Origin of the sequence: Cohnella thailandensis (assembly GCF_014212135.1) — a bacterium.
GTDB lineage: Bacteria > Bacillota > Bacilli > Paenibacillales > Paenibacillaceae > Cohnella > Cohnella thailandensis.
In genome coordinates this window covers 57672-115342 of record NZ_JACJVQ010000021.1, presented here as the reverse complement: position 1 = coordinate 115342, position 57671 = coordinate 57672, and the positions used below count along the sequence as shown (strand labels likewise).

The following is a 57671-nucleotide window of genomic DNA, read 5'->3' as shown; positions in this document are numbered from 1 at the left end:
CTCCTTGTTCGCGATGATCAGATGATCGTCCTCGTATACGATCGTCAGGCCGACAAGACGCGGAGGCGCCTCGATTCTCTCCTTGCTGACCGTTACCGTCTGTCCGGGCCGAAGGGAATAATTGTAGGCGGTCTCCGCCCTTCCGTCGACGGAGATCTGGCCTCGCGCCAGCATCGACTTGATCGAGTTTCTCCCTTGTCCTCCAATCGTCGAGATCAGAAAAGGAAGGAGCTCGGCCGCCTCTTGGACCGTGTAGGATTTTGCCGGCGCGGGGGTACGCTTCGCGGTGCCCGATCTCGGTTTGCTTGATTTCTTATTCATGGTGTATTAGAACCTCCTGCCATCTGGTGCGGCCTCGTTATGCTGATTATAGGACAAGGGGGGAGAGAATGGAAATGCCCTTTTCCACCCTAAGCTTTCAGCGCCGTTCTTTTACGGCTTGCTGAATGCGCCAGGAGCAGGACGAGCGGGAGGAGCACGGCATTCGTCAGGTCCCAGAACGGCCAGTATTTGAACAGCACGTCGGTATAGAAAGCGAAGTTGGGGGTGATCAAATAGGTCAGCCCGAACTGAAGCAGGACGAACGGCCCGATGAATCTTCGGTAGCTCCGCAGCTTGAAGGTCTCGGCGATTCCGAGCAGAAACGCATAGCTGTGAATGCTCGTCTTGAAGAACGTAGATAGCACCCAGACGAAAGCCACGACCGCCTCCACCCGCTGCAGGAAGCTTCCGATATTGATTTTTTTGGCCAGGGCATAGGTGGGATAGACTTGATTGGAAGTGAGGTACGAGCCGAGCACCATCAGGGAGAAGAGGATGACGGTAAACATGATCAGCCCTCCGATGGAAGCGGCGAGAAGGATGTCTCTCTTCGTGCTGCGGCTCCTGGCGACATAGGGGAAGACCATCAGCAAGGAGACGAGCTCCGCGAACGGATAAACGAGCACGTAAAGGGAGCCGTGCAGAATCGGCGAGACTCCTTCGCTCAGCATCGGCTTTAAGTTGTCCGGCGTAAGAAGCGGGGTCAGGCAGATCAACAGCGCAAGCAGCAGGAGAATAAACCAGGGGAAAAAGAGCTCGCTCGTACGGACGATGGCTTCCAGTCCGCCGGCCAGTCCCCAAGCGATAACGAGGAGTATGAGAAGATGCACGGCCCGAAGCGGCGTCTCGGGCATGATCTGGATCGTAAAGAAATCGCCTAATTCCCGGATGAGCCCCGTGGAGACGAAGAAGAAGTAAATGGAGTAGTACAGCGAGACGAAGCCGCCCGCCCGCTTGCCGAGCAAGCCTCGCGCGTATTCCGCCAGGTTCGATTGCGGATATCGGCCGGCCAATGCCATCCACAGCCAGAGCATCGGAAGGGCGAGAAGGCAGCCCGCGATAGCGGAGATCCAAGCATCCTGGCTGGCGGCGCGAGCGGTTAGGGAGGGGAGAATCAGGATGGAGTCCCCGACGGTCATGAAGATGATCAGAATGGCCAGCTGCCGGCTGCCGATTCTTCCTTTCTCCAGCGCATTCTTCATCCTTTCCACCCCATTGCGGAGAACAGCCAATCGGCAAAGGGCTTGTACGCGGCGACGACAAGGCGAAGTGGAGACGGAAAAGGAAGGAGAAGGGCCGCGAAGGTGCTGAAGACAATGCCTCCAAGCGTCAGGAGGGAATATACCGCGGCGTCGCGAAGCTCTCTCCTGCGAAGCATGGCTGGCAGCGTCAGGAAGATCATAACGCCCGCAATGAGCAGGATGACCAAGAACCCGATCATGGTTTGTCACTCCTTAACGTCTTTATAGAACGGATCGAAGACCGTTCCGACCTTCAGAATCTGAATGTCGGCCTTATAGTCGATTTGAAGAGTCTGAAAGCGCCGATCCCAATCCTTTTGGATTTTTTTCCAATAACCCGGATGTTCGTGATAAAAAACATGACCGAATCCGAAGATGTCGACGCGGTACTCTCGCGCTCTCTTTACGGCAGATTCCATCAGCTCGATTCTATGCTTCTCCAGAGACCGCTCCAGTTTCTTGATGTTGGCCGGCACGGAGGTCGGGTACTTGCAGAGGACCTCTCCGAGGTTGACCTGGCTGTTCATCTTTACTTCGATGACGGGCTCTCCGTCTAGGAGCTTGGACTTCACCTTCGTCTTGGAATGAACGTTCTCGAACGCGATTCGTCCTTCCGATTCGCAGGGGATGGATGTCACCGTGCTCCGAACCCGGTCCCGGATATAGTTGTAGCCGATGCTCTCCTCCTCGTTGAGATAGCCGACAAGCCTATCTTTGCGGAAAACCGCAAGCCCGTTCGTCCGGATAAAGGTGTCGGCGGAGATCCGGCTGACGTTCCGCGGGTTCTCTCCTTCCTTCTGGTCGCCGACGACTTCGATGGAGGTCAGAACGGGATCGATGCCCGTGCCTACGATTTCGTCGATAAAGCGGTCCAGCGTAACCGTCGCGGAGGGAGCCCAAGCTCGAGAGGAGGTGAGCAGGGCATCGTACATTTTGTAAGCCGGGATATTCGAGAGGGGGGTGAACACCTTCAAAATGCTCTCGGCCGTCGCGTGCTTGGCGACGAATAGAAAGAAATCGGTCCGCATCTCCGAGTCCCGCGACAGGAAATCCAGCGCCTTGCCCACCCCCTCCCGAGCCAGCGCTTCTCCGAGGATGAGAACCCGGATATGGGAAATGTAGATTTTGCGCGGGCTCACCTCCGTCATTTTGCGCAGCGCTTCGAAGAGCGTATCGGCCTCGCTGCGGAAAAGCACCACCGGCGAATGACCGGGAGAAGCCGGGCGCGACACGGAGACTTGGCCGGGGTCGACGACCTGCACGGATACCCGGTACGACGACTCCGTCTTGTCGATCCCGAGCCCAAGCACGATTCCCAGAGTGTCGAGCTCCCTTCGATTCCAGCAGCCCGTTAGGGACAATAGCAGCGCCAGGCATAGGGCCAGAAGCCCCAGCTGTCTTATTAACCGAACGGGGGAAAGGGATAGAAGCCCGGCGATCGTCACGATGGCTCATGTCTCCCTTCTCTGGTTGTTGTCGCTGGCGACCAAGCGCGGACGGAGCTTCATCAAGGACCATGGGGCTCGAAACAGGGTATCCTTCTGATCCGACAGGATGATCGGAGACAACGGGGACATATACGGAACGCCGAAAGAACGCAAGCCGCTCAGATGAAGAGCGAGCCCGATCAGCCCGATGACGACGCCGAGCAAACCGAAGGAGGCCGCCAGGATCATAAAGAGGAACCGGAGCATTCTCGCGGACATGGACATGCTTCCCGCCGGAATGACATAGCTGGCGATCGCGGTAATGGAGACGATGATAACCATTGCCGCGGAGACGATCCCGGCTTGCACGGCGGCCTGTCCGATGACGAGAGTTCCGACGATGGAGACGGCTTGGCCGACCGTTCGCGGCATGCGGATCCCGGCCTCCCGCAGAATCTCGTAGGTGACCTCCATGGCCATCGCCTCGATGACGGCGGGGAAGGGGACTCCCTCCCGCTGCGCGGCCAGGTTGATCAGGAGGTTGGTCGGCAGCATCTCCTGATGGAAGGTCGAGATGGCTACGTATAGGGCGGGCGCTAGCGTCGTTATGAAGAAGGACAAATACCGGATGAACCGAATCAGCGTGCTGATGTCGAAGCGCTGCGAATAGTCCTCGGCGGCCTGGAAGAATTCGACGAACAGGGCCGGGACCAGGAGGACGAAGGGAGTGCCGTTCACCAGAATGGCGACCTTGCCTTCGAGAATGCCGCCCGCGATCGTGTCCGGCCGTTCGGAATTGAACACGGTCGGAAAAGGGGTATAGGTCCGATCCTGAATGAGTTCTTCGACGTAGCCTCCCTCCAGGATTCCGTCGATGTCGATCTCGGCCAGCCGACGATGAACCTCGGCCACGATTTCGTCCTTCGCGATTCCCTTCAGATAGACGACGGCCAGGGCCGTTTTGGTGACTCGGCCGACTTGGAGCCTATCGAAGCGGAGGCGAGTATCCCTTATCTTGCGTCTTAGCAGCGACATGCCGGTCTCGATATTTTCGTTGAACGCATCCATCGAGCCGCGCGTGACGGATTGGGATACCGGCTCGGAGACGGCCCGTTCTTCGAATCCGATCACTCCGATCCGCAGGGCCGTCGGGCTTCCGTCGACCAAGAGGATCGCATTGCCGGACAGGAGATAGAAGAAGAGGGTATTCCAATCATCGAGCGGGCGGACATCTCCGGCGGCGAGGACGCGATCGGACAGGTAACGGACGAACGGCTCCGGCTCCAGCTTGGAGAGTTCTCCGGCGCTGTCGGCGTTCGGCAGGTCCAACAACGCGGAGATGACGGTGTGATAAAGGAGCAAGGAGTCGGTAATGCCTTCAATATAAGCGACGGCGCAGCGCGCGCCGGTCGATAGGATCATCTCGCGAACGATCAGATCGGAGCTGTCGCCCAGAGTCGTTCGGATGAACTTGAGCTGGTCTTGCAGCGTTCCTTTGATCGGCTGATTGTCTGTTGCGGGATCGGTGCCGGAAGCGGCAGTCATGCCATATTCCCTCCTTCGCGAGAAACGCCCCAAAGAATGGAAACCATTTCTTAATATGGTCGTATAAGGGGTGTAATATGAGCGAAGGGGGATTTTTTAACTAAACTTTACTTCGCGGCCAGTGAAGTTGGGTTATGATGGAAAGGATGCGTCACTAGCTTAAAGGAGGAGAAGCATGAATCGGTTAGTCGTGAACCAAGTCGTCAAGCATTTCGGCGATCGTACGGCCGTGAACGGCCTGCGCCTCGAAGTCGGCGAAGGGGAGATCTACGGCTTGCTCGGCGCCAACGGAGCGGGCAAGACCACGACCATGAGAATGGTACTCGGGTTAATCATGCCGGATGCGGGGGAAATCACGTATTTGGGCAAGCCATACAGCAAGGAGCTGCTCCCCTTGATGGGGTACTTGCCGGAGGAACGCGGCATGTACCCGAAGATCAAGGTGAGCGAGCAGGTCGTCTACCTCGGCCAGCTGCGCGGGATGTCCCGCAAGGACGCCGATCGCAGCCTTAAATACTGGTTGGATCGTTTCGATATTCCCGAGCACTACGACAAGAAGATGGAAGAGCTGTCGAAGGGGAACCAGCAGAAGGTTCAATTCATCGCGGCCGTTATTCATAGCCCCAAGATTCTCGTATTGGACGAAGCGTTCAGCGGGTTGGACCCGGTCAACGTGGAGCTGCTTAAATCTACCGTGAAGGAGCTCAGGGACGGGGGGACGAGCATCCTGTTCTCGACCCACCGGATGGAGCACGTGGAAGAGCTGTGCCGGAACATTACGATCATGCACAAATCCCGTCCCGTCCTTCAAGGTCCCGTGAAGGAGATCAAGAAGAAATTCCCGATGGAGCGGGTCATGCTGTCCGCCGAGCATCCGGTCGAAGGCCTGGACAAGCTTCCGGGAGTATCCTCGCTTGTCAAGCACGAGCATGGATACGAGATGAAGATCAGCAAGCCGGAGGTTGCCCAGAACATTCTGCAGCATGCGCTGGCGCAAGGACCGATTCGCCGTTTCGAGCTCATGGAACCGAGCCTGAACGAGATTTTTATCCGAACGGTAGGTGAACGCCATGAATAACTTATGGACCGTGACGGCTTTTACGATGAGAACCAAGCTTCGCGGGAAGTCGTTCCTGACCATGACGATTCTGATCTCCTTGCTTCTGGTCGTCGGCTCGAATCTTCCTTATCTGATCGACAAGATGGCCAAGGGAGGCGGCGCGGTTAAGGTAGGCTACGCCCAAGGGGAGCAGGCGGAGGTCATGACGGCTCTCTCCGGCGTCCTGGCTTCGCTTCCGGAACCGAAGATCGAGCTCGTTCCCGTGGAGACGCCCAAAGGGGAAACCGAGCGCTCCGAGGCGATGAAGCAAGCGATCGAGGATAAAACGATCAAGGGGTACCTGGAATTCGAATCGGCGCAAGGCGGCAGCTTCCCGAGCGTCACGTACCTGTCCAAGAAGACGCTGTCGGAGGACGCTTCCCAACAGCTTCAAGCGGCGCTTCAGACGGTTAAGACCGACGCCGCCGTCAAGGACGCCAACCTGACGCAGGAGCAGCTCGCGAAGCTGTCGGAGCCGGTCGCGTTCGATTCCATCCGCTTGGACGAGCTGGACGGCAGCGGCAAGACGCAGGAGGAGAAGGATACGGCGCTTCTGCTTACGTACGTCATTCTCATCCTGCTATTCATGTCCGTTATGGTCTCCGGGCAGATGATCGCTTCCGAGATCACCTCGGAGAAAAGCTCGCGCGTCATGGAGATTCTCGTAACGAGCGTGGCGCCGTTGCAGCAGCTGTTCGGGAGGGTGCTCGGCACGTTCGTCGTCGCGGTTCTCCAGCTTATCGTGTTCGTCGCGGTAACCGTCGGCAACCTGTCGCTTCCTCATAACAAGGACAGCTTCGCTTCGCTCGGCATCGACTTCGGCAACGTGGATCCGCTCATGCTGATCTTCGCGGTCTTGCTCTATCTGGCAGGGTTCTTCCTGTACGCGATGCTGTTCGCGGCCATCGGCTCCATCGTGAGCCGTACGGAGGATCTCGGCCAAGCGGTCATGCCGATCACGATGATCACGCTCGCCGGCTTCTACATCGCGATCTTCGGCATGAACAGCCCGGAGAGCAGCTTTATCACCATCTGCTCTTATATTCCGTTCTTCTCTCCGTTCCTGTTGTTCCTGCGCATCGGCCTCGCCGATCCCGCCTGGTGGGAGATCGCGCTGTCCGTCGGCATCCTGCTCGCCAGCATCCTCGCCATCGGCTGGCTCGCGGCGAAGATCTACCGGACCGGCGTGCTCCTGTACGGCAAGCGTCCGTCGATCGCGGAGCTTAGGAAGGCCATGAAGGCTTATAAGGTGTGAGAATAAAAAACCTCGTAACCATGCGGGACCAGTATTGGCTGTTAGCCTTGCCATTACTGGTCTTTTTTTTTGTTGGAAACGAAAGGGAATCCGAGACGACTCAAATGATGGCACGTCATCCGATTTAAATATCTGGAGCCGTGCTTTTGTCGCAAAGATAGGCATGGCTCGGTGGAAACAGGATACCGGGGGTTCAATCGTTGATATAATAAAATAGCGCTTGCATTTTTTTCGAAGCGTGAGTATGATAAATACAGATTCGTACACCGTATACGAAGAATGGTGCAACACGAGAGGAAGGATGACCCCTTGAGCTCCATTAGTAAGATCGAGCATGAAGATCTTGACCAGCTTACCTATAAGACTTTAAAAAAAATGATTCTCGACGGACAGCTGAAGCAGGGAGAGAAGATTGTCCAAGATACTCTCGCCAATCTTCTGGGCGTAAGCAGAACGCCGCTTCGCCGGGCCATCTCGCAACTGATTCAGGAACGTCTTATCGAGAACAACGGACGGGGAACGTTCGTCAAGCAGCATACCCAGGAAGAAATCATCGCGGCGTTTGAGATCCGCGCCGTACTGGAAGGGTTAGCCAGCCGCTTATGCGTACGATACATGACGGATGCGGACATCCGTGGCCTGGAGGAATTATTCAAGAAAGCCATGGCCGAAATTACGGACGAGGACTGGTCAGCCTATCGCGAAGCCGACAGGGAATTCCACAATCGGATTTCCAAGCACGCCAAGAGCGAGATGTTATCCGGCATTCTCGATCAGTTTCAAGTCTTGGGCATCACGTATTTAAAAGGCCTAACACGTCCGCCTCAAGAAACGATTGTCGATCACTTGAATATTATCCAAGCACTTAAGAATAGGTCGGAGGACGAAGCGGAACGCGCGGCTATCGCGCATATTCGCAAATCCATCGAAGCCATGAAATCCATTGCCAATTAACTGTCGCCACCTCGTTATCCAATGACCGCCTTATGAACAACAGCTAGAGTATCTGGAAAAACGACGAGGACTGACGGTTTTCTTTTTGACTTTCTTCGTATACGGTGTACGGAATACCAAAGTCGTATAGAGCTGTAGCCCAACGGCGCGGGCAAGCGCCGCCAACGACAGTTGATCGCATTCCTATGCTTTCAATAATCATGATCAGGGGAGGCCAAGAAAGATGGTTACTAAGAAGATTCAAGCCGCATTCATCTTGATTTTCGCTTTTGGGTTTATTTTGTCGGGGTGCGGAGGTAACGGTCAGAAAAATGAAAGCGCTTCTAGCGGTGCGTCCGAAGGTTCAACCAAAAGCGTAAAAATTCGGTTTGCCCACACTTGGGGCGGGACAGACGGCAAAACGGGCGTATTCAAAGAGAAGCTGGAAGCCTTCCGGGCAGCGCATCCGGAGATCAATCTGGTCGACGAATTCTCGCCGGGCGATGAACTGAAGACCAAACTGAAAGTAGACATGGCAAGCGGCAATACGCCGGACGTCTTCTTGTATTGGGCGGGAGAATCCTATATGCGTCCGCTTGTCGATGGAGACGTGGCTCTGAATATGGCAGACTACTTCGCGGCCAGCCAGTCGGTCAAGAAAGAGCAGTGGTCGGATGGGGCGTGGAGCGATACGGCCATTGATGGCGAGGCCTATCTCATCCCGATCGAAACCTCCAAATCGTTCTTGATGTACAACAAAGAAATTTTCGATAAATACCAATTGCAGCCGCCGACCACCTATGAGGAATTCAAGGAAGTCTCGAAGAAGCTCCGCGAGAACGGGATCATTCCGCTGTCGATGGGAAGCAAGGGCTCCAACCCCGGCCATTGGTTCTTCTCCGCGATCGCAACGCAATTCGCCGGCGGGGTAGAGGACGGGGAGAAGCTGAGCACGGAGTACAAGTTCGATACCGAAGCCTTTACGAAAGCGGCAGAAATCATCAGTGAGATGAAAGCGCTTAAGGCGTTCCCGGACGATACGGTAGCGAGCGGAGACTGGGCGCCATCCGTCGTGCCTTATAACGAAGGCAAGGCAGCCATGCTGTTCACCTTGCCGTGGACGTTAAGCATGTTAAACAAAGACATCACCGCCAAATCGGAATTGATTCCGATGATCCGAATGGACGGAGCGGAGAAAGACCCTGCAACGTATACGATTGGCGGCTACACCATGAGTCTTGTCATCAACAAAAAATCGTTCGAAGATCCGGATAAAAAGGCGGCGATCGTTGCCTTCGCCGATTCCTTGCTTTCCGATGAGATGTTTGCCGCATTTGCGGGCACGGGCATGATGCCGGCCAAGACGTTAGAAGCGAATCTCGATACTTTAGATCCGTTCGCGGCCAAAGTCTTTGAATTCACGGCTCCTTTTAACGTCCTGCCGTTTACGAAGTCCAAACTTCCAGGCGCCAAGTCCACCGAAGTATTCAACCGCTCCATGGATGAATTGTTTGCCGGCGTCATCAAGCCCGAACAGTTCATTGCCAAAGTCAATGAAGCCGTAGCCGGAGAGAAACCATAATCGGCATGAGACAGGGGAGGGACTCCGTGTCCCTCCTTCCGAGACCAAACAAATAAAGGTGATGGCATGAAACAGAATAGAGGCTTATTCTCCGTACTCTTCTTAGCGCCCGCATCGCTGCTTTTTCTCCTGTTCTTCATCGTTCCGGTGTTCTTCTCCGTCTACTACAGCATGACGGAATGGGATGCGGTATCGAAGCCGGAATTTAGCGCCTTCTCTAACTTCGCAAGCTTATGGCGGGACGCGGATTATTGGACGTCCATGAGGAATACGTTGTGGCTGGTCGTGATGACCCTAACGATCAAAATTCCCGTAGCACTCATTCTCGCTTATCTATTGCTTCGGGTCAAACGCGGCTTTAAATTTTTTCGAACGGTGTACTTCCTTCCTGTCGTCATCGCGCCGATGGCAATCGGTCTTATGTTTTCGTTAATTTATTCGGAGTCCGGAATGCTTAATCAAACGTTGGATTTGTTCGGTCTTTCTTTCCTCCAACAAAATTGGCTGTCCGATCCGGATATCGTTCTATTCGCGGTATCCGCTCCTCAAGTCTGGCAGAACATCGGCCTGTTCTTCGTCATCTTCCTCGCCGCCTTGCAGGGCATTCCGAACGAAACGTTCGAGAGCGCCGAGATCGACGGGGCCTCTTCTACTCGGACGTTCTTCAGCATTGCGGTCCCCATGCTATGGGATGTCATGCAGGTCGTCATTATCCTTGGCGTAACAGGCGCGCTCAAAATGTTCGACCACGCTTGGGCCATCACGCAAGGCGGACCGGGAGTCTCCTCGGCCTTCGCCTCCGTGTATATGTTCATGAAGGGATTCGGCTCGTACGAATTCGGTTATGCCAGCGCGATCTCCGTGACGATTGCCGGCTACGCTCTCGCGTTCACGATTGTGTTCAAGAAATTCTTCTCTGGCAAGGACTCGCTGGAGTATTGAAAGGAGGATAACGGTGCTTCGATCCAAGAGAACGCTCCAATCGCTCAAATACGTTCTGCTTGCCTTATACAGCGTGACGACGATATTCCCGTTCCTATGGGTGTTCCTCAGTTCCTTTAAGACGAATTCCGAAATCTACAGCAGCCCTTTCGCGCTTCCGAAGACGTGGCAGTTCGAGAACTACTCCAAAGCATGGACGAGCGGCAATATCGGGACGAACTTCTTCAACAGCTTCTACATCACGATCGTCTCGGTCGCCCTCATCTTGTTATTCGGCGCGATGGCCTCCTACATTCTGGCGCGCGTCTACCCGAGTCTGGCGCTGTATACCTTCTTCGGACTGGGGATCATGATTCCCGGACAGACCATCCTGATTCCCACTTTCTCTATCTTGAAGGAGCTTCATTTGGTCAATAACCACACGGGATTAATTCTCATGTATGTGGTGAGCAGCTTATCCTTAACGATCTTCGTCCTGGTCTCCTTCATGAAGACGCTCCCGAAGGAGCTGGAAGAGGCGGCGATCGTAGACGGGGCAGGCCGCTATCGCACCTTCTTCTCCATCATTCTACCGTTGTCCACGCCGGGACTCGCCACGGTCGGCATTCTGGCCGTATTAAGCGTCTGGAATGAATACCTGTTCGCTTACGTATTGATCTCGGATCCGGTCCTTAAGACGTTGACGCAAGGTATTTATGGAATGAAGGGCGAGTATATGACGGATTACGGGCCGATGACGGCCGGTTTGGCCATCACGATGATCCCGGTCGTTATTCTCTATATTATTTTCCAGAACAAAGTGGTTGCGGGCATGACGGCCGGCGCCGTGAAAGGATAAGAAAGGAGAGCTCCCCATGCTTCCCATCATTGATACCCATACCCACCTCGGAACCTCCAAGTTCTCCGGCGTTACGACGACCGAGTCGGACCTGCTCGAATCGATGGAGCGAAACGGAGTAGGGACCAGTCTGGTGATGCCTCAGCCCACTCTGGAGAACATCCGGGACGTTCATGCGAAGATCGCCGAGCTTACTTTGAAGCACCCGGGACGATTCTACGGCATTGCAAGCTTGGATCCTTGGATAGATGAGGAGCCATACGTAGAAGAACTGGAGATGTGCGTCAACGAACTGGGATTCGTTGCTGTGAAGCTTCACCCGATGGGCCATAATATTTCCCCTTTGTCCGATCGATGCACCAAGATCTATGAATCGGCGCGCAGGCTTCGCATTCCCATTATTGTTCATACCGGTTTGGGGACGCCCTTCTCCTTGCCGTCTTTATTAATCGAGCCTGCGCGCAAGTTTCCGGATGTCACCTTTATCGTTGCGCATGCCGGATTCGCGATCTACACCGACGAGGCCGTTGTCGCAGCGAAAGCTTGCGAGAATTTGATACTTGAGCCTTCCTGGTGTCAAACCTATACGATTCAGAAAATGATCAATGCCATCGGTCATCAGCGATTGATCATGGGATCGGATCATGTAACGAATTTGCCCGTCGAACTGACGAAGTATCGTTCTATCGGACTATCGGAATCCCAACTCGACGACATCTTCCACCATAATGCCAAGCGTATTTTTAATATCCAATCTTAAGGAGTGAAGACATGAACGTTTATAAAATCGCGGTCCTGCCAGGCGATGGAATCGGAACGGAAATTACGAACGAAGCTTTAAAAGTGTTAAATACGGTGCAAGCCCATCTAGGCGCAAGATTCGAGCTGGAATCGTTCGATGCAGGCGCGGAGCGCTATCTGCGTACGGGATTGACGATGCCGGAGGAGACATTCGATCATTGCAAGAACGCGGATGCCATTCTGATGGGAGCCATCGGCCTGCCGGAAGCCCGCCATCCGGACGGCAGGGAAGTCAACGGGGATGTCATCTTCCGGCTTCGCTTCGACCTTGATTTATACGCCGGCGTGAGACCCGTGAAGCTGTACGACGGCATCGTCAGTCCGCTGCGCGACGTCAGCCGGGGCATCGATTATGTCATCGTGCGCGAGAACATCGAAGGATTGTATGCCTCTCGCACGGGCGGCTGCAATGTTCGGGGAGAAGTAGCCACGGACACGATTATCATGACCAAGACGGGGATCGAGAAAATATCCCGGTACGCCTTCCGCCTGGCCGAGAAGCGCAAGGGACGTCTCTCGGACGGAGCTTCCATGGTCACTTGCGTGGACAAGGCGAACGTATTAAGCTCTTATGCCTACTTTCGGAAAGTATTCGATAGCGTAGGCGATCAATTCGCCGCAATCAAGCGGGACTATGTCTACGTCGACGCGATGACATTATTCCAAGTCATGAACCCGCAAATGTTCGATGTGGTCGTAGCGGAGAACATGTTCGCGGATATTATCTCGGATTTGTCTTCGGCTACGGTCGGGGGACTGGGGATGGCGCCGTCCGGCGATATCGGCGATAAACATGCCCTGTTCCAGCCGGCCCATGGAACGGCTCCATCGATTGCAGGCAAGAATATCGCCAATCCTTATGCGATGATCCTATCCCTGTCCATGATGCTGAATTGGTTGGGAGATAAGCATGCGGACGATAAGCTGCTGGCTGCCGGCGACGGAATCGAGCAGGCGGTGAAGCGAATCTTGGCAAGCGGAGGCGCCAAAACGGCCGATATCGGCGGAAACAGCAGCACGAGCGATGTCGGAGATGCGGTCGTTAAGGCTCTGAGAGAATCCGCGGAAGAGTGGGCCCGATAATGTTCGCGTCCAGAATCGAAGATCACTTGGAGCTGGGGATCGTCTTCAACGCCATGTACCCGGATGCCGTTCGGAATGAGAGCCTTCTGCTGCAATCGGCGGACCGCGTTCTGCATGATGTTTACTTTCGAAGAATCGAAATATCGGGAATTCGCAATGCGGAGCTTAAAGAGACCTTCAAGCAACGTCTTCGCGTTTGCCGCGTGAACAACAGCTATCTGGCACAGCCGACGATCTTCGCGGAGCAACTGGATCTAGGCAGCCCCGATCGCTCGTTGCGATCGAAAGCGATACAACGAATGGCGGATTGCCTATCCGAAGCAGAGGAAATCTGCGCGGACGGGATGGAGATCATCAGCGGACCGGACGTCGACAAGAACCGATTGGAAGCCATCGAGTGGTTGGCGGATTCGATCCTTACGGTTAACGAAGAAGCGAAATCCCGTCGGATCAAGCTTCTCGTGGAGATGTTCGATCGCGACGTCGATAAGAAAAGGTTGATTGGATCGGTGGATGACACGGTTCGGTTGTTCGAGAAGATCGGTTCGGATCAGAACGTACGGCTTCTCTTGGATTTAAGCCATATTCCCATGGTGAGAGCGGACATCGCGGACGCCGTGCTCCGCTTACGTCCCTGGATAGGCCATGTGCATGTCGGAAGCACGGTCATGCAGCCGAACGACAGCAAATACGGCGATTCCCATCCTTCCTTCGGCTACCCGGCAGGGGCGATCGATGTCGAGCAGCTTGCGACTTTCTTTAAGCTGCTTGGGCAAGCGGAGTATATTCATCCTGCCCGTTCGTCGGCGGTCAGCTTCGAACTCATCTGCTCGCCGTCGGAGAGGCAAGAGGATCTCCTCGCGAATGCCAAACGAACGCTTCAGCTGGCATGGCGGCAATTCCTTCGCGAAGGAGGGGGAAGCGAATCATGGGACGACCGTTATTAATGGCCTTTTACGGCGACGATTTTACCGGTTCCACGGATGCTATGGAAGTATTGGAGGGACAAGGCCTAAGAACCGTGTTGTTCATACGGCCGCCTACGAAGGAATGGCTCGAGACCTTCTCGAATCTTCCTTGCATCGGCGTGGCCGGTACGGCGCGCGCGATGTCCCCTGAAGCCATGGAGAGCGAATTAGCTCCGGTGCTGGAACAATTAAAGCTTCTCGGGCCGAAGATCCTGCATTATAAAATGTGTTCGACGGCGGACTCCTCCCCGGATATCGGAAGCATCGGCAAAGTCGTCGAGATCGGCAAACGGTTGTACCCTGATCAGGGAGCCGTTCCTGTTCTTGTAGCAGCTCCTCACTTGCGCAGATACACCGCATTCGGCAATCATTTTGCCGATTACCGCGGCGATGTCTATCGGTTGGATCGTCATCCCTCCATGTCCAGGCACCCGGTAACCCCGATGAAGGAGGCCGATCTGCTGGTTCATTTCGCCGAACAGACGAGCGGCACGTTATCGCTTTATTCCGTTACGGACTTAGAGCAGTCGTTGGACCGGAGACAAACCCGCTGGGCAGACCTGCTCGGGAGCGAGAAGAACGCCGTGCTGATGGATGCCCTGAACGAGGAGCATATCCGTTCGATCGGCGAGCTCGTCGGGAGCTCCGCGGAGCATGCTTCCTTGTTCGTTGTCGGTTCTTCCGGGTTCTCTCAAGCGTTCGGATCGTATTGGCGAGACAGGCACGGGATCGAGAAGCGAGCGGAGCCCGAACTTGAACGGATGCAGACGCTCGTCTTGTCCGGAAGCTGCTCTCCGCTGACGGACATCCAAATTCGTACCGGCGTAGAGAACGGGTTCGTCAAGATCAAAGCGGATGTCATGGCCTTGCTGAATGAACGGGATAACGAAGGGGCATGCGACCGTCTGCTAGAGGAAGCAAGCCGAGCCTGGCAGGAAGGCCGAAGCTTGATTCTGTACACCGCCGAAGGTTCGGATGACGTTAGCATCGGGGTGCTCCATGACGAGATGAGAAGACGCGGCCTGTCTATCTCGAATACCGGGCCTATCATCGGCGACAGGCTGGGGAGGATCGGCAAGCTGCTCATCCGGAAGCTTGGGATTAAGAGAGTCGTGCTTGCAGGCGGCGATACGTCGGGGTTCGCATCGTTATCGCTGGGTATCGAAGCGCTGGAGCTGTTGCAGCGAACGGCGCCGGGCGCGCCGCTCTGCCGCGCGCATTCTCGCGATTCCTCGATAGACGGCCTTCAGATTGCCCTGAAGGGCGGCCAGTTGGGGCAACCGGATTATTTCGTAAGAGTGGCAAGCGGTCGTAAGGAGGCGGAATAAGTGAAGCCGTTAACGGATAACAAGCGCGACTTGAACTCGGAATTGCGCCAATTAGGTCAATACATGCTTAGCAGGCAACTGGCCTGGGGGAATTCGGGCAATATCAGCGCCCGGTTGTCGGAGAGAAGCATGCTGATTACAGGCTCCGGAACCGAATTGGGCCAGTTGAACCCGGAGGACCTTGTTCAGGTAGATTTGGAATCGATGGAATGGGAAGGAGAATTGAAGCCTTCCAAGGAAATCCCGATGCATTCCGAGATCTACAAAGCTCGCCCGGATGCACAGGCCGTCTTGCACGCATCCCCTTTCTGGTCCACGATGATGGCCTGCACGAGCATTCCTTACGTCTCCGAGTTGTTCGTAGAGAGCATGTATTACATGGAAAAGGTAGCTTACGTCGATTACTTCCACCCGGGTTCCGCGGCGCTCGGGGCATCGGTCGGAGAGAAATGCCGAGAGGCCAATATTCTTATTTTGCGAAATCATGGCGTAATCGTCTTCGATACGAGCATCAAGGAAGCCAGAATGGCGCTCGAAACGTTAGAAATGACAAGCCGAATGATTCTCACGGCACGCATAGGCGGCATTCCCTTGCAAACCTTGAGCAACGAAGTGTCGGCAGACTTCTTGCAGAATGCGGGCTATAAGCCTCGAAGAGCGATTCATACCGATAAATAAAGAGTGGGGAAGTGATTGGATTGGCGGAGGGGAAAGCAAACTATAGAGGCGTTATCATTGGAGCGGGACACTTCTCCGATGTTCAGCTTGAGGCTTGGCAATCGGTTAAGGGAGCGGAAATCGTCGCGATATTCGATATAGACGCGTCCAAGGCCGAACTCCTGGCCCAAAAATACGGAATTCAAGGATACGATCGCTTCGATCAGATGATCGCGGATACCCATCCCGATTTTATCGATATATGCACGCCTCCGGCCTCCCATTACGAGTATGTCCGACTTGCCGTCGATTTGGGACTGCCGGCGCTTTGTCAGAAGCCGCTCGCTCCGACTTTGGAAGAGAGCGAGCAGTTGGTCCGCTACGCGACGGAACGAGGCTTGCCTCTCATGGTTAACGAGAATTGGCGTTGGCAGCCTTGGTACCGCCATATCAAGAATATTATCGCCTCCGGCCGATTGGGACAGGTCTATTATGCTTACTTCTCGATGCGCCCTGGAGACGGCTGGGGAGAGAATCCGTATCCTGTTCAGCCGTACTTCAAGTCGATGGAGAAGTTCCTGATGTTCGAAACCGGCATTCATTTTATCGATACGTTCCGTTTCCTGTTCGGCGAAATAGACAGCGTTTATTGTCAGTCGCGCAGAATAAATCCCGTTATAAAGGGAGAAGACTTGTCGATTATGTTCGCTAACTTCGTTAACGGGATGGTTGGCGTCTACGATGCAAATCGAGTGGCCTATACGCCGATTAATCGCTCCCCGACTTATGGTAGCATGGTCATCGAGGGAACGGAGGGCAAGGTGAGGCTTGACGAGGAAGGTCGAATATACGTCATGAGACGCGGAGGCGCCGAAGAAGAGTATCGCTACGATATTCCGGACGGGTACAAGGGGGGCAGCGCGATCGCCGCCCAGCAGCATTTCGCGGATTGCCTAAGGACCGGCTCCGCGTTCGAAACGTCCGGTACCGATTATTTGACGAACATGCGAATTTTATTCACGTGCTATGAATCCATGCAAAATTCATCTCCGATAGCGTTGTAAGATGCAATACGAGAGCGGGAGGGATAACAATGGGCAAGACGGTGTTGGAGATTCGCGGCGAAGACTTTCTAATCAACGGCCGGAAAGTATATTCGGAGATAGAGGGCAGCAAGCCCGAAGCTCACGGTTTATTAATGAACGCTCGCTTTATCCAGGGCATATTCGACGATAAAGCCGATCGGGAGCGTTACAATCGCTTTGGCAAGGAATTCGATCCGGAGCGTAATACGAACGAATTGATTGCCGCCTTGCCGGAGTGGTACGAATACGGCTTGCGTGCGTTCACGGTTGGCTTCCAAGGCGGCGGACCTTGCTTTACGATGGACCCCGGAGGCATCGCGAGTATCGACAATAATCCGTTCGGGCCGAATGGGCTAAGCCTCGATCCCGCGTACGCTGCCAGAATGGACCGCTTGATTCGGGCCGCCGATGAGCTCGGCATGGTCGTCATCGTCAGCTATTTATACGTCGGACAACTGCCAAGGCTTAAGGGCGGCAAGGCCGTGCTCAATGCGGTAAGAACGGCCTCCCGGTTTCTTCGCGAGGGCGGTTACACGAACGTCATCATCGAAGTCGCCAACGAACATAATATCCAGGCGCATGGACATCCGCTTGTCTATACGCCGGAAGGTGTCGTAGCGCTGCTCGAGATTGCGCGAGCCGAATCGGGCGGAATGCCGGTAGGCTGCAGCGGCACGGGAGATTTTATCAGCGAAGAGGTATGCCGGGAAAGCGACGTCATCCTGATTCATGGCAACGAAATCAGCCGACAAGTCTATTACAACCATATCAACCAGGTTAAACGGTGGGCACCCGGCAAGCCGGTCGTCTGCAACGAGGATTCTCAGGCGCTTGCCAATCTGCAGGTAGCGTATCAAACCCGTACGTCATGGGGGTATTACAACAATATGACCAAGCAAGAGCCGCCCAGCGATTGGGGAATCACGCCCGGCGAGGACCTGTTTTTCGCCTATCGCATGGCGGAAGGCATCGGCATTTCGCTTCCGCCGATTCCGGAAGAGGACCAGTATTATTTGCAAGGCTTGGAGCCGGACATGGAGGTAGAAGGCAAGAGATGGATCCGTCTGGCCAGCTTGTATCCGGAGAAGATCGATTACGTCCGATTCTTCAGGAACGGAGAAGAGGTGTTTACGAGCTACGTGGACCCTTTCAGCGTTAATTTCCGCTTTAATTGGTACCAGGATGCGTGGCGGGCGAGCCCGGAAGATCGAGAATGGAAAGCGGTCATCCATTTGAAGAACGGAGAAGAGATAGTAAAATTTGCGATTTAATATTGGGAAAAGGTGAGTTTGTCTCACATAATTTTGCGTTTATTTTGTCTCAATTGTTATCTTCACTCACAAACCTTGATCGCCGGACTCTCTGGTTGATCAAGGTTTTTTTGTCGTGCAGCTACGCGATTAAATTCGAATGTGCACTAATTCGCGCCGCTATACAAGACTCTGTCTATTCCTTATGGAAGACAAAGTCTTTTTTTATATTCTCCGCTTGAAAAACATGACAACAACGTATATATTACAATTGAAAGTATACTTAATAATCACCAATGTATAATTTGCAAGCGCTTCCCTTGACCGAGAGGAGGTGACTCTATCGAGAATCCGCATCCGGCAATCGCGCGAAGGAATGCCGTTTCTTATCATTCGAAATCGAGGAGGGGCTTGATTGGGAAGGAAGGCAGCGTCGACGGAACGGGGGGCGCCGGGCAAGTCCCGTTCCGTTCCTCCGGGGTGTCCGGCGGCTGCCGATCGATTCTCGTTTAGGAATGCAGCTTGAAGGAACCGGCACAAACACGAACGCATAGCTGGAACGTTAACCGAACCAACGTAAGCCGCATTTTATCATCGCTACCTTCAGGAGGTTGCTTATGACCCGTCCACATGGACTTCGGAAAGTGTCGGCCTTTATGTCCGTTATTCTGCTGCTTCAGCTTCTGCTCGCCGCCGCGGCGTCGGCAGGCTCGTACGATCCCGGGTTAAAGCCGTCCTCGAACGTCTTCTCGGGACAGGATCTGCTCCCCGCGCGGATGATCGACGGCTTCAACACGGCCGAGAGCGTGGCGGAGTGGAAGCCCGGAACGAATACCGATCGAGTCGAATTCAAGACCAGCATCCTGAACGGGCCGAACTCGCCGTACGAGGGAGCCGGCGTGCTGGAGCAGGTGCCGCAGAAGGTCAAGGTGTACGAGTGGAGAACGATTTACCGGGAATACGCGGAGCCGCTCGACCTGTCCGGCTACCGTTATCTGGCCTTCGCGGCGAACAGCTGGGGATGGCAGGCGGTCGACTACATGATGAAAATCACGCTTCACAGCGGGGACGATACTTACGAGAGCGTGGCCAAGATCGAGCACGACAGCTGGAGCCGCGTGTTCGTCCGGCTTGGGGATTGGGACGGGCGGCAGGCGGTCACCCGAATCGACATCTCCTTCATGCAGAACTTCGATCTGGAGGGAGTCGCTCCGGGCGCGCCCGGTTACGATTATTGGGACGGACGCTTCCAGATCGATTCCCTGAGCGCGACCAACGTGCGCGATCTGACCTTCGACGCGGAGGGAGACACGGAAGGCTTCGCTTCTCCAAACGGAACGGTCGAGTGGTCGGGAGGCGAAATCGTCTACGCGCCGTCGGGAGAAGAAGGCGTTCTGGAATCTCCGGCGCTTACGCTCGACACCGCCAAACGGAACGGACTTTCGGTCTCGATGACGAACGGGACGGGGGCGAGCGAAATGACCGTGCAATGGAAGACCGAGGGTGCAGAATGGAACGATGCTCAAGCGAAGACGTTCCCCATTCCGTCATCCGGAACGTTCACCCAGGATTTCAACTTCTCGGACCGAACGGAATGGAGCGGCACGGTGACGGCCTTCCGCTTCGTGCTTCCGGCATCGTCGGGGACGCTGCGGATCGACCAGATTCGTCCGAAGCTGCTGCCCGCGCTGGAGAAGCCCTATGACGGCACGGCGCAAGCGCGCATCGGGGATGACGGCCGGATCTCAATCGCCGGCACCGTCAAACCATCGTTTATAGAGGCGAATTCCGGTTCGCGTCTCTATCTGTTCGAGCTCGCGACCTACGAGGATGCGAGAACGGTTCTGGCCTCGAAGGAGCCGCTCGCCGACGGGGAACTGACCGAAGCGTTCCTCTTCCAGACGGAGCTGAACGACGGCGAGAGAAGCCGTCTCTACTCCAAGTTCGCCGTGGCGGCGAAGGCGGAAGGCGGGGAATATACGCTCGTTGCCGCGCCTCAATACGTGGTCAATCCGGAAGCGGTCTCCGGCAACCTGGAGCCGTTCCCGACGGCGAAGAGCATCAAAGGTCTGCAGGTTCAGATGACCGGCGACGCCCAGGAGCTCGGCATCAGCCACGCGGCGCTGAACGTCGCGTACAACGAGCTTACCTACAAGACGAACGGCAACCCGGGCAACACGATTCCGTTCGACGTCGAAGGCAAGACCTACTACCTGCGCAAGGACAGGATCGAAGCGCTCGACCGCCAGGTGAAGAGCCTGTCCGATAACGGAATCATCGTCTCCCTGATTCTGATCATGTACAACACGAAGGATGCGAACTCCGCGAACGAATACCTGATCCATCCGGATTCGCAGCCGGGAGGCACGGTGTACGCGCTGAATACGTCCAATGCGGTCGGCGTCGAATACGTGAAGGCGGTGACCAAGTTCCTGGCGGAACGCTACTCGCTGCCGAGCCAGGAGCACGGCAGAGCCGTCAACTACATCGTCGGCAACGAGATCGGCCAGAACATGGTCTGGAACAACATGGGGCCGAAGAAGATGGAGGATTACGTACGCGAGTACGCGCAAACGCTGCGTTTGATCGACACGATCGTTAAGACCGCTTACGCGAACGCGAGAACGTACGTCTCGCTCGATCATTTCTGGGATGAGAACCTGGGCGGAGACTCCCTCTGGAAGTACGACAACAAGGCCATCGTCGATCGCTTGAACGAGCTGACCAAAGCCGAAGGCGGGTTTAATTGGAATCTCGCGTTCCACCCGTATCCGGAGGACCTGTTCGACCCCCGGTTCTGGAACGACGAGACGGCGACCGATTCCTTCCAGACGAAGCGCATCACGTTCAAGAACCTGGACGTGCTCGTCGATTACATGAAGCAGCCGGATTACTTGTTCGATGGAGCGATGCGGCGCATCATTCTCTCCGAGCAAGGCTTCCACAGCTTGACCAACTCGGAAGAGGACCAGAAGGTTCAAGCGGCCGCTTACGCCTATGCTTATTACAAGATCCGTTTTCTCGACGGTATCGACGCTTTCATCCTTCATCGGCACGTCGACCACGGCCAGGAGGGCGGGCTGAACCTCGGCCTATGGACGCACGCGCCGGGGACGGTCGTCACGCCGGGAGAGCATAAGGCGATTTACGACGTATTCAAGTACATCGACACGGAGCGATCGCTTGAGGCGACGGAATTCGCCAAGGCGATCGTCGGCATCGGCGATTGGGCGGACGCGATTCCGGGCTTCGATCCGGCGGAGCTTGCCGACCGGACTCTTCCCCGGGAGAACGGGCTCGAATTCGTGACCCGGGACAAGGGCGAGGGGACGGACGGCGGCTTCGAAGCCGGCGACGCCGAGGGCTTCGCGGCGTCGGACGAGGTGAGCGCGGTGCAGGCTGCGACGGGCGACGCCTTCGAAGGGAGCGGCTATCTGTCGGCGACGTTGAACAGCGCCTACGGCCTCAACTGGGCCGGCGTGCAGAAGACGTTCGCGGCCCCGATCGACGCGAGGAAGACGCCGTATTTCACGGCCGCGATTCGGATTCCGAACGCGAACGCGAAGCTCTCCTATTACGCGAAGTTCATCGCGTACAGCGGCAACGACAGCGTGGAAGGAACGGCGAAGCTCGATCCGTCGGCAGGGTGGCAGCAGCTGGCGCTGCCTCTGAAAGGATGGGAAGGGGCTCGGTCGATCGACCGCGTCAAAATCTGGGTTCGTTCGGAAGGCGGCTCGACGTGGAGAGGCGAGCTTCGAATCGACAACGCGGCGTTCGTCAAAGACGCGAAGAGCGATAAGAAGCTTCCTAACGTGGAGGTAAGCGCAAAGCTTCTCTCGGAAGAGCTGGAAGCGGGCTCGCCAATCTCCGTTACCGTAACGAATCACGGCTCGTCGAAGCTGAACAAGAAGGCGGAGGTCCGGACGGAAGGCGGACTGAGCGTGACGCCCGCGTCCGTAAAGCTGAACAACCTCGATACCGGCGACAGCCAGACCTTCCCGTTGGAGGTTACGGGTTACGTAGCGCAAGAAGACGCGGACGCCGTGCTGACGGTGAAGTACGAGGACCGGGAGTTCTCGTTCGTCCTGAAGGCCAAACCCGTCCCCGTCAGCCTGCCGTTCTCGTTCGAGGGCGGCGACGTTCAAGGGTGGACGGCGGGCGAGAACACGGCGAGCGTAGCCGCGGTGCAATCGTTCGCGAACGGGCCGACGAAGCCGAGCGAAGGGCAGTACGCGCTGGCCGCGCATTCGCAGGCCGTGGCCGCCGATGCTTGGAGGACGGTGAAGCTGGAGCTCGCGAAGCCGCTCGACTTAAGCGGAGGAAGCAAGCTCGCGTACGATATCGACTCCTATGGAGGAGTTCCGGGGGCGACGTACGAGACCCGGCTAACGCTTAAGAGCGGCCCGGAGAGCTTCGTCTATTCGTCGGCCATGTCGCCGGATCGGTGGAACGCGATCTCCGCCGACATCTCGGCGTGGGCGTTCCGCTCGTCGGTCACCTCGATCGAGATCTCGTTCCGGGCCGCCGGCAGCTCGATGGCTTGGGCTCCGGATTTTCAGGTGGATAACGTGAGGCTTGCGAATTAACGAATTCTCTATGAGTAAGGGCGTCGCTATAAGGCTCTGAATGCCAGATTAATCGCGTACGCGATATGAACCGCGGCATCTCGGCGAGCGAGTTGAGTAATGGTTACTATCTGGAACCCTCAGGCGACGGGTAGCAAGTTAAGTTGAGTAATGGTTGCTCATCTTTAGGTATCATCCGGCGCACGAAGATCCAGTCAAGGCATGCGAATTCTAATGGAAGTGTTTTTAGTTCAACCAATCAAGGAGGCCGCCCGCCTGAAGCCTTATTTCGGCTGCAGCCGCGAAGCGGCCTCCCGACGACTAGCGGAAGAGAAGGTGCCGGCAGTGGAAATCGCGTTCGAGCGAATGAGCAAGAAGAGAGGCAGGCGAGGGAGGAGCGGGCAGCTTCGGGTGGCGAGGTGGATGCTCTCCTTTCTGCGCCCCTACGGGGGCAAGCTCGCGGTCATGATCGCCTGCGGGCTCGCGGCGGCGGCCTCCGAGATGGTCGTCCCCCAGGCGTTCCAATATTTCACGGACGCGATCTACCCCCGGAAGGAAGCGGGACTGCTTGCCTATATCGCGGCGGCGATGCTGATCGTCCTGCTGCTCTTGATAGGCGCGTCCTGGGTCGTCACGTACGTTCAGCGTTACATCGGAGAGAGGGCGTCCTCGGACATGCAGTTCTCCGTCTTCCGTCATCTTAGGACGCTGGGCTTCTCCTACTACGAACGGTCTCCGTCCGGAGACGCGATTACCTTGCTCAATCACGACGTGCAGCGCGTGCAGACGTTCTACCGCGAATTTCTCCCCCTCGCCTTCACGAGCACCCTGATCATGCTCATCTCCGTTTGCTTCCTGATCGTCACCAGCCCCAAGCTGAGCCTCGTGCTGATTCCCTCCCTGCTCCTGTATACCTTGATCGGTCCTTATCTTAATTCAAAGCGTTCGGTTCTCGACAGCGAATGGATTCGGCTGCAAGGGCAGGTCGGCCGGAGAGCCTACGATTTCGTCTCGGCGACGTTGGAATTCCGGGTGCGCGGGACGTCCGAGAGACGGCTCCAAGGCATGCTGGGCGAGCTTGGCGAGCTTCAGTCCGTGCACCTTAGGCACCTTCTGTTCGCCTACCTGGCGTTCGCGTTCCAGCTGCTATGCGTCTTCGGAGGGGCGGCGCTGATGTTCCTTTACGGTTACCGACTGGTGCAACGGGAAGAGCTCAGCGTCGGCGAATTCATCGCTTTCCACTTTTACTTCTTCCTCGCCGTCGGCCAGTACATGAACCTGCTCTCGAGCTTCGCCCAGCAGAAAACGGTGCTGCTCCACGCTTCCCGGCTATACGGCTTCGCCCAGCAGCAGCCCGACATCCGCGAGCCCGACGTGCCCAGGAAGATGGAGAACGTCCAAGGGGAGCTGACGTTCCGGGACGTGCGCTTCGGATATCCCGGCGGCGCGCCGATCCTGAACGGCATCGACACGGTCATTCGGCCCGGGGAGAAGGTGGCTCTCGTGGGAGAAAGCGGCCATGGCAAAACGACGCTGCTCAAAATGATCCCGAGGTTCTACGATCCGGACGAGGGTGAAGTGCTGCTGGACGGAGCGCCCCTCCGGGAGCTAACGTTCGAACAGATTCGCGGTGCCGTCGGCATCGTGTTCCAGGAGACGTATCTGTTCGGGGGGACGATCATGGACAACATCCGTTTCGGCAACCCGGAGGCTTCGGACGAGGAGATTTTCGAGGCGGCCCGGGCGGCCATGGCCCACGACTTCATCGTTCAACTGCCGGACGGATACGGCACCGTCGTCGGGGAACGGGGAGCCAAGCTGTCGGGAGGACAGCGGCAGCGGCTCTCCATCGCCCGAATGTTCGTGCGCGATCCGAAGATCGTCATTCTCGACGAGGCGACTTCGGCGCTCGACAACGTCAGCGAACGGGCGGTTCAGGAAGCGCTCGATCGGCTTCTCGTCGGCAGGACGACGGTGACGGTCGCCCACCGGCTCTCCACGATCCGAGACTACGACCGCATTCTGTACATCCATGAAGGACGAATCCGGGAAGAGGGCACGTACGAGGAGCTTATGAGTCGCCGGGGGCCGTTCTATCGTCTGGCGATGGGCGAGCCGCCGCTCGAAGAGAAGAGGTAGAGAGAGAACGATGAGAGAAAACGTCAAGTTCATTCGCTCCGTCGCGAAGCCGCATTACGCCTTATACTTCGTCTGCTTCCTGATGATGATCGTTCAGCTGCTCGCGCAGCTCGCGTCGACGGGCGTGCAGCAGCGGCTGATCGACGACGTCTTCCTCCACGGGGAAGGCGCTCGACTGGCCGCGCTGCTCGTCGTGTTCTTCGTCGCCGCGCTTCTTCAATCCGCTGCGCTGACCGGGATCGGTTATCTTTTCCACGTCATCCTGTTTCGGATTCGCTATGCCTTGTTCGAGAGAGCCGCGAGATTCCTGCAGCGTATTCCCGCCTCCGCCATCCAGAACGAGAGAACGGCGAAGCACGTGGACGTCATGAACGACTATGTGTTCCTATCGGCGATCGGCATCGGCCTGCAGCTCCCGAACGGGTTCTTCCAGATCGTTCCCGCCGTCGCCCTGATGGCCGTCGTCGGCTGGTACAGCCCGGTCATTCTGGTTTGCGTGGCCGGCTTCAGCTGCTGTTACCTGATTCTGGGCTACCGCTACGGCAAGAAGCTGAAGCGGGCCGCTCACCGGGTCAACGACACGCGCCGGGATGTCGGCGTCTTCCTCGAAGAAGGCGTGTCCTCCACCCGGGAGGTGCTGGCGTTCCACCGCATGGATTACGAGACCTCGACATACCGCTCGCTGTTCGACAAGTACTTCCGCAACGTGCTGAAGGAAGGGCGGCTGCTGAACCGCCAGATGGTCGTCAGCCATCCGCTGAAGTGGGGGATGAACCTGTTCATCCTTCTGTACGGAGGCTACTCCGCGCTGCAGGGCTCGCTGACGCTCGGAGCTTTCGTCGTCGTCTTCCAGTTCTCGCGGCAGCTGATGGATAAGTACGAGCAAATTTATCTGTTCGCGCTCAGCTACTCGACATACATGGCCAAAATCGAAGCGCTGCGCGGCTTCTTCGAACAGGAGACGATCGAAGACGGGGACGCGCCGCTTGCCGAACCGATCCGGTCCCTGGAGCTTGCGAACGTGACCTATCGGTACAAGGGGCAGCCGGAGCCGGTCCTGCGAGAAGTCGCGGCGGAGCTTCCGGTCGGGGGCAAAATCGCCTTCGTCGGCCCGAGCGGCAGCGGCAAGTCGACGATCGCGCAATTGCTCGTCCGCTTCTACGATCCTGACGCCGGCCGTCTGATCGTGAACGGGCTCGATCTGCGAGAGATCCGAAGGGGGGACTGGGGGCGCAAGCTGTCGATCGTTTTCCAGACTCCCTTCCTGTTCCCGGATACGATTCGAAGCAACCTTAACCTGGGGGCGGAGGAGCGCTCCCAGGAGGAGATCGAGGCGGCGTGCCGTCTGACGGACATTCACGACTTTATCGTCTCTCTCGAGAAAGGGTACGACACGGAGATCGGGGAGCGAGGCATCGCCCTGTCGGGCGGGCAGAGGCAACGGATCGCGCTCGCGAGAGCCGTGCTCGACAATCCGGAGCTTCTGATCCTCGACGAAGCGACCTCCGCCCTCGACTTGGAGACGGAACGCAAGGTTCAGCGTCATTTCGACGAGATTCGCAAGGGGAAGACGACGATCGTCATCGCGCACCGCTTGTCCACGATCCGGAACGCGGACCTCATCTGCGTGTTCCGTCAAGGACGGCTGGTGGAGAAGGGGGACCATGAGAGTCTGATGGGCTCCTCTACCGTTTATAAAGATATGGTGCTGCAGGTGGATCCTACGTAATTTTCGATGTCCAGTGTATATTTAGTTGTGTTATTTTCCTGTTAAGTATATTATATAAATTAACAAAGAATACTTTGGTGAAATATTCGAATATAATCTATCCAAAGGAGACGAGCCGATGCGGGAGGAACGCAACTATCGGAGCGACGCTTACGGCGGCGTGGATGGCTTGGGGCGCAGGCTGCCGACGATGGAGGAGGTTGGACCGGCCCGTCCGGATCGTTATGTCGGCCTGTTCTACTTCCTCTGGCTGGGCCAGCACGGAACGGGCGGTCCCTACGACAATACGCGGATTCTGTCGAAGCAGCCGGAAGCGGCTCGCGACCCGCGGCACCCGGCCTGGGGACCGGCCGAAGCCTTTCATTTCTGGGGAGAGCCTCTGCACGGCTATTACCGGAACGACGACGAGTGGGTGCTGCGCCGGCACGTCCGTCTGTTGACCGCGGCCGAAGTCGATTTTCTCGTGTTCGATACGACCAACGCCGCCATCTACAAGAACGTCTACGATAAGCTGTTCGCGATCATGGACGAGATCGATGCGCAGGGCTTTCGCGTTCCGCGATTCGTTTTCTACACCAATACCGAATCCGGCCGGACGATCGGCGAGCTCTATGAAGACATCTACAAGCCGGGTCGCTACGAGCATCTGTGGTTCCGCTGGAGAGGCAAGCCGCTCATCATCGGAGATCCGAAGGAGTGCGGCGAGGAGCAGAGGGAGTTCTTCACGTTCCGACTCAACCAGTGGCCCAACGAGGAGGCCAAAACGAACGGTTTCCCCTGGATCGAATTCCAGCGTCCGCAGCGCGTGTTCGTGAACGACGAGGGCGAGAAGGAGATCGTCAGCGTATCGGTGGCGCAGCACCCCAGCGTCGCGATGAGCGATACGCCGTTTTACGGCTACGGCGACAACTGGGGGCGAGGCTACCACAAAGACGCGACTAACCCGCAAGGGGATTCGCCGGAGGACATCCTTCGAGGAGCCAACGTGGCGGAGCAGTGGGAGTTCGCGCTTAGGGAGGATCCGCAGATCGTCTTCGTGACGGGCTGGAACGAATGGATCGCGATGAGGCTGCAGGGCCCTCCGGAGAGGCCGGTGCTGTTCGTCGATCAGGCGACGCTGAACTTCAGCCGGGACATCGAGCCGATGAAGGGCGGGTACGGCGACAACTACTATATGCAGCTGATTTCTTATATCAGGCGGTTCAAGGGAATGACGGTTTCGGGGGGAAAGGGGCATCGATTGGAGCGGCCCATCCCGATGGAGCCTGAATTCGGCGTTTGGGAGCGGGTGGAGGCGGAGTACCGGGACTGCGACGGGGATACGTTCCCGAGGAATCATCCGGGCTACGGAGAGCTTCATTACGAGAACGGGACGGGGCGCAACGAGCTGCTGGCGTTCAAGGCGGCGCATACCGAGGACGAACTCTTCTTCTATGCCCGAACCAAAGAGCCGCTGACCTCGTTCGAAGGGCCGAATTGGATGATGCTGCTTCTTCGGGTGGAAGGGCAGGAAGACGGCTGGGAGGGCTATACGCATATCGTTAACCGGACCGTAAGGAGCGAAACCGCGACTCTGCTGGAGAAGAGCGAGGGCGGCTGGAATTGGACGCCCGTCGGCGAGCTTCGGTACGCGGCGGCGGGCCATGAGCTGCATCTGGCGATTCCGCGCGAGCTGCTGGGGCTGAAGGGCTCGGGACAAAAGCTGCGTCTCGAGTTCAAGTGGTGCGATCATCTGCTGGCGGAGGGCGATGCGATGGACCTCTACCGGTTCGGAGACACCGCTCCGGAAGGGCGTTTGAACTTCATTTATACGATTAGGGACGAGAAATCTTAACCTTAGGCAATAGAAAAGAGGCAGAGCGTGGGGGAGAAGGACATGGGAGCAGAACGGTGGACGGCGCAATGGATATGGGTCTCGGAAGCGGAAGGCCTGAACGACGTCTACGCGGAGACGAGGGCCGTCTTCGAAGCGGAAGAGACGATCAAGCGGGCGCGGATTCGCATCTCCGCGAATCAAGCCTATAAGCTCTACCTGAACGGGGAAGAGCTGGGCAGGGGGCCGACCCCCGCCGACTTGGAATGGATGTCGTACGATACGTACGAGGTCGCGGATCGCCTGGCGCGCGGCCCGAACGCGATCGCGATCGTCGCGAACAACTTCGGGAACGAAATGATCGTGACGAAGCAATTGCAGGGGCCGGGCGGGCTTATCTGCCAGTTGGACCTGTACGACTCGGAAGCGGAGAACGCGGCGCCGCTGAGGACGATCGCGAGCGGGGCCGATTGGAAGTGCAGGCGCTCCCCGCGCTGGATGCCGGGCGCTAGCCGGCTGCACTACTGGGGCGGCTACCGGGAGATCGTCGACGTCACGAAGGGGGACGGCTGGGAGCGGGCGGATTACGACGACTCCTTTTGGCCTGACGCCGAGGTCGTCGCCCGAGCTGAGGAGCCGGACTCGCCTTGGCCGCGCTTGCTGCCGCGCGAGATCCCGTTCCTGCGGCGAACGCTCGTAAGGCCGGTCGCGGTCGTCTCCGCGGAGCCGTTCCTCGGCGCGATCTCGTCCCCGGAAGCCGTCCTTGCGAACGCGCAGGAGGGCTCGAAGCTGACGATGGACGCTTCGAAGCCGGGGAGCCTGCCGCAGATCACCTACGATTTCGGGGCGGAGGTCGTCGGCTACCCGAAGCTGACGGTCTATGCGGAGGAAGGGGGCGTTCTTCAGCTGTTCTACGGGGAATCGCTGGAGCTGACGCTGATGGATACGTACCTTCTGCGCCGAGGGGAGAACGTGCTGGAGCCGTTCGGCCGGCGCGCGTTCCGTTACCTGAAGCTCGCCGCGATGGCGACGCCGGCTCCGATCGAAGTCGGGAGCCTGCAGATGGAGTTCGTTCACTATCCGTTTACGGGAGAAGGCTCGTTCCGCTGCAGCGACGAGAAGCTGAACCGGATCTGGGAGACCGGCCGCTACACGACGGTCGTGAACAGCCAGAACCACTTCGAGGATTGCCCTTACCGAGAAGCGGCGCTGTGGGTCGCCGATGCCGTCGTCATGGCGAGGGTCGTCTATCAGATCTCCGACGATGCCGCTCTCGTTCGCAAGTCTCTCCTGCAGGGGGCGAGAATCCAGAACGAGGACGGCGCGATCCCGGGCAACGGCCCCGTGCGGAACTCGTTCATGCTGCCGGATTTCTGCGCGCATTGGCTCTTCGGCGTAAAAGAGTATTACGATTACGGCAAGGACCGGGCGTTCCTGGAGGAGGTCTGGCCGGCTGTCCCGCGCCTAGCGAAGTGGTTCGCGGACCAGGAGGACGAATCCGGCTTGTTCGCGAAGGCGGACCGCGAGGGCTGGTGGTGCTTCATCGACTGGACGGACGATATCGAGCGGAAGGACCGGGTGACCGCGATCTCCTGCTTCTATTATAAGTTTCTCGGGACGGCGGCCGGCATGGCCGAGGAGATCGAGGAGCCGGGCTTGGCGGAAGAGCTTCGAGCCAAAGCGAGCAAGGTAAGGACATCCATTCGAAGCCGGCTTCGGGTTCCCGGCCGATCCGTCTATGCCGACTGTTTGACGGACGAAGGACTGTCCTCCAGCGTAACGGCCCAAACCAACTTCGCGGCGGCTTGGTCCGGCATTATGGAGGAAGCGGAAGTCGCCGCCTTCGTCGAAGAAGAGTTTCTGGCCGGCAAGCTTCCTCCGATCCGCGGCGCTTTCTTCTATCATATCGTGCTGGAGACGCTGTTCCGCTACGGATACGCGGAAGACGCGATTCGAATCGTCCGGGAGTATTGGGGCGCGATGCTGGACCGCGGCGCGACGACTTGGTGGGAGACGTTCGATCCCTCGCTTCCGTTCCCGACGACGCCGAGTCCCTACCTTGGCCATACGCCGACTTATCTGCAGGACTCCATTCCGGTCAGCCTGTCCCACGGATGGGGGGCATCCCCTACTTACCTGCTAAGTAGGGAGCTGCTGGGCATCCATGTCTCGAACGAGGGGGCCGAGGACGTCGTGCTGCGCCCGATCGCCGTCGCGGGAATCGATTGGGCGGAAGGCGCCGTCCCGACCAAGCTCGGGGAGATTCGCGTCCGCTGGCAGCGGGAAGAGAACGGGCGGGTCCGTTATCGCGCGGACTTGCCGAAGGGGCTCGCTTGGGCGGCGCCCGGAGTGGATGGGGCGGTCGTCTCCGAGACGGGCGATGCCGTACGAATCGAAGGAGCGGTGCCGGTGCGGGACGCCGACCGCAAGTTCGTTGCGACGGAGAGGTAGGGACTATACTTTATTATAGGCGGCTTGGGGCTTTGGGCTCAGGCTGCCTGTTTGTCTTGCGAAAATCCGCGACCTAAAGTATACTTAACCCAACTCGGGAGGAGTGGATTCGCATGGATACGGAGAAAACGGACAAGACTCCGATGTACCAATATATCATGAAAGATATCAAGCAGAAGATCGAATCCGGGGAACTGAAGCCGCACGATCCGCTGCCGACTCAGATCGACCTGGCCAAGGAATACAATACGAGCGAGATTACGTCCCGCCGGGCGCTGTCCGACCTGGTTCAGGAAGGCTACGTCTACCGGATTCGCGGCAAGGGCAGCTTCATTCAAGAGAATCCGACCGCAGGCTCGGGCAGCAGGCCGATCCGTACGATTTATTTTGCCCACCGGAATCAGATCGACAGCTTCGATCACCCTTTCTTCGGCGATATGTTCGACGGGATCAAGGAAGTTTGCGAAGAGAACGGGATCGACTTTCACCTGTGGAACATCGGGGGGAACTACGAGCTGCCGGACGATCCCCAGGCGGGCATCGTTCTGCTGACGACGAAGGAAGATTTCGACCTGTCCCGCTTGAGCGCGTGGCAGCAGGAGAATCGCCGGATCGTCACGGTTCATTTCTATTATCCTCATCTCGGGATTCCCTACGTCATCGTCGATAATCTGACGGGAGGCTACTTGGCCACTCAGCATCTGCTCTCGCTGGGCCATAAGCGAATCGGGGTCATTCTGACCGGAGATTCGCTTATGGATATCAACCAGGAGTTCTCTCTCCGCCTTCAAGGGTACCGATTGGCGCTGTCGCAGCATCAGATCGCTTTCGATCCCGAGCTGGTCGCCTTCATGAGCGGAGGCAAGGAGCGTCTGGAGATGGGCGCCGAAGGGTTCCGTCGCTTGATGAAGCTGGACAACCCGCCGTCCGCGATCTTCGCCACCAGCGATTATAAGGCGATCGGAGCGATGGAAGCGGCCGGGGAGATGGGGCTGAAGGTTCCGGAGGAGATCAGCGTCATGGGTTATGACGATTTCAAGGTAAGCAAGTATACTTATCCATCGCTATCCACCGTGAATCAGAATACGAAGAAGCTGGGGCAGCGGGCCGCGGAAATATTGCTGTTCGAACTGAAAGAGGGCCAAAGCCAGATTCTTAAAGATGAGATCGTGCCTATTCTGGTTCAAAGGAACAGCACGGGACCGGCGCCGAAGAAGGCTCCGCAAGCTGGCAATTAATCGAATAGACCGCAAACGGAAGGAAGGCTGTCGGCTGTTGGCGACAGCTTTTCTTGTCTCCTCGAGGAAAAGGAAAAAGCTATTGCGTGAAATTCGTCTATACAGTATACTTTAAACATCAAAGTATACGAATATATTCGAATCATACTTTGCTGGCTCGTGTAAAAAGCGGTTTTTTTTAGCGGGGGAAAGTAAGCGCTTTAAAAAATGTCCTTGAGAACGAGAGGAGATCGACATGACCATTAGAAAAAGATCGGGATTACTCGTTAGCGCGCTGATCGCCACGTCCATGCTGGCGGCCTGCAGCAACAACGACGGCTCGGCCGAGCCCAGCCCTTCGGCTTCGAGCTCCGCTTCCGCGGAGCCGAGCCCTTCCGCAAGCCCGTCGGAGTCCGCCGCGGCGTCCGAGCTGCAAGGCACGCTCAACATCTCGCTGCCGAACGCGTCGTCGTCCGTCTGGAACGCGGTCGCGGACGCGTACATGAAGAAGAACCCCGGCGTGAAGGTGAACGTGGACAACAAGCCGCTCGAAGGCTACAAGGAATGGCTGACCGCCCAATTCGCGGCGGGAACGCCCGACGCCGATCTGGTCGTGAACAACGAAGTGGCGAACCTGATGTCGGATAAGAAGTTCGTCGACTATTACCCGTATTTCGATCAAGTGAATCCGTACACCGGCAAGCCTTGGAAGGACTCGCTCGACCTGGCGGCGATGGGCATCAACCTGGACGGAGTCGGCACGGAAGACCATCTGTACAACCTGAACTTCGAATCCGTGCAGATCGTCTGGATGTACAACAAGGAGATCTTCGATAAGGCAGGCATCTCCGAAACGCCGAAGACATTCAATGAGCTGACGGCCGCCTTCGACAAGATCAAGGCAGCCGGCTACACGCCGCTGGCGCTGGCCGGAGACGCGAACTCGATGTGGAGCAACCAAGCCGGCTGGCTGGTGCGGATTTACGCCGACCAATACTTACGCGATTATATTAACGTCATTCGTTCGCAAGAACAGGATTATACGTATTTGCCGGGCGTGGACGACATCTGGAAGTACGACCCAACGGATCCTTACAACGACGCGAACAGCAACGTCACGAAGAACGAGCTTCGCCAGTGGAAGGCCGTCCGGGACAAGGAAGGCCCTTATAAGATCGCGGGCAACCCGGCATGGGCGGTTTACGCGGACAACCTGAAGAAGCTGTTCTCCTATACGCCGGACGGGTTCTTCGGCGTGAAGGACGATCAGGCTTACCAGCTGTTCCTGACGGGCAAGGCCGCGACGATGGTATCCACCCCGGCTTCCTACTGGCAGCTGCCGAAGGACTTCGCCGACGAGACGAAGACGGGCGCCAAAGGCGGCGTGAAAGCGTTCGAATACGGATTCTTCAACATGCCGTCGATGGAAGGACCGGAGGTCCTGGCCCCGGCCCGCACGATCCAGATTCCGATCGGCTTCTACGGCCTCGTCAGCAAGGACGCCGAGCAGAACGCTCTCGGCATGAACTTCATGATGTATCTGACCAGCCCGGAAGGCTATATGGTCTACGCCGAAGCGATTCAGAACAGCAAGGACGCTTCCCTCTCGGGAGCTCCGGCTCTGAAGGACATTACGCTGCCGGCCGACATGACCGCCGCGTTCGCCGACTTCACTCCGATCGGCAATACCGAGGGCTACGAGAGCGCGGCCAACAAGCTGGCCCGCGGCTTGAACGACTACCAGCCGTCCGTGCAGGATTGGGTCGGCAGCGTGCAGCGCTTCTTCGCCGGCAAGATTACGACGGAGCAGTACTTAAGCGAGCTTCAAGCTAACGTCGACAAGTATCTCGAGCCGATGTTGAAGCAAGGCAAGAAGGAGCTATCCGACTTGGATACGCCGGAGAGCAGACCGCCGGAACGCAAGTAAGGGCATCCCATCCGCACGGGCCGAGAGAGTTCCGTGCGGATGGATCTTGCAGGTTTAACGAAGGAGTCGCGCAGCCATGGACAAGGAAGGGCAAGGAAAGGCAAGGAGGAGCATGATGAGAAGAACCCCTTGGATCCTGTTGACGTTAATGCTCCTGCTGGGAGTCGTTCCGGGCGCCGCTTCGGCCGCGGAGGAATGGGCCATCGAGGGAGCCGGAGACATTACTTCCATCAACGCTTCGGAGGACGGTGCCCGGCTCGCGGTCGGCACCCACGGCTCCAAGGCGGTCGTCTTCGACAAGGACGGGCAGGCCCTGTACGAGAAGCCGGCGAAGAACGTCATTACCGACGTCGCGCTTCTGGACGACGGAACCTTGCTCGCCGCTTCGGACGATCGCCATCTCTACGCTTACGATTCCGCAGGGGGCGTTCGCTGGGACGCCGATATGAAGCGTCAGGTCAAGAGCGTGTCCGCCTCGAACGACGGTTCCGTCGTAGCGGTCGTCGTGCAGCGGAGCAACGAGCTTCTGTTCGTGAACGGACAGACCGGGGAGACGACGGGCTCGGCCGCGATCGGGACGGTCATGAAGACGGTTCGCGTATCCGGGAACGGGGAATGGATCGTTGCCGCGGCGGCGGACCAGTTCCTGCACCTGGTCGGGAAGGATGGGCAAGTACTGCGGAAGTTCGGCGCCGGAGGGCAGATCGCTTCGATCGCCGTGACGGACGACGGCGACACGGCCGTCGGAACGAACGCCAATCAAGTCGAGCTGTTCGATGCCGAAGGCCGGAAAACCGCGTCCTACGGAACCCGGGACAGCGTCTCGGCCGTCGCGTTCTCGAACGACGGCAAGCTGCTGGGGGGGGCGGACCTGTCGGGGAACTTCTACATCTTCGACCGGAACGGCAAGAAGCTGTGGGAGGAGAAGGAAGGCCAGGCGGGACGCGCCGTGGAATTCGCGCCGGACGGCAAGACCCTCTACGCGGGAACCGACGACGGCCGAATCCTGAAGCTGGACGTCGGCAGCGTCGTGAAGGGCGCCGAGAACGAGGCCAGGATGAAGACCCTCCTCTGGACGGTCGCGGCGGCGGTGATCGTCGCAGCCATCGCGCTGCTTTTGTTCTATATGAAGAAACGCAACAAGCTGGGCATTTTCAGAGAGATCTGGCGGGCCAAATGGATTTATCTCGGACTCGCTCCGAGCTTCCTGCTCATCTTCGTGTTCTTGTATTACCCGGCGTTCTCGGGACTGTTCCACTCGCTGTACAAGTGGCAGCCCGGCGGAACGACGACCTTCATCGGCCTGGACAACTTCAAGCGCATGATTCACGATCCTTACGTGACGAAAGGGTTCGGCAACCTGCTGATCCTTATCGTGACCGGGCTTATCAAGACGCTTATTCCTCCGCTTATCGTCGCCGAGTTGATCTATCACTTGCGCAGCAAGAAGCTTCAATACGGCTTCCGGACGGCGTTCACGGCCTCCATGGTCATTCCGGCGGTAGCGGGGTTGCTCATATGGCAGAACTTTTACGATCCGAACATGGGACTGTTCAATAACTTCCTTCAATTGATCGGACTCGGCTCCTGGGCGCACGGCTGGCTCGGCGATCCGAAGACGGCCCTTTGGGCTCTCATTTTCATCGGCTTCCCGTTCGTCGGCATCCTCCAGCTGCTTGTTTTCTACGCGGGCTTGCTGGCGATCCCCGGAGAGCTGACCGAATCGGCGAAGATGGACGGCGCGAACCTGTGGAGAATCGTTCGGTCCATCCACCTTCCGATGCTGTCCGGCCAATTCAAGTTCCTGATCATCCTCGGCCTTATCGGCATCATTCAAGACTTCAACGGCATCATGATCGTCACGGGCGGCGGCCCGATGGATTCGACCTACGTGCCCGCCTTGCAGATGTACTACGCCGCGACCAAATTCAGCGATCTCGGCTACGCGTCGGCGCTCGGCGTCAGCATGTTCGCGGTTATCCTGGCCATCACGATCATCAATATGAAATTCATCAAATCGGCGGACGATTAAGGAGGGACGACCATGAACATCCGCGAGCACCTCAACCTTCGGCAAGTGACCATTGTCGCGATATTGGCCATTCTGGTCTTCCTGACTCTCGTGCCGATTTTGTTTATGATCGTAAGCTCGCTCAAGAGCAACGCCCAGATTCTCGGCAACTTCTGGGGGCTTCCGGCTCCGGCGAGGTGGGGCAACTACGCCGAAGCCTTGAACGCCATCTGGCGCTATATCCTCAACACGGTGGGCTACGCGGTAGCCGGCAGCGTCTGCGTCATGCTGCTGTCCGCCGTATCGGGCTATCTTTTCGCCAAGAAGACGTTCCCGGGCAAGGAGGTTCTGTTCCTGATGATGCTCGCGATCATGATGATTCCGGGCATCCTGACGCTCATTCCCTCCTACGTGCTGTACGAGAACATGGGGCTGACGAACACGCCTTGGGTCATCATCGTCTCCAGCGCGGCGGGCGGGCAGATCTTCGGAACGTTCCTCTGCCGCACCTATATGGCGGGCTTGCCTAGCGAGCTGTTCGAAGCGGCCCGGATGGACGGCGCCGCGGAGCTGAGGGTGTTCCTCCGCATCGTCGTGCCGCTCTCGCTGCCGATTCTCGCGACGCTGTTCATCATGCAGTCGGTCGGCGTCTACAACGACTACATCTGGCCGCTGCTTACGATTCGGGACAGCGATCTTCAGGTCATCTCCGTCGGGCTGACGATCTTCACGAAGCAGTTCGGGGTGACCGACCTCGGAACGCGGTTCGCGGCTTACGCGATCTCGTCCGTTCCGCTGCTGCTCATTTTCTCCTTCGGCATGAAATATTACATCCAGGGGATGACGCAAGGCGCGCTGAAAATGTAGAGGCAATCCTATAAAGGCGGTTGAGCAAATGGCGACACAAAACCAAAAGGACGCGATTCCGAAGTGGATATGGCATCCCGAACGCGAGAGGCGGCAATCGTTCGAACTAGTTAGGCGATTCGCGCTGGAGCGCTCTATCGCGGGAGCCGAATTCCGCATCGCGTTGACGGGAAGCGCGGAAGTGGAGCTCGACGGCATGGTTGTCGGACGCATGGAGGAGAGCGCGGCCAACGTCTGCGCCTTCCTTCGGGTCGAAGGCTTTCCCTCCCGCTTGGAGGCGGGAGAGCATACGCTTCGGCTGCGGATACGGTGCGAGGCGTTCATGCCGGTCGTCCCGATCAATATTCATCTGCACGAGAGAAGCGCGGGCTGCATCGCCTATCTGGCCGGGGAGTCGTTCTGGCTCGCGACGGACGATTCGTGGCTTGCGGGCGAGGAGGCGGCGGCCGTCGTCTGCCTGCTCGGCGAAGAGCCGTACGGGGATCTCGAGAACGGGGAGGAATGGTTCGTCGCCGGAGGCTTCGGGGACATCGAGGCGCGCCCGTTGACGGGCTTCTCGTTCCCGGAAGCATCGGGAATGAGCGTAATGGCGGCGGAGGATTCGGCATCGCTTCATGGCACCGGGCAGGGCATTATCGAACTTCCGGAGCCTTCGCGGCAAGAGCTGCACATTTTCTACCACGTACGCAAGCAAGCGGAATGGCGGGAGAGAAACGAGGCGCTTCGGGCTTCCTCGGCTGCCGCTTCGCTGCCCTCGTGCATGATAGATTTGGGGCGGGAATATAACGTCCGGTTCCGATTCCGCAACCATTCTCCTCATCCGGCTACCGTTGTCTGGAACGGCGCGGAATCGCTTCCGGAGCTGGCGAACTACGAGGGGCTCATCACGGAGATCGTCCGCTTGGAAGCGGGAGAGACGCGGATCACCCTGCCGCAGGGGCTTCGTTACTTCCGGTTGTACGCGATGGCGGAAGAGGGGCTGCCGATCGAGCTGGAATGGCGGCCGGAAGAGGTCGGTGTCGCGATGAAGGGGGCGGGCTCGCTCCGGACGGACTCGAAGCTTCTCAAAGACATTTACGACATCTCCGTCCATACGAATCGGATCTGCCACCAGATCGGCTTGTGGGACGGCATCAAGCGGGACCGGCTCAATTGGACCTACGATTTCTACTTGGCGGCCAAAGCGGACTATGCCCTGTGGGACGACTTGTCCGTGCTGAAGCGGTCGATCGAAGAGCTGGGGCGGGGAACTCCGGAGGGCTACTGGATGAACGCCATCCCCGCGTACACGCTATGGTGGCTCAACAACATTTGGGAGTATTACCTGCACACGGGAGACAAGGAGTTCGTCCTTTCGCTGGATACCGAGATCGCGAGGCATTGCCGCCAGGTCGAGCGCAACCTCGATCCGGCGACGAACGAACTGCTTAACGTCACTCCGACCTTGATCGAGTGGGTTCCGATGAACGAGGAAGAAGGACGCTTGGGGATGCAGGCGCTGCTGAGGATGACGGGAGATCGCCTGAGGCGACTAGGAGGCTATATTCCCGAGCTGTCCGGCTTGCCCGATTGGGGCTATCCCGAGATCGAGCCCGATCGCTTCCTGCGGGGAGAGCAGCTCATTACCCGGCTTCTCGGCATCCTGTCCGGCTACGTCGGCCGGGAGGAGGGCGAAGCTTTCCTTCGCGCCTATGAGGCGCAGGATCCGATCACGCCTTTGTCCGCATATTGGCTAGCGGATTGCTGCTCCATGTTCGGTCTGCAGCAGAAGGCGTGGGATGCGGTATCCCGAGTCTGGGGCAAAATGCTGGAGGAAGGAGCCACGACGTGCTGGGAGAGCGTGACGCTTGAGCATGACGGCGACTTCCACGATGCGCTCACGACATACACGGCTTACGATTCCTACCGGATCAGCCTCTGCCACAGCTGGGCGGGCACTCCCGTTCACTGGATCGTCGCCCGGGTTCTCGGCGTGGAGCCTCTGGAGCCGGGTTACCGAACGATCTCCTTCGACCCTCGCCCGATCCCCGGCATCGCCAGCTGCGTGGGTACGATTCCGACGCCGTTCGGGCCGATCATGGCCGGTTGGGATAACGGGAGCGAGGATCCGATCGTGCTTAAGCTTCCGGAAGGAATCGGCAGGCGTTGACCGCTTCTTCAGAAAAACCTCGGTAACCGGTAAAAACGGACTATCGAGGTTTTTTGTTTTTGCCGTTATAAAGGGTAGAGTTCTCCGATCCCGGGAGCGTGGCTACACTAGGATCATGCGGGAATGGCGGGAACAAACGGGGGACGACGGGAATGGCGAAGAAGGTTATCCGATTAAGCGTGCTGGACCTGGTTCCGGTATTGGAAAATAAAGACGACGTTTACGCGCTCGCGCAGGCGGCTCAATTGGCGAGATCGGCGGAACGATGGGGGTACGCGAGGTACTGGGTGGCGGAGCACCATGACATGAAGCATCTGGCTTGTCCGGCGCCGGACGTGCTTCTCTCCCATATCGGAGCCCGGACGGAGCATATCCGGCTCGGTTCGGGAGCCCTGCTGCTGCCGCATTACAGTCCGCTTCGGGTGGCGGAGACGTACCGGATGCTGGCGAGCCTTTATCCGGGCCGGATCGACCTGGGCTTGGGACGCGCGCCGGGCGGGCACGGGCATGCCAGCATGGCGCTTAGCGGCAATTTTATCGAGAACGTGAGCAAGGTTCCGGATAAGCTGAGGGACCTGACGGCGCTTCTTCGGGATGAGTATCAATACGAAGGAGTGCCGGTCGCGGCGCGTCCGAATCCTCCGGAGCAACCGGAGGCGTGGATGCTCGGCACGAACAAGAAAAGCGCGGAATATGCCGCCGTCTACGGAATGGGGTACGTGTTCGGGCAGTTCATGAGCGACGCGGACGGGGCGGCTATCCTGAAGTCGTACCGGGACGCGTTCATCCCCTCGCCGATCCGGCAGGAAGCCCGGGCGATCGTCACGATCGGAGCCATCTGCGCGGATACGGAGGAGGAGGCCGTCAAGCTGGCCGAGGACAATAAAGCTTTCTTCCGGCAAGGAGCCGCGGAAGGAGAAGAGGTAGGCGGTACGGAACGCAATCGCAAGCTTCTCTTCGGAACTCCGTCCCAAGTGATGGACCAACTGGAGGAGCTGTCGGCCGTCTACGGCGTGGACGAGTTCATGATCATGACGATGGTGCCGGATTACTCGAAGCGGCTGCGCTCCTACGAGCTATTGGCTCGGGAGTGTTGGGGGAGGGCGTAGCCTCGATCTTCCTTTTTGGTTAGGCTTTGCCGCCTCTCCCATTCGGTCAGGAGGGAGGGTTGCCATTGCTATGCTGCCTCTCCCATTCGCTCAGGAGGGAGGGACGCCAGTGGCTATGCCGCCTCTCCCATTCGATCAGGAGAGAGGGGTGCCAGTGGCTATGCCGCCTCTCCCGTTCGCTCAGGAGAGAGGGACGCCAGTGGCTATGCCGCCTCTCCCGTTCGGTCAGGAGGGAGGGGTGCCAGTGGCTATGCTGCCTCTCCCATTCACTCAGGAGGGTGGGTCGCCAATCGCTATGTCGCCTCTCCCGTTCGCTCAGGGGGAGAGTGTCCGGCGTTGTGAGCTAATTACACTTCGTACCTTTGGCTGTTCTGGACCCTACCCCGCTCGTTAGTCTCTTTGGAGACGATCTCCGTCCCCGAGCCGCTCCCTGCAGGTCGAGATAGTCTCATCCGAGACGATCTCCGCCCCCAAGTCGCTCGCTGCAAGCCGAGATAGTCTCATCCGAGACGATCTCCGCCCCAAAGCTGCTCCCTGCAAGCTGAGAGAGTCTCATTGGAGACGATCTCAGTCCCTGAGCCGCTCCCTGCAAGCCGAAATAGTCTCAGTGGAGACGAGCTCCGCCCCGAGCCACTCCCTGCAAGCCGAGATAATTTCATTCGTAACGATCTCTCCCCCTCACAACTCGCTATCCAAGGTAGAGATAGGGGCGTTTCGGTTGGGAGGGAGCGGAGGGCAGCTACAATGTCGCTTAGGGCTGCTTTCTTTTTTTGATCGAATGAATAATTCCGTCGATGGCAATCCCCGCAAGCGCGAAGCTCGCAAAGTGAATCCAATACGCTGGAAGTCTTAGATGGATCAGGGAGCTGTTCGGCTCATTCCGGGCTGCGTCGATGTCGACTATCCAGCCTTGGAAAGGTTCGGCGAACTTGATCGTATCGATAAGCGGATTGAGCCGCACCAGAATCATGTTCGCCAAGCCGCTGCCCAAGTAATCGCAGAAGCAGATCGCTGCGCTGGCAAGCGCAAGCCAGAATGTCGCTTTCCTCCACATCGGCATGTGCGGGGACTCCCACCTCTCTATTTTTTGCTTCCGCTCAGGTACTTCCGAACCCAAGATCCCGTCAAGAGGAGCAAAGCTTGAAGGGCCCAGAACAACAAGGACAGTCCGCAAACCATCGTTGGCTTCAGCCGATCGAACGGGTAGAAGTAGGTGCCCGTATTTTCCATATATACAGTCGCCAGGATCGAAGATACCGCGCATGATAGAAGGAGAGGACCAACGAGCTCCCTTTTTCTCCGGATAAACAAGACAGGCCATAAGGCCGCGATGACATACGGATAAAAGAGATGGTTCGCGTAGTCCAGCCGCAACGAGATAAAAACCATTGGAGAATAGAGCAAGCCGACAAGGATCGGCGTCAAAGTCATGTCGAGCTTCTCTCCTTCCCGTCCGCTGAAATAAGCTATAATAGAACCATCCATCACAGAACGGAGGGGAACGGTCCGGTGACGCTGCAGCAATTGAAGTACGTGATCGAGGTCGCGAGCCGGGGCTCGATGAACGAAGCCGCGAAGCGCCTGTTTATCTCCCAGCCGAGCTTGTCCAACGCGATCCGCGAGCTGGAAGAGGAGGTCGGCGTGACGATCTTCGAGCGGACGAACAAGGGAATCACGCTGACGAAGGAAGGGACGGAGTTTCTCTCCTACGCGAGACAGGTGGTCGAACAAGCGGACCTTCTGGAGAACCGCTACATGGGCGGCAAGCCGTCTCCGCAGCATTTTTCCGTGTCGACCCAGCACTATGCGTTCGCGGTGAACGCGTTCGTCAGCTTGGTTCGGGAGCACGGCCTGGAAGAGTATGAACTGGCGCTGCGCGAGACGAAGACCTATGAGATCATCGAGGACGTCCGCAACATGAGAAGCGAGATCGGCATTCTCTATCTGAACGAGTTCAACTCGAAGGTCATCAACAAGCTGCTCAAGTCGGCCAACCTCGAGTTCCATAGCTTGTTCGTCGCGAAGCCGCATATTTTTATCAGCGTTCACAATCCTCTCGCCAAGCAGAAGAGCGTCACGATCGAGCAACTGGACGAGTATCCCTGTCTCTCCTTCGACCAAGGGGAGTACAATTCCTTCCATTTCTCGGAGGAGATTCTCAGCACGCTGTCCCATAAGAAAAGCATCCGGGTAAACGACAGGGCGACGCTGTTTAACCTGCTGATCGGCTTGAACGGGTATACGATATCGACCGGGGTGCTGAGCGCGGATCTCAACGGCAACGACATCATTCCCGTGCCGCTGGACATCGACGAAACGATTCACGTGGGCTGGATCGGGCACAAGAACGTCACGCTCTCCAAGCTGGGCGCCGCTTACGTCGAGGCTTTGAAGCAGGCGATCGACGAATAGATGCGGGAAGGTTAGTTGTTATAGCCTGAGACTATACCCAGTAATAGAATATTGGATACGTCGCGGGTCCAAAAAGAGCTTTAAGACCTTTAATCGAGGTGCTAAACTGGGGTATAGAACTTTCGAGGGAGAAGCGCACATGCTTAAACATAAAATCGACAATCGGGAGGCGGGCATCCTCACTTACGGCTTGACGCCCCCCAAGACGAATCACGAGCCGGACAAGATCGCCGAGATCGCCCGGAAGCAGATCGAACGGATTCGGGATATCGGCCTCGACGGCCTCGTGCTCTACGACGTTCAGGACGAAGCGGACCGCACCGATCAGGACCGCCCGTTCCCGTACCTGTCCACGATGGACCCGACGGAGTACAGCAAGGAGTATCTCGGAGCGTTCGACGTGCCGAAAATCATTTATAAGGTCGTGGGCAAGGAGTCGCCGGAGGAGCTTGCGAAGTGGGTGGCGGACAACGAGAAGGAGGATCGCTACTCGGTATTCGTCGGAGCCTCGTCGAGCAAGCAGGCGGTGACGATGAGGCTGCCGGACGCCTACGGGCTGGCGAAGGAGGGGAACCCTCGGCTGCGATTTGGCGGCGTGGTTATTCCGGAGCGGCACAAGGCCAAGGGCGACGAGCATCTTCGGGTAGCCGGCAAGCAGCAAAGCGGCTGTTCGTTCTTTATCTCGCAGGCGACCTACGACGTGGAGGCGTCCAAGAATTTCCTCTCGGACTACTACTATCATTGCGCGGACAACGGCATTCCGATGGTCCCGATCCTGTTCAACCTGGCCCCGTGCGGCTCGCAGAAGACGCTCGAATTCATGAAGTGGCTCGGCATCAGCATTCCGAGATGGCTGGAGAACGACCTGCTTCATGCCCAGGACATCCTGGAAAATTCGCTGCGTTCCTCGCGCGAGGTATTCGAGGAGCTGTTCGACTTCGGCGTGCAGAAGGGCATTCCGATCGGGTGCAGCGTGGAGAGCGTCTCCACCCGCAAGGTCGAGATCGAGGCGGCCGTTCAGCTGGCGATGGAGATCAAGGCGTTTATGGGCGTCCGGCTTCGGGGGACGATCATAGAACGATCGGGAGTAAGGGCAACGCGATCCAGTTGAATCCAACGACGAATTCCAACGGCCGGGCGGCGATCGCCTCGGCCGTTTTTTTTTTTGCGGCTCCGCCAACTTCCAGCCTGTTGTCCGCCTAAGGCTGCGGCTGGGGAGGCCGGGGGAATGACGAAGGAGCCGGAAACTATTATAAACAACGGAACGCCGTTCAAATACGTTCTTCCCTTGAATGCCTTACAATTGTACGATGGGGGCCATGCAGACTTCGCTTCATTTTGGAATCGCTTCCAGATGATCGAGACTTTAATAACGCGCATAAGCCGCCGTAAAATAAGCATTCGCAGACAGCGAGGGGAGCTGCCCGGTGTTCAAGCCCAAGCCCGCGGCCAACGCGCCGAATTCATCTAAGCGGTTATCGATCCATCAACGCATCATGCTTTTCTTCGCCATCGCCCTCTCCTTGATCATTATCTCTCTGGCCGTCAGCAATTATCGGATTTCGTCCGCCATCTTCATCGGGAAGACCGTCGACAGCACCCAGCAGAACCTGGTCCTCGTGTCCAAGCAACTCGACCTGATGTTCGACAACGCGGAGAATTACGCCAAGCTCGCGATCCAGAACCAGACGATCCAGCAGACGCTTATCGAAGCGTCCGCCGGCAACGATGCCTACACGGACTATCAGCGCCAAATGACCGTGCGGAATGCGCTCAGCAACCTGGCCGACGGCAAGTCGTTCGTGAACGCGATCCTCCTCTATGACGGCGAAGGGCGCGTTTACGACTCGGGAGGCATCGAGAACGTCGTCGACGTCAGCGCGCCTTACTTCGCCAAGTTTAAAGGGGCCGCTTACGGCATCGCCTGGGAAGGCACGGGGAGCAGCAACTACTCCCGGGAGGGCCGGCAACCGAAGGTCATCTCGCTCTATCAACGCTTCAATTCCCAGATGTCGGGAGCCCGGCTCGGCGTTCTTCAGCTATCCATCGAAGAGACGTTCGTCAGCCGGCAATATTCGGACATTCGCTTGGGGGACACCGGCCAGCTGTTCATCGTCGGCCCGAACGGCGAGATTCTCTCGCATCCCGATTCGCGATTCCTGAATTCGTCCGTCCGAGACAAGCCTTATTATCCGCTCCTCGAGCAGCATGAGGAAGGCAAGACGTTTCTGATGGAAGGCCAGGAGTATCTCGCCATCTCCCGCCCCTACGAACGAATGGACTGGACCATCGTCGGCATCGTTCCGATCGGGGAAATCACGAAGGACAAAGGGGTTCTGACCGCGCGGTTCACGACGCTCGGCTTGATCTTCGTGCTGCTCGCTATCGCGGTTACGCCGCTTCTGACGAAGTATGCGATGCGTCCGCTGAAGGTAATCCGAGAGACAGTCAGGCAAGTCCAGCGCGGGGATCTCGACGCCTCTCTAAACCTTCAAACCCGGGACGAGATCGGCCAGCTTGCCGTCGAATTCAATCGCATGGTCAGCCGCACCAAGTCGCTCATGCAGCGCTCCGTCGAGGAAGAGAAGCGGCGGAAGGAATTCGAGCTTGCCGCCATCCAAGCCCAAATCAATCCGCACTTTCTTTACAACACGCTGGAGAGCATCTGCGGACTGGCGGAGCTGGGGCGAACGGACGACATCATCGAGCTGGTCGACCGGCTGGCCGGCTTCTATCGCGGAGTGCTAAGCAAGGGAAGCCCGATTGTATCCGTGGAGGAAGAGTTGCTCATGACGAGGCGGTATCTCGACATTTTGCAGGTGCGTTACGCCGGCAAGATCGATTACGAGTTCGACATCGATCCCGCGCTGCTGGAGTACCGGACGTTGAAGTTGCTGTTGCAGCCGATCGTCGAGAATTCGATTTACCACGGCCTTAAGAACAAGCGCGGCAAAGGAAGGGTTAAGGTGACGGGGAGGATGCGGCATAACCTTATGATCCTTGAGGTGTCGGATGACGGCGTCGGAATGGAGCCGGAGGCGGTCGCGTCTTCGCTGTGGCAGTCTTCCGGCAAGAGCTTCGGCCTCAAGAGCGCGAACGAGAGGATCAAGCTGATCTTCGGCCATGAATACGGGCTGGATATCCGCAGCGTCCCGGGAGAAGGCACGACCGTTGCGATTACGCTGCCCTTGCGGCGGCAGGAGGACGAGGAGGAAGCCGGATGAGAGAGGTTCTGCTTCTAGACGACGAGTATCTGGTTCGGGAACGGCTGAAGCGCGCCGTCGATTGGGAGGCTTACGGCTTCCGGATCGCGGGAGAAGCGGAGAACGGCGAGGACGGACTTGCCCTGCTGGATCAGCTGAAGGTCGACCTGGCTATCGTCGACATCAACATGCCGATCGTCGACGGTTTGGAATTCGCGCGGCTCGCGAGCTCGCGTTACCCCGGTCTTAGAATGGCGATCTTGACCGGCTACGGCACGTTCGATTATGCCCAGGCGGCGATCCGCGCGGGCGCGCGCGATTACCTGCTGAAGCCGATCGACCGGGACGAGTTCAAGGCGCTGCTGGCCCGGATGGAGGCCGAGCTTCGCAAGGAATCGGAGGAGCAAGAGAGGCTCCGCGATGCGATTCGGGAGAGCGAGAGTATCGTGCGGGATCGTTGGGTGAGAGAATGGCTGGATGGGGCGATTCCGTGGGAGGCCGAGCAGTTCGGGAAATATTGTCCGACCCTGGCCGGCAAGGAACGCTACGTCGTGCTTGCGGCGGCCGCCGATAAGGAGGATGGCTGCAGGGAGGACGGCGACGGAGCCGTTCGGGACCGGGAGGTCGTCGGTGCCGTGGAGGACGCAATGGCGACCGCAGGATTTCGCTTAGGGACGGGCGGAGACGCGGAGGGCAGACGGACGTGGGTCGTCGGCCTGGACGGCGAGGGGGCGGAGGAGGCGCTGGCCCGGATTTGCCGCGCGGCTCTAAGCTTCCTTGGCGAAGAGGGCTTCTCCCGCGCGAGCGTCGGAATGAGCGATCCGTTCGACGACTGGGTCCTTGCCCCCGAAGCGGCGAGACAAGCGTCGTACGCGTTGGCCTACCGGACGCTGCGCGGAGGCGGCAGGCTGCTTCGGCATGGCGAGCTAAACGCGCGGCCTCTTGTGACGAAGGGGATGTCTGTACGAGATCGGATGCTCATCCTGCTTCGCCTGGGCAACGAGGCGGCCGTCGCGGGCGCCATCGACGAGTGGATGGCGGAATACCGGGCTCCCGACGCTTCTCTGGAGCAATTCTGCCTGCTTCTCGGCGAGCTTGCCGCCGCGTTTAGCTTGTACGCGTCGGAGCGCCGCCTCGAGGCGGACGGGATCGTTCCGGCTAGCCTGCAGCCGTTCGAGCTCGCCTGGAGCCTGGGAAGCCTGGAGAGAATTCGCGAATGGCTTCGCGGGCAGTCGGCGCTGCTTCTTGGAAGAGCGGCCGGAGAGCCCCGCCGGGCGACCTCCTTGCTCGCCGAGAAGGCCAAAGAGTACATCGATCGGGAATTCGCCGACCCCGAGCTCGACCTGAACGTCATCGCCGGCGCGATCTCGGTCAATTCCAGTTATCTTAGCCGCGTCTTTAAGCAAGAGACCGGCTGCACCGTCATCGAATACGTGACCCTGTGCCGGATGGCTCGCGCCAAGGAACTGCTAGAACGCGGCGTACGCAATCTCTCTTACGTCTCCGAAGCGGTCGGCTATTCGGACGCGCTCTACTTCAGCAAGTGCTTCAAGAAGCTATACGGGGTTCCTCCGTCGCGATTCGCCGGAATGCCGAACTGACGGCGGCGAAGTAAAAATAAACCTGGTCGGGTCAAAATGCTCCATTCTGCCCTTCGGCCCCCTCTCCTTATAATGTCCTTATCGGACGGGAGAAGCCCGCAGCGCCGATAAAGCACCTAGGGGAGGTAAATAGGAAACCATGAACCGTACTAGCAAAGCCGCCATGCTGGCAGCGTCCGCGCTGCTCCTGACAAGCGCCCTTAGCGCTTGCGGATCGAACGGCGACAACGCGAGCCATTCCGCAACCGCTTCCATTCCATCCGCTTCGGAAAGCTCGGAGACCGCCAAGGCCGAGAAGGTCACGTTGACGATCCTGACCCGCAATACCGGCACGAGCCCGACGTCGATCGCCTTCGCGGGCCTGATCAAGAAGTTCCAGGAAGAGAACCCGAACATCTCGATCAAGGACGACTCGGTCAATGATGAGAGCGCCTTCAACCAGAAACTGAAGACCAGCATGGCAACCGGCCAGCTGCCCGATCTCTGGACGACTTACGGCGGAGAGGCGTTCCGCGACTACGCCGAGAACAGCGCGCTGGACCTTCAGCCCTATCTGGACGAGGACAAGGATTGGTCCGGAGATTTCCTGCCCATCCTCGATACCTGGCAGTATGATGACCTGCCCGGAACGTACGGCGTGCCGACCGAATTTTACAGCAACGCGATCTACTACAACAAAGAGCTGTTCAAGAAGATCGGCGAAGCGCCGCCGAAGACGATCGAGGAGCTGCAGGAGCTGGCGCCCAAGTTCAAGGAGATCGGCGTCGATGCGATGGCGATAGCCGACAAGGAGAACTATCGCGGCGGCCATCTGCTGACCGACCTCTCGCTCAAGAAGTTTGGCCCGGATAAGGCCGATGAGCTCGTCGCCGGCACCGCGAAGTGGAACGACGCCGACATGGTGTCCCTTCTCCAGTTGATAAAGGACTGGCAGGACGCCGGCATCCTCGGCGATAACATCGTGACGACCGACGCCAACACGATCACCTCGAACTTCCTGAGCGGGAAGAGCGCCATGCTTTACGACGGTTCCTGGGCGATCGGAACGCTGGCGGCGTCCGACATCGCGGATCGGATCGGCGTCATCCCATTCCCGAGCTTCTCCGAATCGCCGGATTACGCGGGCACATGGTTCGGGGGTGCGAGCGGCTACTCCTTGTCCAAGGAGCTGAAGGGCGCCAAGCTCGACGCGGCGGTCAAGCTGATCAAGTTCCTGACTTCAACGGATGCGTTCCAATATTACCTGGAGCAGACCAAAGGAGGCATCTACCCGGTCAACATGTCCGTCGATTCCGGCAGCGTCGATCCGATCACGCAGGAATACACGGAAGCTCTCCGGTCGTCGACCGGCTTCAAGGCGGAGCTCTACGCCTATGACCCGATCGCTCAGCTGGCGGACAAGGTGCGAAACGAAGTCCAAGGCTTGTTCGCGGGCAACACGCCTCAGAAGACGGCCGACAACATTCAGAGCTTCATCGATTCCAACCGCAAGTAGGTCTGGAACCGATTCGGATTTCCGGCGACATCCTTCATTCCGACAGCCGTCCTTCCGTTGCCTCGCTTCCGCCGAGCCGATGCGAGGACGGCTGCTTCCGTTCCAGCCCATCCCGATGCTTAGGAGGCGACATATGTACGGCCGCAGAATCTATTGGACGATCGGGGGCTTCCTACTTCCCGTCTTCGTCTTATATACCTTTGTTTTTATCCTCCCCGTCGTTCAGACCGCTTACCAATCCTTCTTCAGCTGGAACGGCATTCACAGCGTTCCGATGAAGTACGTAGGCCTCGATAATTACGACGAGATGTTCCGCAGCGAAGAATTCTATCGCGCCCTGCGCAATGTCGGCGTCTTCATCGCGGCCTCGTTCGTCCTGATCCTTCCCGTCGCGTTCGCGATGGCGTTAGCGGTCACAAGCAAGATGAGGGGGCGGCGCTTTTTCAAGGTGGCATACTTTATTCCGTCCATTCTGCCTCTCGCGTCCGTCGGCCTCATGTGGCAGTTCCTGCTGAAGGGCGACGGTCTCGTCAACTCGCTACTCGGCATGGTCGGCCTCTATTCTTGGCAGCATGAATGGCTTGGAGAGCCTTCGATCGCGATCTACGTCGTCGTCGTCGTGAACGCCTGGATCTCCTTCGGGATCAACATGATCATCTTCTCCAGCGGAATTGTCGCAATTCCGGAGGATCTCTACGAGGCGGCGGCCCTGGAGGGAGCTGTCGGTTGGAAGAGGGTCCTGTACATCACGATCCCGCTCATGAAGGAGACGTTCAAGGTATTCAGCGTCCTATCCGTGACGCAGTCCCTGCGCGTCTTCGCGCAGATCTTTGTCATGACGGGCGGCGGCCCGAACGGCGCGACGGACGTCCCGACGACGATGCTCTATAACCAATCGTTCAAGTACAACAACTTCGGCCTGGGCAACAGCATAGGCACGTTCATTATCGTTGCCGGCTTCCTGGCGACCATCCTTCTCAATAAATTGATGAACGGCAAGGCCGGACGAGCCTGACGTCCATGGGAGGCGATCCATTAATGACCAACCGCAAACCCCTGTTTATGCCGTTAGCCTACCTGATAGCCATAATCGGCTCGGCGATGTTCTTGTACCCTCTGCTTTTCACTTTCCAAGCTTCGCTTAAGGATAACGCCGAGATTTACAACGACAAGCCGTTGGCTCTTCCGACGCAATGGCTGTGGTCGAATTACTCGGAGGCCTTCCGCGTCGGCAAGATCGGCTGGGCCGTGCTCAACTCGGCCCTGTACGCGGCGGTCGGAACGGGGCTTGCTCTGCTGCTCGGCGTCATGGCGGCCTTCGTGCTGTCGCGCCTTCGCTTCCGCTTCCGGGAGCCGCTCTATCTGTACTTCACCACCGGCCTTATGATTCCGGTGTTCTCGCTCCTGATTCCGATCTCCCGGTTGATCGGGACGATCGACGGCTTCAACAATTTCTTCGTGATGGTCGTCCTGTACGCCGTGTTCGAGCTTCCGTTCACGATTTTCCTCGTTACCGGCTTCATGAAGGGGATCAACCGGGAGCTGGACGAATCGGCTCTGATCGACGGTTGCTCTCCCGCGACGCTGCTGTTCCGGATTCTGCTGCCGCTGGCGATGCCCGCCGTCTCCACCGCGGGAATCCTGGCTTTCTTCAGCATCTATAACGACCTGATCTGGAACGTCCTCCTGATCACGAAGGATAACCTGTTTAACATCTCCGTCGCGCTCATGGCGTTCATAGGGGAGCACGGCACCACCCGGATGGGCCCCATGTTCGCCGGAATCTTCATGACGATCCTGCCGACGATTGTCGTCTACCTCCTGTTTCAAGAAAAGGTCGAATCCGGCCTCAGCGCCGGGGCGGTCAAGGAGTAGGTGCGAATAGCGGCGAGGGGACAACGCGGGTGCGGAAGGATCGGCCTCGAGCGGAACCGCGAGCTCTTTGCAATAATGTTCTGCTCGCGGTATCGTAGAGGAAGAATAGGCGGAAAGGAGCCATCATTCATGTCTGACAAACGCATCGTCAAGTGGGGCATCATGGGGCCGGGAGGCATCTCGGGCAATTTCGCGTCGGAGCTGAAGCACGCTCCGGGAGCGGAGCTCGTCGCGGTCGCGGGAAGATCGAAGGAGAAGGCGGAGGCGTTCGCGTCCAAGTACGGCGTGCCTCGTTCCTACGGCAGCTGCGAGGAGCTGGCGGCCGATCCGGACGTGGAGATCGTCTACATCGGAACGCTGCATCCGATTCATAAGGAGAACGCGATTACTCTGCTGCGCGGGGGCAAATCCATCCTCTGCGAGAAGCCGTTCACGATGACGGAAGAGGAAGCGAAGGAGATCGTTCAGGAAGCCAGGGACCGCGGTCTCTTCGTGATGGAAGCGATGTGGACACGCTACCTGCCGGTCATTCGCCAAGTGAGGCAATGGCTGAAGGACGGAGCGATCGGCGAGGTTCAACTGCTTAAGGCGGAGTTCGGCTTCGACGTCGGCTGGGATCCGGAAGGCCGACTGCTTAACAAAGCGAAGGGCGGGGGCACGCTGCTGGATGCCGGCATCTATCCGATCTCTTTCGCTTCGATGGTGTTCGGCGGACGTCCGCGACGCATCCAGAGCAACGTCTACATCGGAGAAACCGGAGTGGACGAACGGTTCTCGCTGCTGTTCGAATACGATAAGGGCCGCACGGCTTCCCTTCACGGCGCCGTTCGCCTGAGCATGAACAACGATGCCTGGATATACGGAACGAAGGGGAAAATCCACGTGGATAACTTCCTCGCGTCCAAGAAGGCGACCTTGTACGCGAACGGCCAGGATCCGGTAGAGGTGACGGACGAACGCGGGTTCGTCGGCCACGCGTTCCAGGCGATCGAAGCGATGGATTGCCTGCGCGAGGGCCGGAAGGAGAGCGCCGCGATGCCGGCCGACGAGACGGTCGAGATCATGGCGACGCTGGACGAGATCCGGGCTCAATGGAATTTAACCTATTAATGCGAATATTATAATGGCGAAGGCTGTCCCGCGAAGGTCTGAAGGCTGCAGACGCGGGGCGGCTTTCTTTATTGAGCGTGCAAGCTTCGCTTATAGGCGGCAGGAGACATTCCGGTGAACGACTTGAACACCCGGTGGAAATGAGGCAGGCTGTTGAAGCCGCAGCGCTCCGCGATCACTCCTACGCCGTCGTCGGTGCCCGCGAGCTGCTCCTTGGCGAGGATGATCCGCTTGGCGTTGACGTAATCGGTCAGGTTCATGCCGGTCAGCTGCTTGAACACCCGGGAGAAGTGGGGAGGCGTCACCGCCGAACGGCGGGATATCTCCGCGAGGCTGGCATCCCGTTCGGGGTGCTCGTCGATCGCGCGAAGCGCCTCCCGCATCCAGCTTGGTCCAACGCCGTGATCGGCGGCGGACTCTTCCGTCAGGATGGAGGAAGAGTAGCGATTCAAGCGCAGCATCAACTGCCCGAGCAGCAGCCGGACCGCCTCGCGGTAGCCGAGCTCCCGCTGCCGAAGCTCCCGGTCCATCTGCAGCAAGAGCGATTCGAAGTCCGCCCGAAGCTCCTCCGGCAGCTCTAGCTTGTAGCTCTTGTGCTTGCGGGACGCCTCGAAGCTGCGAAGCGGCGAATACGAGTCGCCCGTCGATTCCGTCTTGGCGAAGGCCGGCGAGAAGAACAGGGCGGACGTCACGTACGGATCGTTCGCGTCCGGCGTCGAGCGGTGAATCGTATTCCCCGGAATGACGAACAGATCGCCCGGATTTTTCTCATAGAAGGCTTTATCGATAAAAAAAGTACCTGAGCCCTGGTGCACGTAGACGAGCTCGTACCGGTCATGCAGATGGTCGGGCAGCTCCCTGTCGGGGTTCTTTTTGTCGTGGTAGACCAGCTCGAAGGGGAAGAGGGGGTCTCCGAAGAACGGCTTGCGATACGGATTCACGAAGCATCTCTCCTCGGTTTATGCTTTCTTGTAGGATATCAAAAAAAGTTACAAACTTGCAATTTCAAGCACTTTTAACAGGTTATTTGCGCTAGTACAATGAGGGAGAAGCTAGTTTGTAAGCGGTATCCGACGCATGGGCGACCTGCCCGCGAGAAGGAGTTCAATAGAGATGAAACGATTAAACCGAGACGTACTGAACGAAGGGGAACAACGGAAGCTGGCGGAGACCGAGAGCTCGCCGGTTACGGTTCTGCAGATCGGGGAGGGCAACTTCCTGCGGGGGTTCTTCGATTGGATGATCCAGACCTGCCGGGAGCAGGGACTGTTCCGCGGCGGCATCGCGGTCACTCAGCCGCGGCCTTCCGGCAAGCCGAAGATCGAGGCTCTGGCCGCTCAAGACGGTCTTTATACGCTCGTCATTCGCGGACTGGAGAACGGGGAAGCGGTCGAACGCAAGGAGCTGATCTCCGTCTTCTCCGAGGCGTTCGATCCGTATTCCGACTGGACGAAGCTAATGGAGCTGATGACTAGCCCGGAGCTGCGCTTCGTCGTCTCCAACACGACGGAGGCGGGAATCTCTTATCAGCCGACGGAATTGACGGGAGAAGCGATCGTGTCGTTCCCGGGCAAGGTCGCCTACCTGCTCTATCAACGGTTCTTGAAGTTCGAAGGCGCGGCGGACAAAGGGCTCGTCTTCCTGCCCTGCGAGCTGCTCGACCGCAACGGGGACGCGCTTCGCGACGTCGTGCTGAGATACGCGTCGGACTGGGGGTTCCCCGAGGAGTTCCGCCAATGGGTGATTCGCCGCAACCGGTTCCTCAATTCGCTGGTGGACCGGATCGTCACGGGCTATCCGGGCGACGAGCAGGCGGAGGCGTGGTTCTCGGAGTGGGGGTACCGCGATCCGATGCTGACGACGGCCGAGCCTTATCACCTGTGGGCGATCGAGGCCGAGCCGGAGCTGGACGAAGTTCTGCCGCTGCGAAGGGCAGGGCTGAACGTGCACTGGACGACGGACCTGAAGCCGTTCTCGCAGCGCAAGGTCCGCATCCTGAACGGGGCGCACACTTGGATGGCTCCGCTCGGCCTGCTTCATGGCGTGGAGCATGTCCGGGAGCTGCTGGAGCACGAGACGTTGGGCAAGCTCGTGCGGGAGGCCGTCTACGAAGACATCGTGCCTTCGCTCCCGTATTCCCGGGACGAGCTGCAGGCCTATGCGGATACGGTGTTCGAACGGTTCGGCAACCCGTACATCCGGCACCGCCTGGCGGATATCGCGATGAACAGCCTGAGCAAGTTCCGCACGCGGCTTCTTCCGACGCTGGCTTCTTATTCGGAGAAGGGCGAGAAGGCTCCGGAGCGGCTTGCGCTCGGATTGGCCGGCTTGCTTCGCTATTATCGGATTCGACCCGCCGGGGACGGAAGCTACAAGGGGACGACTTTGAGCGGAGCTTCCTACGCGGTCAGGGACGACCAGGCTTTGCTCGAACGGGTAGCCGGAATTTGGGAAGAGGCGCGGGGGAGCGCCGAGCCGCTCGAACGGACGGTAGCGAAGCTGCTGGCCCAGACCGGGATCTGGGGCGCCGATCTCTCGGAATGGCCGGGGCTGGCGTCTGCCGCGGCGGGCTTTATCGCAGCATGGGACAACAAGGAGGAAGCGTAGCATGAGCGATTGGATTCGTTTATCGCCGAAGGACCAGGTCATCATCGCGTTGCGGCCGTACGGGGCGGGCGAGACGGTAACGCTGGAGAGCGGAGATACGGTTACGTTGGAAAGCGCGGTGCCGAAGGGGCACAAGATTCTGACGGCCTCCGTCGCGCAAGGCTCCGACGTGTTCAAGTTCGGCTATTCCATCGGCAAGGCCAAGGAAGACCTGAAGCCGGGGGCTTGGGTTCACACGCACAATTTGTCCACGGGACTCGGCGGCATTCTGGAATACGAGTACGAACCGGCGGTGCCGGAGAAGAAGGAAGCTCCCGCGGAAGTGCCGGTTTTTCAAGGCTACGTTCGGGATAACGGGGACGTCGGCATCCGCAACGAGATCTGGATCATCAACACGGTAGGGTGCATTAACAAGACGTGCGAGATTCTTGCGAACCGCGGCCGGTCGCTGGCCGGCTCCCGCGTCGACGGGGTGCATCACTTCGCCCATCCGTTCGGCTGCTCGCAATTGGGCGACGATCTTAAGCATACGCAGAAGCTGCTAGCCTCTCTCGTGAACCATCCGAACGCGGCCGGCGTGCTCGTCGTCGGGCTCGGGTGCGAGAACAACCAGATCGACTCGTTTAAGCAAGCGATCGGGGAGTACGATCCGCGCCGGGTGAAGTTCATGAAGTCGCAGGAGGAAGACGACGAGCTGGAGAAGGGGCTCGAGCTGATCGGGGAGCTGGTCGAATACGCCGAGACGTTCGAGCGCCGGCCGGTTCCCGTGTCGAAGCTTCGCATCGGCCTGAAGTGCGGCGGCTCCGACGGCCTGTCGGGCATCACCGCGAACCCGCTCGTCGGCTCGATCTCCGATCGCCTGATCGGCTTCGGAGGCACGGCGGTTCTGACGGAGGTGCCCGAGATGTTCGGCGCCGAGACGATTCTGATGAACCGGGCGGAGAACGAGGAAGTGTTCGGTCGGATCGTCGACCTGATCAACGATTTCAAGCGCTACTTCATTCGCCACGACCAGGAGATCTACGAGAACCCATCGCCGGGCAACAAGGATGGGGGCATCACGACGCTGGAAGAGAAGTCGCTCGGCTGCACGCAGAAGGGCGGCCATGCCATCGTGACCGACGTGCTGCCTTACGGCGAGCGGGTGAAGAAGCCGGGCCTCAACCTGCTCGAAGCGCCGGGCAACGACCTGGTGTCCGTGACGGCGCTCTCGGCCAGCGGCGCCCACATCGTCCTCTTCACGACGGGGCGCGGCACGCCGTTCGGCGGTCCGGTGCCTACGGTGAAGCTGTCCACGAATTCGGAGCTTGCCGCCCGCAAAAAGAACTGGATCGACTACAACGCCGGACAGCTGCTGGAAGGCAAGACAATGGCCGAGCTGACCGACGAGCTGTGGGATTATCTGCTCGAGCTCGCTTCGGGCGACAGACGCACTCATAACGAAACGAACGGCTTCCGCGAGATTGCTATCTTTAAAGACGGGGTTATTCTTTAAATAAACATTCATTAGAAGGGGCTGTCCCTAGTCATTTTATGACTTGCGGTACGGCCCCTTTATTTAGTCTCTTTTAGTATGGAAGCGTAGTCGACGGATTGGGAAAGTTATACAATCAGTGAAGGAGAGTAGATTCGAAAAAGGTTAACTCCTTTTTCCCCAAGAGGAGATTCAGTCGAATGGAGAACGGTCAAAATCGTGTCATAGCGGGAATTGACGGCGGAGGTACCCATACTCGAGTCATGATAGCGGATTTGGAGGGAAACATCCTCTCGTACGTTGAGAGAGGCGCATCATCCTTGCATAAGGATCTGAACGCGAAAGAAAATGTACGGCAAGCGATAGAGGAGGCTCTGCATGCATCCGAGAAAGAGGTACCGGATGTTGCTGCTCTTGCTGCAGGGATAGCAGGGTTCGATTCCCAATCGGATTCGCATTGGGTTGAGGCCCTTACCGATCTTCCGGGACTTCATTGCCGGAAGCTTCATGTCAATGACGCAGTGGTTGCGCATAGCGGAGCCCTGCTATCGGAACCCGGGATCATCGTTATTTCGGGTACGGGTTCTATCGTTTTCGCCATAACGGAAGACGGGAAGCCGATCAGGAATTACGATTTACATCATTACGCGGCGAGCGCGGCTCGATTCTTGGCTTATGACGCAACCTATGAGCTGTTAGCCGGTAACGTACAGGAGAACGATCGGCAATTGGTTCAGTCCATGCTGCGGTTCTGGGGAGTGCCCTCCGTGGAGCAGCTGTCCCTGCTTGCATTGGAAGGGTTCGTTTCCGATGAAAGAGAACGCAATCGGAAGTTTGCCGAATTGGCGCCGACGATAACGGAGTTCGCTCTGCAACGCAGTTCGTTGGCGCGAACGGTTTGCGATCGGGCAGTAAACCAAATTATGGTGGGCATAAAGATTCTCGCTTCTTATTTCGCCCAACCGGAAGTCAGGGTTTCTTTGATAGGCAGCGTAGTCAACAGCGTATATTTTCAACAGCAACTCGCTTCCCGAATGAAGGCGGGCAACAACAAAAGCTACCGCATCGTACATCCCGCCTTTTCCCCGACAACCGGCGCTCTAATATTGGCTCTAAGGCAACTCGGTATAAACATTACTCCTCAAATTCTTGGGAATCTAGCTAAGCATCCTCAATCCCGTTATAGATAATGAGCAGGCCGCCGATCGTTCGGCGGCCCATTCGCTTATATTCCGTTATTCGCCGTTATCCACGAGCAGCTCGTCCAACGAGGTATGCGGATCGCGGTTCGCCGCCTCCGTAATTTCGCGGTCTAATTCGCTTCCGCCTTGGATGGCATACGCCGCATCCGCCTGCTGCTGCAATTGTTTTTCCGCTTGCCCGATTCCATGCGCCTCTTGGTGATTGCGGCTTGATGACATCGTATTGACCTCCGTCCATCGTTCGGGAAATTCCCGTGCTTATTTTTTGTTGGCGGAACCTGTGGCGGAACCCGGGGCGGAATTTGGGGCGGAAGAGCCTGGAGCGGAACCCGGGACCTCGGAATCCTGATTGTTTCCGGG

The 57671-nt window shown here is 58.0% G+C and carries 45 protein-coding genes (1 of these 45 only partly in view); 36 read left to right on the top strand and 9 right to left on the bottom strand.

Annotated elements, in window-relative coordinates:
• The 5 genes from H7B67_RS24640 to H7B67_RS24620 form a co-directional block, all read right to left on the bottom strand.
• Positions 1 to 321: the 5' portion of an RluA family pseudouridine synthase gene (locus H7B67_RS24640; RefSeq protein ID WP_185122537.1), read on the bottom strand. Its footprint begins 624 nt before the window's first position; the window shows 321 of its 945 coding nt (coding positions 1-321); the start codon lies at positions 319 to 321; its stop codon lies beyond the left edge, outside the window.
• 89 nt (positions 322 to 410) lie between these two features.
• Positions 411 to 1523, bottom strand: a complete 1113-nt coding sequence (locus tag H7B67_RS24635) for a GerAB/ArcD/ProY family transporter (protein WP_185122536.1) — start codon at positions 1521 to 1523, stop codon at positions 411 to 413.
• A complete protein-coding gene (locus H7B67_RS24630) occupies positions 1520 to 1762 on the bottom strand; it encodes a hypothetical protein (protein ID WP_185122535.1) in 243 nt (80 codons plus the stop codon). The genes H7B67_RS24635 and H7B67_RS24630 overlap by 4 nt, the downstream gene beginning before the upstream one ends.
• Before the next feature lie 6 nt (positions 1763 to 1768).
• Complete coding sequence (locus H7B67_RS24625) at positions 1769 to 3007, bottom strand: Ger(x)C family spore germination protein (RefSeq protein WP_185122534.1); 1239 nt, start codon at positions 3005 to 3007, stop codon at positions 1769 to 1771.
• Positions 3008 to 3013: 6 nt separating this feature from the next.
• Positions 3014 to 4534: a spore germination protein gene (locus tag H7B67_RS24620; RefSeq protein ID WP_185122533.1), complete on the bottom strand. Its 1521-nt coding sequence runs from the start codon at positions 4532 to 4534 to the stop codon at positions 3014 to 3016.
• Positions 4535 to 4709: 175 nt separating this feature from the next.
• On the opposite strand from H7B67_RS24620, the gene H7B67_RS24615 reads away from it, so the two are divergent.
• From H7B67_RS24615 to H7B67_RS24500, 24 genes are all read left to right on the top strand, one after another.
• Positions 4710 to 5612: an ABC transporter ATP-binding protein gene (locus tag H7B67_RS24615; protein WP_185122532.1), complete on the top strand. Its 903-nt coding sequence runs from the start codon at positions 4710 to 4712 to the stop codon at positions 5610 to 5612.
• Positions 5605 to 6888 (top strand): ABC transporter permease, encoded by a 1284-nt coding sequence (locus tag H7B67_RS24610; protein WP_185122531.1) that lies wholly within the window; start codon positions 5605 to 5607, stop codon positions 6886 to 6888. Before H7B67_RS24615 ends, H7B67_RS24610 begins: the two co-directional genes overlap by 8 nt.
• Positions 6889 to 7197: 309 nt before the next feature.
• A complete protein-coding gene (locus H7B67_RS24605) occupies positions 7198 to 7842 on the top strand; it encodes a GntR family transcriptional regulator (RefSeq protein ID WP_185122530.1) in 645 nt (214 codons plus the stop codon).
• Between the two features lie 223 nt (positions 7843 to 8065).
• Positions 8066 to 9403 (top strand): ABC transporter substrate-binding protein, encoded by a 1338-nt coding sequence (locus H7B67_RS24600; RefSeq protein ID WP_185122529.1) that lies wholly within the window; start codon positions 8066 to 8068, stop codon positions 9401 to 9403.
• Positions 9404 to 9469: 66 nt separating this feature from the next.
• A complete protein-coding gene (locus H7B67_RS24595; protein ID WP_185122528.1) occupies positions 9470 to 10345 on the top strand; it encodes a carbohydrate ABC transporter permease in 876 nt (291 codons plus the stop codon).
• A 13-nt stretch (positions 10346 to 10358) separates the two neighbouring features.
• Positions 10359 to 11183, top strand: a complete 825-nt coding sequence (locus tag H7B67_RS31000) for a carbohydrate ABC transporter permease (RefSeq protein WP_209649218.1) — start codon at positions 10359 to 10361, stop codon at positions 11181 to 11183.
• Between the two features lie 16 nt (positions 11184 to 11199).
• Positions 11200 to 11943, top strand: coding sequence for an amidohydrolase family protein (locus H7B67_RS24585; RefSeq protein WP_185122527.1), 744 nt, complete (start codon positions 11200 to 11202; stop codon positions 11941 to 11943).
• A gap of 11 nt (positions 11944 to 11954) precedes the next feature.
• Entirely contained in the window at positions 11955 to 13067 is a 1113-nt protein-coding gene (locus H7B67_RS24580; protein ID WP_185122526.1) for an isocitrate/isopropylmalate dehydrogenase family protein, read from the top strand.
• Complete coding sequence (locus H7B67_RS24575) at positions 13067 to 14014, top strand: sugar phosphate isomerase/epimerase family protein (RefSeq protein WP_185122525.1); 948 nt, start codon at positions 13067 to 13069, stop codon at positions 14012 to 14014. Before H7B67_RS24580 ends, H7B67_RS24575 begins: the two co-directional genes overlap by 1 nt.
• Positions 13996 to 15363, top strand: a complete 1368-nt coding sequence (locus H7B67_RS24570) for a four-carbon acid sugar kinase family protein (RefSeq protein ID WP_185122524.1) — start codon at positions 13996 to 13998, stop codon at positions 15361 to 15363. Before H7B67_RS24575 ends, H7B67_RS24570 begins: the two co-directional genes overlap by 19 nt.
• Positions 15364 to 16041 carry a class II aldolase/adducin family protein gene (locus H7B67_RS24565; protein ID WP_342592618.1) on the top strand — a complete coding sequence of 226 codons (678 nt, stop codon included), beginning with the start codon at positions 15364 to 15366 and terminating at the stop codon, positions 16039 to 16041. It abuts the gene before it with no gap.
• Positions 16042 to 16061: 20 nt separating this feature from the next.
• Entirely contained in the window at positions 16062 to 17084 is a 1023-nt protein-coding gene (locus H7B67_RS24560; protein ID WP_185122523.1) for a Gfo/Idh/MocA family protein, read from the top strand.
• Positions 17085 to 17113: 29 nt separating this feature from the next.
• Positions 17114 to 18376: a hypothetical protein gene (locus tag H7B67_RS24555; RefSeq protein WP_185122522.1), complete on the top strand. Its 1263-nt coding sequence runs from the start codon at positions 17114 to 17116 to the stop codon at positions 18374 to 18376.
• 596 nt (positions 18377 to 18972) lie between these two features.
• On the top strand, positions 18973 to 22941 hold the full coding sequence (locus H7B67_RS24550) for a DUF5722 domain-containing protein (protein ID WP_185122521.1): 3969 nt from the start codon (positions 18973 to 18975) through the stop codon (positions 22939 to 22941).
• A gap of 213 nt (positions 22942 to 23154) precedes the next feature.
• A complete protein-coding gene (locus H7B67_RS24545; RefSeq protein WP_185122520.1) occupies positions 23155 to 25059 on the top strand; it encodes an ABC transporter ATP-binding protein in 1905 nt (634 codons plus the stop codon).
• A gap of 10 nt (positions 25060 to 25069) precedes the next feature.
• The gene (locus H7B67_RS24540; RefSeq protein WP_185122519.1) at positions 25070 to 26788 is read left to right on the top strand and encodes an ABC transporter ATP-binding protein; all 1719 of its coding nucleotides are present in this window, start codon (positions 25070 to 25072) and stop codon (positions 26786 to 26788) included.
• A 118-nt stretch (positions 26789 to 26906) separates the two neighbouring features.
• Entirely contained in the window at positions 26907 to 28622 is a 1716-nt protein-coding gene (locus H7B67_RS24535; RefSeq protein ID WP_185122518.1) for a hypothetical protein, read from the top strand.
• Between the two features lie 42 nt (positions 28623 to 28664).
• Entirely contained in the window at positions 28665 to 31052 is a 2388-nt protein-coding gene (locus H7B67_RS24530; protein WP_185122517.1) for an alpha-L-rhamnosidase-related protein, read from the top strand.
• Between the two features lie 113 nt (positions 31053 to 31165).
• Positions 31166 to 32290: a GntR family transcriptional regulator gene (locus H7B67_RS24525; RefSeq protein ID WP_185122516.1), complete on the top strand. Its 1125-nt coding sequence runs from the start codon at positions 31166 to 31168 to the stop codon at positions 32288 to 32290.
• 235 nt (positions 32291 to 32525) lie between these two features.
• Positions 32526 to 34196, top strand: coding sequence for an ABC transporter substrate-binding protein (locus tag H7B67_RS24520; RefSeq protein WP_185122515.1), 1671 nt, complete (start codon positions 32526 to 32528; stop codon positions 34194 to 34196).
• Positions 34197 to 34311: 115 nt separating this feature from the next.
• The gene (locus H7B67_RS24515; protein WP_185122514.1) at positions 34312 to 36228 is read left to right on the top strand and encodes an ABC transporter permease subunit; all 1917 of its coding nucleotides are present in this window, start codon (positions 34312 to 34314) and stop codon (positions 36226 to 36228) included.
• A gap of 12 nt (positions 36229 to 36240) precedes the next feature.
• Positions 36241 to 37074: a carbohydrate ABC transporter permease gene (locus H7B67_RS24510; protein WP_185122513.1), complete on the top strand. Its 834-nt coding sequence runs from the start codon at positions 36241 to 36243 to the stop codon at positions 37072 to 37074.
• A 28-nt stretch (positions 37075 to 37102) separates the two neighbouring features.
• Positions 37103 to 39223: an alpha-L-rhamnosidase C-terminal domain-containing protein gene (locus tag H7B67_RS24505; RefSeq protein WP_185122512.1), complete on the top strand. Its 2121-nt coding sequence runs from the start codon at positions 37103 to 37105 to the stop codon at positions 39221 to 39223.
• Positions 39224 to 39375: 152 nt separating this feature from the next.
• Positions 39376 to 40332, top strand: coding sequence for an MsnO8 family LLM class oxidoreductase (locus H7B67_RS24500; protein ID WP_185122511.1), 957 nt, complete (start codon positions 39376 to 39378; stop codon positions 40330 to 40332).
• A 751-nt stretch (positions 40333 to 41083) separates the two neighbouring features.
• Here the strand turns inward: H7B67_RS24500 and H7B67_RS24495 are convergent.
• On the bottom strand, positions 41084 to 41392 hold the full coding sequence (locus H7B67_RS24495) for a hypothetical protein (RefSeq protein WP_185122510.1): 309 nt from the start codon (positions 41390 to 41392) through the stop codon (positions 41084 to 41086).
• A gap of 20 nt (positions 41393 to 41412) precedes the next feature.
• Positions 41413 to 41763 carry a hypothetical protein gene (locus tag H7B67_RS24490; protein WP_185122509.1) on the bottom strand — a complete coding sequence of 117 codons (351 nt, stop codon included), beginning with the start codon at positions 41761 to 41763 and terminating at the stop codon, positions 41413 to 41415.
• Positions 41764 to 41841: 78 nt separating this feature from the next.
• Between H7B67_RS24490 and H7B67_RS24485 the strand changes: the two genes are divergently transcribed.
• The 9 genes from H7B67_RS24485 (at position 41842) to H7B67_RS24445 (ending at position 52028) form a co-directional block, all read left to right on the top strand.
• On the top strand, positions 41842 to 42744 hold the full coding sequence (locus H7B67_RS24485) for a LysR family transcriptional regulator (RefSeq protein ID WP_185122508.1): 903 nt from the start codon (positions 41842 to 41844) through the stop codon (positions 42742 to 42744).
• A gap of 139 nt (positions 42745 to 42883) precedes the next feature.
• On the top strand, positions 42884 to 43855 hold the full coding sequence (locus tag H7B67_RS24480) for a methylenetetrahydrofolate reductase (RefSeq protein ID WP_185122507.1): 972 nt from the start codon (positions 42884 to 42886) through the stop codon (positions 43853 to 43855).
• A gap of 117 nt (positions 43856 to 43972) precedes the next feature.
• Positions 43973 to 44215 (top strand): hypothetical protein, encoded by a 243-nt coding sequence (locus tag H7B67_RS24475; RefSeq protein ID WP_185122506.1) that lies wholly within the window; start codon positions 43973 to 43975, stop codon positions 44213 to 44215.
• A complete protein-coding gene (locus H7B67_RS24470; protein ID WP_342592617.1) occupies positions 44172 to 45968 on the top strand; it encodes a cache domain-containing sensor histidine kinase in 1797 nt (598 codons plus the stop codon). Before H7B67_RS24475 ends, H7B67_RS24470 begins: the two co-directional genes overlap by 44 nt.
• Positions 45965 to 47548: a response regulator gene (locus H7B67_RS24465; RefSeq protein ID WP_185122505.1), complete on the top strand. Its 1584-nt coding sequence runs from the start codon at positions 45965 to 45967 to the stop codon at positions 47546 to 47548. The genes H7B67_RS24470 and H7B67_RS24465 overlap by 4 nt, the downstream gene beginning before the upstream one ends.
• 139 nt (positions 47549 to 47687) lie before the next feature.
• Positions 47688 to 49043, top strand: coding sequence for an ABC transporter substrate-binding protein (locus tag H7B67_RS24460; protein ID WP_245364002.1), 1356 nt, complete (start codon positions 47688 to 47690; stop codon positions 49041 to 49043).
• A gap of 133 nt (positions 49044 to 49176) precedes the next feature.
• A complete protein-coding gene (locus H7B67_RS24455; RefSeq protein WP_185122504.1) occupies positions 49177 to 50058 on the top strand; it encodes a carbohydrate ABC transporter permease in 882 nt (293 codons plus the stop codon).
• 23 nt (positions 50059 to 50081) lie between these two features.
• The gene (locus tag H7B67_RS24450; protein WP_185122503.1) at positions 50082 to 50918 is read left to right on the top strand and encodes a carbohydrate ABC transporter permease; all 837 of its coding nucleotides are present in this window, start codon (positions 50082 to 50084) and stop codon (positions 50916 to 50918) included.
• 129 nt (positions 50919 to 51047) lie between these two features.
• Positions 51048 to 52028, top strand: a complete 981-nt coding sequence (locus tag H7B67_RS24445) for a Gfo/Idh/MocA family protein (RefSeq protein WP_185122502.1) — start codon at positions 51048 to 51050, stop codon at positions 52026 to 52028.
• A 68-nt stretch (positions 52029 to 52096) separates the two neighbouring features.
• Here the strand turns inward: H7B67_RS24445 and H7B67_RS24440 are convergent, their stop codons facing one another.
• Positions 52097 to 52969: a helix-turn-helix domain-containing protein gene (locus tag H7B67_RS24440; RefSeq protein ID WP_185122501.1), complete on the bottom strand. Its 873-nt coding sequence runs from the start codon at positions 52967 to 52969 to the stop codon at positions 52097 to 52099.
• Positions 52970 to 53141: 172 nt separating this feature from the next.
• On the opposite strand from H7B67_RS24440, the gene H7B67_RS24435 reads away from it, so the two are divergent.
• The 3 genes from H7B67_RS24435 (at position 53142) to H7B67_RS24425 (ending at position 57299) form a co-directional block, all read left to right on the top strand.
• A complete protein-coding gene (locus H7B67_RS24435; RefSeq protein ID WP_185122500.1) occupies positions 53142 to 54635 on the top strand; it encodes a tagaturonate reductase in 1494 nt (497 codons plus the stop codon).
• 1 nt (position 54636) lies between these two features.
• A complete protein-coding gene (locus tag H7B67_RS24430) occupies positions 54637 to 56130 on the top strand; it encodes a UxaA family hydrolase (RefSeq protein ID WP_185122499.1) in 1494 nt (497 codons plus the stop codon).
• A gap of 179 nt (positions 56131 to 56309) precedes the next feature.
• Positions 56310 to 57299, top strand: coding sequence for an N-acetylglucosamine kinase (locus tag H7B67_RS24425; protein WP_185122498.1), 990 nt, complete (start codon positions 56310 to 56312; stop codon positions 57297 to 57299).
• Between the two features lie 45 nt (positions 57300 to 57344).
• On the opposite strand, the gene H7B67_RS24420 is transcribed toward H7B67_RS24425, so the two are convergent.
• Positions 57345 to 57530, bottom strand: a complete 186-nt coding sequence (locus H7B67_RS24420) for a hypothetical protein (protein WP_185122497.1) — start codon at positions 57528 to 57530, stop codon at positions 57345 to 57347.
• Between the last annotated feature and the right edge of the window lie 141 nt (positions 57531 to 57671).

What these genes read in the sequence shown, in the direction of transcription:
- H7B67_RS24635 (WP_185122536.1), bottom strand. Translation starts at nt 1,523, where the DNA reads ATGAAGAATGCGCTGGAGAAAGGAAGAATCGGCAGCCGGCAGCTGGCC.
- H7B67_RS24630 (WP_185122535.1), bottom strand. Translation starts at nt 1,762, where the DNA reads ATGATCGGGTTCTTGGTCATCCTGCTCATTGCGGGCGTTATGATCTTC.
- H7B67_RS24620 (WP_185122533.1), bottom strand. Translation starts at nt 4,534, where the DNA reads ATGACTGCCGCTTCCGGCACCGATCCCGCAACAGACAATCAGCCGATC.
- H7B67_RS24615 (WP_185122532.1), top strand. Translation starts at nt 4,710, where the DNA reads ATGAATCGGTTAGTCGTGAACCAAGTCGTCAAGCATTTCGGCGATCGT.
- H7B67_RS24610 (WP_185122531.1), top strand. Translation starts at nt 5,605, where the DNA reads ATGAATAACTTATGGACCGTGACGGCTTTTACGATGAGAACCAAGCTT.
- H7B67_RS24600 (WP_185122529.1), top strand. Translation starts at nt 8,066, where the DNA reads ATGGTTACTAAGAAGATTCAAGCCGCATTCATCTTGATTTTCGCTTTT.
- H7B67_RS24595 (WP_185122528.1), top strand. Translation starts at nt 9,470, where the DNA reads ATGAAACAGAATAGAGGCTTATTCTCCGTACTCTTCTTAGCGCCCGCA.
- H7B67_RS24585 (WP_185122527.1), top strand. Translation starts at nt 11,200, where the DNA reads ATGCTTCCCATCATTGATACCCATACCCACCTCGGAACCTCCAAGTTC.
- H7B67_RS24580 (WP_185122526.1), top strand. Translation starts at nt 11,955, where the DNA reads ATGAACGTTTATAAAATCGCGGTCCTGCCAGGCGATGGAATCGGAACG.
- H7B67_RS24575 (WP_185122525.1), top strand. Translation starts at nt 13,067, where the DNA reads ATGTTCGCGTCCAGAATCGAAGATCACTTGGAGCTGGGGATCGTCTTC.
- H7B67_RS24570 (WP_185122524.1), top strand. Translation starts at nt 13,996, where the DNA reads ATGGGACGACCGTTATTAATGGCCTTTTACGGCGACGATTTTACCGGT.
- H7B67_RS24555 (WP_185122522.1), top strand. Translation starts at nt 17,114, where the DNA reads ATGGGCAAGACGGTGTTGGAGATTCGCGGCGAAGACTTTCTAATCAAC.
- H7B67_RS24550 (WP_185122521.1), top strand. Translation starts at nt 18,973, where the DNA reads ATGACCCGTCCACATGGACTTCGGAAAGTGTCGGCCTTTATGTCCGTT.
- H7B67_RS24545 (WP_185122520.1), top strand. Translation starts at nt 23,155, where the DNA reads ATGGAAGTGTTTTTAGTTCAACCAATCAAGGAGGCCGCCCGCCTGAAG.
- H7B67_RS24540 (WP_185122519.1), top strand. Translation starts at nt 25,070, where the DNA reads ATGAGAGAAAACGTCAAGTTCATTCGCTCCGTCGCGAAGCCGCATTAC.
- H7B67_RS24535 (WP_185122518.1), top strand. Translation starts at nt 26,907, where the DNA reads ATGCGGGAGGAACGCAACTATCGGAGCGACGCTTACGGCGGCGTGGAT.
- H7B67_RS24530 (WP_185122517.1), top strand. Translation starts at nt 28,665, where the DNA reads ATGGGAGCAGAACGGTGGACGGCGCAATGGATATGGGTCTCGGAAGCG.
- H7B67_RS24525 (WP_185122516.1), top strand. Translation starts at nt 31,166, where the DNA reads ATGGATACGGAGAAAACGGACAAGACTCCGATGTACCAATATATCATG.
- H7B67_RS24520 (WP_185122515.1), top strand. Translation starts at nt 32,526, where the DNA reads ATGACCATTAGAAAAAGATCGGGATTACTCGTTAGCGCGCTGATCGCC.
- H7B67_RS24515 (WP_185122514.1), top strand. Translation starts at nt 34,312, where the DNA reads ATGAGAAGAACCCCTTGGATCCTGTTGACGTTAATGCTCCTGCTGGGA.
- H7B67_RS24510 (WP_185122513.1), top strand. Translation starts at nt 36,241, where the DNA reads ATGAACATCCGCGAGCACCTCAACCTTCGGCAAGTGACCATTGTCGCG.
- H7B67_RS24505 (WP_185122512.1), top strand. Translation starts at nt 37,103, where the DNA reads ATGGCGACACAAAACCAAAAGGACGCGATTCCGAAGTGGATATGGCAT.
- H7B67_RS24500 (WP_185122511.1), top strand. Translation starts at nt 39,376, where the DNA reads ATGGCGAAGAAGGTTATCCGATTAAGCGTGCTGGACCTGGTTCCGGTA.
- H7B67_RS24495 (WP_185122510.1), bottom strand. Translation starts at nt 41,392, where the DNA reads ATGCCGATGTGGAGGAAAGCGACATTCTGGCTTGCGCTTGCCAGCGCA.
- H7B67_RS24490 (WP_185122509.1), bottom strand. Translation starts at nt 41,763, where the DNA reads ATGACTTTGACGCCGATCCTTGTCGGCTTGCTCTATTCTCCAATGGTT.
- H7B67_RS24480 (WP_185122507.1), top strand. Translation starts at nt 42,884, where the DNA reads ATGCTTAAACATAAAATCGACAATCGGGAGGCGGGCATCCTCACTTAC.
- H7B67_RS24475 (WP_185122506.1), top strand. Translation starts at nt 43,973, where the DNA reads ATGACGAAGGAGCCGGAAACTATTATAAACAACGGAACGCCGTTCAAA.
- H7B67_RS24465 (WP_185122505.1), top strand. Translation starts at nt 45,965, where the DNA reads ATGAGAGAGGTTCTGCTTCTAGACGACGAGTATCTGGTTCGGGAACGG.
- H7B67_RS24460 (WP_245364002.1), top strand. Translation starts at nt 47,688, where the DNA reads ATGAACCGTACTAGCAAAGCCGCCATGCTGGCAGCGTCCGCGCTGCTC.
- H7B67_RS24455 (WP_185122504.1), top strand. Translation starts at nt 49,177, where the DNA reads ATGTACGGCCGCAGAATCTATTGGACGATCGGGGGCTTCCTACTTCCC.
- H7B67_RS24450 (WP_185122503.1), top strand. Translation starts at nt 50,082, where the DNA reads ATGACCAACCGCAAACCCCTGTTTATGCCGTTAGCCTACCTGATAGCC.
- H7B67_RS24445 (WP_185122502.1), top strand. Translation starts at nt 51,048, where the DNA reads ATGTCTGACAAACGCATCGTCAAGTGGGGCATCATGGGGCCGGGAGGC.
- H7B67_RS24435 (WP_185122500.1), top strand. Translation starts at nt 53,142, where the DNA reads ATGAAACGATTAAACCGAGACGTACTGAACGAAGGGGAACAACGGAAG.
- H7B67_RS24430 (WP_185122499.1), top strand. Translation starts at nt 54,637, where the DNA reads ATGAGCGATTGGATTCGTTTATCGCCGAAGGACCAGGTCATCATCGCG.
- H7B67_RS24425 (WP_185122498.1), top strand. Translation starts at nt 56,310, where the DNA reads ATGGAGAACGGTCAAAATCGTGTCATAGCGGGAATTGACGGCGGAGGT.
- H7B67_RS24420 (WP_185122497.1), bottom strand. Translation starts at nt 57,530, where the DNA reads ATGTCATCAAGCCGCAATCACCAAGAGGCGCATGGAATCGGGCAAGCG.